This is a genomic window from Mesobacillus maritimus (assembly GCF_023715205.1).
GTDB lineage: Bacteria > Bacillota > Bacilli > Bacillales > Cytobacillaceae > Mesobacillus_B > Mesobacillus_B maritimus_C.
In genome coordinates, this window is sequence record NZ_JAMBNR010000006.1 from 1 (window position 1) to 57,671 (window position 57,671).

The 57,671-nt window shown below is 37.8% G+C and carries 57 protein-coding genes and 1 riboswitch (1 of these 58 running past the window's edge); of the genes, 25 read left to right on the forward strand and 32 right to left on the reverse strand.

What is annotated here, in order from left to right:
* Positions 1-358: 358 nt before the first annotated feature.
* Together M3182_RS09750 and M3182_RS09755 are read right to left on the reverse strand one after the other, a co-directional pair.
* Complete coding sequence (locus tag M3182_RS09750) at positions 359-817, reverse strand: DinB family protein (RefSeq protein ID WP_251557908.1); 459 nt, start codon at positions 815-817, stop codon at positions 359-361.
* Positions 818-896: 79 nt separating this feature from the next.
* Complete coding sequence (locus M3182_RS09755; RefSeq protein WP_251436589.1) at positions 897-1,751, reverse strand: MurR/RpiR family transcriptional regulator; 855 nt, start codon at positions 1,749-1,751, stop codon at positions 897-899.
* A gap of 139 nt (positions 1,752-1,890) precedes the next feature.
* Here M3182_RS09755 and gnd point away from each other — a divergent pair, with 139 nt between their 5' ends.
* Positions 1,891-2,787, forward strand: coding sequence for a phosphogluconate dehydrogenase (NAD(+)-dependent, decarboxylating) (gene gnd / locus M3182_RS09760; protein ID WP_251557910.1), 897 nt, complete (start codon positions 1,891-1,893; stop codon positions 2,785-2,787).
* 188 nt (positions 2,788-2,975) lie between these two features.
* Here the strand turns inward: gnd and M3182_RS09765 are convergent, their stop codons facing one another.
* The gene (locus tag M3182_RS09765) at positions 2,976-3,854 is read right to left on the reverse strand and encodes a selenium metabolism-associated LysR family transcriptional regulator (RefSeq protein ID WP_251557912.1); all 879 of its coding nucleotides are present in this window, start codon (positions 3,852-3,854) and stop codon (positions 2,976-2,978) included.
* 165 nt (positions 3,855-4,019) lie between these two features.
* On the opposite strand from M3182_RS09765, the gene M3182_RS09770 reads away from it, so the two are divergent.
* Positions 4,020-4,808: an NRDE family protein gene (locus M3182_RS09770; protein WP_251436582.1), complete on the forward strand. Its 789-nt coding sequence runs from the start codon at positions 4,020-4,022 to the stop codon at positions 4,806-4,808.
* Positions 4,809-4,991: 183 nt separating this feature from the next.
* Here the strand turns inward: M3182_RS09770 and M3182_RS09775 are convergent, their stop codons facing one another.
* Positions 4,992-5,822, reverse strand: a complete 831-nt coding sequence (locus tag M3182_RS09775; RefSeq protein WP_251557914.1) for an aldo/keto reductase — start codon at positions 5,820-5,822, stop codon at positions 4,992-4,994.
* A 227-nt stretch (positions 5,823-6,049) separates the two neighbouring features.
* Here M3182_RS09775 and M3182_RS09780 point away from each other — a divergent pair, with 227 nt between their 5' ends.
* Positions 6,050-6,895: a DegV family protein gene (locus M3182_RS09780; protein WP_251436578.1), complete on the forward strand. Its 846-nt coding sequence runs from the start codon at positions 6,050-6,052 to the stop codon at positions 6,893-6,895.
* 208 nt (positions 6,896-7,103) lie between these two features.
* On the opposite strand, the gene M3182_RS09785 is transcribed toward M3182_RS09780, so the two are convergent.
* The 5 genes from M3182_RS09785 to M3182_RS09805 form a co-directional block, all read right to left on the reverse strand.
* Positions 7,104-8,396: an NCS2 family permease gene (locus M3182_RS09785; RefSeq protein ID WP_251436575.1), complete on the reverse strand. Its 1,293-nt coding sequence runs from the start codon at positions 8,394-8,396 to the stop codon at positions 7,104-7,106.
* A gap of 82 nt (positions 8,397-8,478) precedes the next feature.
* A riboswitch (purine riboswitch) is annotated at positions 8,479-8,580 on the reverse strand.
* 106 nt (positions 8,581-8,686) lie between these two features.
* Positions 8,687-9,220, reverse strand: a complete 534-nt coding sequence (locus tag M3182_RS09790; protein WP_251557916.1) for a D-glycero-alpha-D-manno-heptose-1,7-bisphosphate 7-phosphatase — start codon at positions 9,218-9,220, stop codon at positions 8,687-8,689.
* A gap of 24 nt (positions 9,221-9,244) precedes the next feature.
* On the reverse strand, positions 9,245-9,883 hold the full coding sequence (locus tag M3182_RS09795; RefSeq protein WP_251436571.1) for a DNA-3-methyladenine glycosylase: 639 nt from the start codon (positions 9,881-9,883) through the stop codon (positions 9,245-9,247).
* Positions 9,884-10,115: 232 nt separating this feature from the next.
* Positions 10,116-11,390, reverse strand: coding sequence for an ATP-binding protein (locus tag M3182_RS09800; protein ID WP_251557918.1), 1,275 nt, complete (start codon positions 11,388-11,390; stop codon positions 10,116-10,118).
* A 381-nt stretch (positions 11,391-11,771) separates the two neighbouring features.
* Positions 11,772-13,070, reverse strand: coding sequence for an NCS2 family permease (locus M3182_RS09805; protein ID WP_251436566.1), 1,299 nt, complete (start codon positions 13,068-13,070; stop codon positions 11,772-11,774).
* A 405-nt stretch (positions 13,071-13,475) separates the two neighbouring features.
* On the opposite strand from M3182_RS09805, the gene M3182_RS09810 reads away from it, so the two are divergent.
* Positions 13,476-13,736, forward strand: coding sequence for a GlsB/YeaQ/YmgE family stress response membrane protein (locus M3182_RS09810; protein WP_251557920.1), 261 nt, complete (start codon positions 13,476-13,478; stop codon positions 13,734-13,736).
* A 280-nt stretch (positions 13,737-14,016) separates the two neighbouring features.
* On the opposite strand, the gene M3182_RS09815 is transcribed toward M3182_RS09810, so the two are convergent.
* Positions 14,017-14,934 carry an RluA family pseudouridine synthase gene (locus tag M3182_RS09815; RefSeq protein ID WP_251557922.1) on the reverse strand — a complete coding sequence of 306 codons (918 nt, stop codon included), beginning with the start codon at positions 14,932-14,934 and terminating at the stop codon, positions 14,017-14,019.
* Positions 14,935-15,108: 174 nt separating this feature from the next.
* Here M3182_RS09815 and M3182_RS09820 point away from each other — a divergent pair, with 174 nt between their 5' ends.
* Together M3182_RS09820 and M3182_RS09825 are read left to right on the forward strand one after the other, a co-directional pair.
* Positions 15,109-15,507, forward strand: a complete 399-nt coding sequence (locus M3182_RS09820; RefSeq protein WP_251436555.1) for a DUF5365 family protein — start codon at positions 15,109-15,111, stop codon at positions 15,505-15,507.
* 149 nt (positions 15,508-15,656) lie between these two features.
* Positions 15,657-17,393: a phospho-sugar mutase gene (locus tag M3182_RS09825; protein WP_251436552.1), complete on the forward strand. Its 1,737-nt coding sequence runs from the start codon at positions 15,657-15,659 to the stop codon at positions 17,391-17,393.
* A gap of 299 nt (positions 17,394-17,692) precedes the next feature.
* On the opposite strand, the gene M3182_RS09830 is transcribed toward M3182_RS09825, so the two are convergent.
* Positions 17,693-17,956, reverse strand: coding sequence for a YhdB family protein (locus tag M3182_RS09830; RefSeq protein WP_251436549.1), 264 nt, complete (start codon positions 17,954-17,956; stop codon positions 17,693-17,695).
* Positions 17,957-18,194: 238 nt separating this feature from the next.
* On the opposite strand from M3182_RS09830, the gene M3182_RS09835 reads away from it, so the two are divergent.
* Positions 18,195-19,604 carry a SpoVR family protein gene (locus M3182_RS09835; protein WP_251557924.1) on the forward strand — a complete coding sequence of 470 codons (1,410 nt, stop codon included), beginning with the start codon at positions 18,195-18,197 and terminating at the stop codon, positions 19,602-19,604.
* A gap of 786 nt (positions 19,605-20,390) precedes the next feature.
* On the opposite strand, the gene M3182_RS09840 is transcribed toward M3182_RS09835, so the two are convergent.
* Both M3182_RS09840 and M3182_RS09845 read right to left on the reverse strand, forming a co-directional pair.
* Entirely contained in the window at positions 20,391-20,966 is a 576-nt protein-coding gene (locus tag M3182_RS09840) for a YhcN/YlaJ family sporulation lipoprotein (RefSeq protein ID WP_251557926.1), read from the reverse strand.
* Positions 20,967-21,062: 96 nt separating this feature from the next.
* Positions 21,063-21,641, reverse strand: a complete 579-nt coding sequence (locus tag M3182_RS09845) for a DUF3939 domain-containing protein (protein WP_251436538.1) — start codon at positions 21,639-21,641, stop codon at positions 21,063-21,065.
* 431 nt (positions 21,642-22,072) lie between these two features.
* On the opposite strand from M3182_RS09845, the gene M3182_RS09850 reads away from it, so the two are divergent.
* On the forward strand, positions 22,073-22,435 hold the full coding sequence (locus M3182_RS09850; RefSeq protein ID WP_251436535.1) for a hypothetical protein: 363 nt from the start codon (positions 22,073-22,075) through the stop codon (positions 22,433-22,435).
* A 797-nt stretch (positions 22,436-23,232) separates the two neighbouring features.
* Here M3182_RS09850 and M3182_RS09855 read toward each other — a convergent pair.
* The 5 genes from M3182_RS09855 to M3182_RS09875 all read right to left on the reverse strand — a co-directional run bounded on the left by M3182_RS09855 (position 23,233) and on the right by M3182_RS09875 (position 29,224).
* Entirely contained in the window at positions 23,233-24,618 is a 1,386-nt protein-coding gene (locus M3182_RS09855) for a hemolysin family protein (protein ID WP_251436532.1), read from the reverse strand.
* Positions 24,619-24,987: 369 nt separating this feature from the next.
* Positions 24,988-25,545, reverse strand: coding sequence for a GNAT family N-acetyltransferase (locus M3182_RS09860; RefSeq protein WP_251557928.1), 558 nt, complete (start codon positions 25,543-25,545; stop codon positions 24,988-24,990).
* Between the two features lie 138 nt (positions 25,546-25,683).
* Positions 25,684-26,838 carry a histidine kinase N-terminal domain-containing protein gene (locus M3182_RS09865; RefSeq protein WP_251436526.1) on the reverse strand — a complete coding sequence of 385 codons (1,155 nt, stop codon included), beginning with the start codon at positions 26,836-26,838 and terminating at the stop codon, positions 25,684-25,686.
* 142 nt (positions 26,839-26,980) lie between these two features.
* Positions 26,981-27,853 (reverse strand): cation diffusion facilitator family transporter, encoded by an 873-nt coding sequence (locus M3182_RS09870; RefSeq protein ID WP_251436523.1) that lies wholly within the window; start codon positions 27,851-27,853, stop codon positions 26,981-26,983.
* A 1,059-nt stretch (positions 27,854-28,912) separates the two neighbouring features.
* Positions 28,913-29,224, reverse strand: coding sequence for an HPr family phosphocarrier protein (locus M3182_RS09875; protein WP_251436520.1), 312 nt, complete (start codon positions 29,222-29,224; stop codon positions 28,913-28,915).
* A gap of 148 nt (positions 29,225-29,372) precedes the next feature.
* Here M3182_RS09875 and iadA point away from each other — a divergent pair, with 148 nt between their 5' ends.
* Both iadA and fumC read left to right on the forward strand, forming a co-directional pair.
* On the forward strand, positions 29,373-30,548 hold the full coding sequence (gene iadA, locus M3182_RS09880) for a beta-aspartyl-peptidase (protein WP_251436517.1): 1,176 nt from the start codon (positions 29,373-29,375) through the stop codon (positions 30,546-30,548).
* Positions 30,549-30,859: 311 nt separating this feature from the next.
* Positions 30,860-32,275: a class II fumarate hydratase gene (gene fumC / locus M3182_RS09885; RefSeq protein WP_251558111.1), complete on the forward strand. Its 1,416-nt coding sequence runs from the start codon at positions 30,860-30,862 to the stop codon at positions 32,273-32,275.
* A gap of 81 nt (positions 32,276-32,356) precedes the next feature.
* Here fumC and M3182_RS09890 read toward each other — a convergent pair whose 3' ends face one another.
* Complete coding sequence (locus M3182_RS09890; protein WP_251436509.1) at positions 32,357-32,557, reverse strand: alpha/beta-type small acid-soluble spore protein; 201 nt, start codon at positions 32,555-32,557, stop codon at positions 32,357-32,359.
* Between the two features lie 311 nt (positions 32,558-32,868).
* Here M3182_RS09890 and M3182_RS09895 point away from each other — a divergent pair, with 311 nt between their 5' ends.
* Positions 32,869-33,111: a hypothetical protein gene (locus tag M3182_RS09895; protein ID WP_251436506.1), complete on the forward strand. Its 243-nt coding sequence runs from the start codon at positions 32,869-32,871 to the stop codon at positions 33,109-33,111.
* 215 nt (positions 33,112-33,326) lie between these two features.
* On the opposite strand, the gene M3182_RS09900 is transcribed toward M3182_RS09895, so the two are convergent.
* The 7 genes from M3182_RS09900 to M3182_RS09930 form a co-directional block, all read right to left on the reverse strand.
* Positions 33,327-34,424, reverse strand: a complete 1,098-nt coding sequence (locus tag M3182_RS09900) for an ABC transporter ATP-binding protein (RefSeq protein WP_251436503.1) — start codon at positions 34,422-34,424, stop codon at positions 33,327-33,329.
* 118 nt (positions 34,425-34,542) lie between these two features.
* Entirely contained in the window at positions 34,543-35,445 is a 903-nt protein-coding gene (locus tag M3182_RS09905; RefSeq protein ID WP_251557930.1) for a PucR family transcriptional regulator, read from the reverse strand.
* A gap of 188 nt (positions 35,446-35,633) precedes the next feature.
* Positions 35,634-35,846 (reverse strand): YheE family protein, encoded by a 213-nt coding sequence (locus tag M3182_RS09910; RefSeq protein WP_251436497.1) that lies wholly within the window; start codon positions 35,844-35,846, stop codon positions 35,634-35,636.
* A 65-nt stretch (positions 35,847-35,911) separates the two neighbouring features.
* Entirely contained in the window at positions 35,912-37,084 is a 1,173-nt protein-coding gene (locus M3182_RS09915; protein ID WP_251436494.1) for a YheC/YheD family endospore coat-associated protein, read from the reverse strand.
* Complete coding sequence (locus M3182_RS09920) at positions 37,081-38,445, reverse strand: YheC/YheD family endospore coat-associated protein (RefSeq protein WP_251557932.1); 1,365 nt, start codon at positions 38,443-38,445, stop codon at positions 37,081-37,083. Before M3182_RS09920 ends, M3182_RS09915 begins: the two co-directional genes overlap by 4 nt.
* Positions 38,423-39,526 carry a YheC/YheD family endospore coat-associated protein gene (locus tag M3182_RS09925; protein WP_251436489.1) on the reverse strand — a complete coding sequence of 368 codons (1,104 nt, stop codon included), beginning with the start codon at positions 39,524-39,526 and terminating at the stop codon, positions 38,423-38,425. Before M3182_RS09925 ends, M3182_RS09920 begins: the two co-directional genes overlap by 23 nt.
* On the reverse strand, positions 39,526-40,620 hold the full coding sequence (locus tag M3182_RS09930; RefSeq protein WP_251436488.1) for a YheC/YheD family endospore coat-associated protein: 1,095 nt from the start codon (positions 40,618-40,620) through the stop codon (positions 39,526-39,528). Before M3182_RS09930 ends, M3182_RS09925 begins: the two co-directional genes overlap by 1 nt.
* A 161-nt stretch (positions 40,621-40,781) precedes the next feature.
* On the opposite strand from M3182_RS09930, the gene M3182_RS09935 reads away from it, so the two are divergent.
* From M3182_RS09935 to M3182_RS09950, 4 genes are all read left to right on the forward strand, one after another.
* Positions 40,782-41,138: a YlbF/YmcA family competence regulator gene (locus M3182_RS09935; protein WP_251436486.1), complete on the forward strand. Its 357-nt coding sequence runs from the start codon at positions 40,782-40,784 to the stop codon at positions 41,136-41,138.
* A 143-nt stretch (positions 41,139-41,281) separates the two neighbouring features.
* Positions 41,282-42,151, forward strand: coding sequence for a Cof-type HAD-IIB family hydrolase (locus tag M3182_RS09940; protein WP_251436484.1), 870 nt, complete (start codon positions 41,282-41,284; stop codon positions 42,149-42,151).
* 560 nt (positions 42,152-42,711) lie between these two features.
* Positions 42,712-44,232 carry a coproporphyrinogen III oxidase gene (locus M3182_RS09945; protein ID WP_251436482.1) on the forward strand — a complete coding sequence of 507 codons (1,521 nt, stop codon included), beginning with the start codon at positions 42,712-42,714 and terminating at the stop codon, positions 44,230-44,232.
* 104 nt (positions 44,233-44,336) lie between these two features.
* Positions 44,337-45,140 carry an enoyl-CoA hydratase gene (locus tag M3182_RS09950; RefSeq protein ID WP_251436480.1) on the forward strand — a complete coding sequence of 268 codons (804 nt, stop codon included), beginning with the start codon at positions 44,337-44,339 and terminating at the stop codon, positions 45,138-45,140.
* A 127-nt stretch (positions 45,141-45,267) separates the two neighbouring features.
* On the opposite strand, the gene M3182_RS09955 is transcribed toward M3182_RS09950, so the two are convergent.
* Complete coding sequence (locus tag M3182_RS09955) at positions 45,268-45,453, reverse strand: YhzD family protein (RefSeq protein WP_251436478.1); 186 nt, start codon at positions 45,451-45,453, stop codon at positions 45,268-45,270.
* Between the two features lie 144 nt (positions 45,454-45,597).
* Here M3182_RS09955 and M3182_RS09960 point away from each other — a divergent pair, with 144 nt between their 5' ends.
* The 6 genes from M3182_RS09960 to M3182_RS09985 all read left to right on the forward strand — a co-directional run bounded on the left by M3182_RS09960 (position 45,598) and on the right by M3182_RS09985 (position 53,807).
* Positions 45,598-46,497: an ABC transporter ATP-binding protein gene (locus tag M3182_RS09960; protein ID WP_251436476.1), complete on the forward strand. Its 900-nt coding sequence runs from the start codon at positions 45,598-45,600 to the stop codon at positions 46,495-46,497.
* Positions 46,490-47,743: an ABC transporter permease gene (locus tag M3182_RS09965; RefSeq protein ID WP_251436473.1), complete on the forward strand. Its 1,254-nt coding sequence runs from the start codon at positions 46,490-46,492 to the stop codon at positions 47,741-47,743. Before M3182_RS09960 ends, M3182_RS09965 begins: the two co-directional genes overlap by 8 nt.
* A 390-nt stretch (positions 47,744-48,133) precedes the next feature.
* Entirely contained in the window at positions 48,134-49,354 is a 1,221-nt protein-coding gene (locus M3182_RS09970; RefSeq protein WP_251557936.1) for a metallophosphoesterase family protein, read from the forward strand.
* Between the two features lie 19 nt (positions 49,355-49,373).
* Complete coding sequence (locus tag M3182_RS09975; protein ID WP_251557939.1) at positions 49,374-52,373, forward strand: AAA family ATPase; 3,000 nt, start codon at positions 49,374-49,376, stop codon at positions 52,371-52,373.
* A gap of 79 nt (positions 52,374-52,452) precedes the next feature.
* Positions 52,453-53,397 (forward strand): 3'-5' exoribonuclease YhaM, encoded by a 945-nt coding sequence (gene yhaM, locus M3182_RS09980; RefSeq protein WP_251424982.1) that lies wholly within the window; start codon positions 52,453-52,455, stop codon positions 53,395-53,397.
* A 227-nt stretch (positions 53,398-53,624) separates the two neighbouring features.
* Entirely contained in the window at positions 53,625-53,807 is a 183-nt protein-coding gene (locus M3182_RS09985; protein WP_251424986.1) for a sporulation YhaL family protein, read from the forward strand.
* Between the two features lie 35 nt (positions 53,808-53,842).
* Here the strand turns inward: M3182_RS09985 and M3182_RS09990 are convergent, their stop codons facing one another.
* On the reverse strand, positions 53,843-54,712 hold the full coding sequence (locus tag M3182_RS09990; RefSeq protein ID WP_251557941.1) for a peptidylprolyl isomerase: 870 nt from the start codon (positions 54,710-54,712) through the stop codon (positions 53,843-53,845).
* A gap of 179 nt (positions 54,713-54,891) precedes the next feature.
* Between M3182_RS09990 and M3182_RS09995 the strand changes: the two genes are divergently transcribed.
* Together M3182_RS09995 and M3182_RS10000 are read left to right on the forward strand one after the other, a co-directional pair.
* Entirely contained in the window at positions 54,892-54,972 is an 81-nt protein-coding gene (locus M3182_RS09995) for a YjcZ family sporulation protein (RefSeq protein WP_432806566.1), read from the forward strand.
* A gap of 102 nt (positions 54,973-55,074) precedes the next feature.
* Positions 55,075-55,158, forward strand: a complete 84-nt coding sequence (locus M3182_RS10000) for a YjcZ family sporulation protein (RefSeq protein ID WP_090746485.1) — start codon at positions 55,075-55,077, stop codon at positions 55,156-55,158.
* Between the two features lie 56 nt (positions 55,159-55,214).
* Here the strand turns inward: M3182_RS10000 and M3182_RS10005 are convergent, their stop codons facing one another.
* Entirely contained in the window at positions 55,215-55,406 is a 192-nt protein-coding gene (locus tag M3182_RS10005; RefSeq protein WP_251424992.1) for a hypothetical protein, read from the reverse strand.
* Between the two features lie 116 nt (positions 55,407-55,522).
* Here M3182_RS10005 and M3182_RS10010 point away from each other — a divergent pair, with 116 nt between their 5' ends.
* Positions 55,523-55,927, forward strand: coding sequence for a DUF1878 family protein (locus M3182_RS10010; protein ID WP_251557943.1), 405 nt, complete (start codon positions 55,523-55,525; stop codon positions 55,925-55,927).
* Here M3182_RS10010 and M3182_RS10015 read toward each other — a convergent pair.
* Positions 55,924-56,499, reverse strand: a complete 576-nt coding sequence (locus M3182_RS10015; protein ID WP_251557945.1) for an HTH-type transcriptional regulator Hpr — start codon at positions 56,497-56,499, stop codon at positions 55,924-55,926. The two genes, M3182_RS10010 and M3182_RS10015, sit on opposite strands and share 4 nt — an antisense overlap.
* 210 nt (positions 56,500-56,709) lie before the next feature.
* Positions 56,710-57,072, reverse strand: a complete 363-nt coding sequence (locus M3182_RS10020; protein ID WP_251425001.1) for a YtxH domain-containing protein — start codon at positions 57,070-57,072, stop codon at positions 56,710-56,712.
* Positions 57,073-57,232: 160 nt separating this feature from the next.
* On the opposite strand from M3182_RS10020, the gene yhzF reads away from it, so the two are divergent.
* Positions 57,233-57,391, forward strand: coding sequence for a membrane protein YhzF (gene yhzF / locus M3182_RS26585; RefSeq protein WP_490715549.1), 159 nt, complete (start codon positions 57,233-57,235; stop codon positions 57,389-57,391).
* A 217-nt stretch (positions 57,392-57,608) separates the two neighbouring features.
* Here yhzF and M3182_RS10025 read toward each other — a convergent pair whose 3' ends face one another.
* Positions 57,609-57,671, reverse strand: the 3' portion of a protein-coding gene (locus tag M3182_RS10025) for a tryptophan transporter (RefSeq protein ID WP_251425005.1). 462 nt of this gene lie beyond the right edge of the window; the window shows 63 of its 525 coding nt (coding positions 463-525); its start codon lies beyond the right edge, outside the window; it ends in the stop codon at positions 57,609-57,611.

The following is a 57,671-nucleotide window of genomic DNA, read 5'->3' on the forward strand; positions in this document are numbered from 1 at the left end:
TATGGATTCAGAAGTTTTGAACGCTTTCGAGCAAAAATACTATTGTCACATCAGTATAAAGGAATTGGACTTCATATTGGTTAGGGTGACGACAATTAGTCATCACCCCAACATTTGACGGAGAACCAAAATGTAAGGACGGAAACCTAGGAATTATTTCATTGCAAAAAGCCGACACAGCATATTTATGCAGATCGGCTTTTTGTTAGTTTTAAAATTACAGATGACGAACGGTGTAAATCTAAGTACAACATAAGCTCCTATGCCAATGGATTCGGGCACAATCTTGTCCTGTTAAGAAGGTAATAGAGCATTGGATACTTCTACCCCTTAAGGGAAGGTGTTTAAGCTCTAGCTCTCATCCTCGGATGACGAAAAATGGGAGCTCTTCAACTCCGATTAAACGAGCATACGTGAATAACTGTCCTTTATGATGGATTTCATGATCCTTCGCTGTCTCAAGCATAGCAAGACCAGTCATTTTCATACCGCTAAATTGTACAAGCTGGTTTAATTGCTCTTCCGTTATCGATTCAAGATATGTCAGTGTTTTGTCAGTATCAGACTGAACCATTTGTTTCAGTTCTTCGACTGTCTCAGGTGTTTTCCCCTCATTAGGTGGTGTAAATATGCCTTCATTAACCGTACGGACAAACATGCTTGTTGAAGAGGAAATATGTAAAACAAGCTCAGATAGGGACATTGCGTTATCCCAAGGTTTGAATGATAAATTTTTATTTTCCAATGTTTCAATAAGGGCTTGCAGTGCTTTGCGGTGGCTAAGCCAACCATCTTTATAAGAATCTACTCTACTCAAAATTTTTTCACTCCATTTCAATATAGTTGCAACACAATCATTATATCGGTAGGTTCAATGGATTTCCAAATTTCTTGATTTACATCCTTTTTATCGAGATTGCATTTCTCATTTTGTGCAAGCTTGTGTGTCCTTCCTCTTCCCTAGCAATCATCACATTAATAAATAAAGAATCGAGAATGCTTAATTGTGCAATCCTAGAAGAAAGGGCTTCGGAGCGATAGTCTGTTTCTTCTGCGACCGTATAAAGAGGAATATCAACTTCTTCACTTAAAGGAGACTTTGCAAAGTTGGTTATTCCTATGGTCTTGACATTATTTTCTTTTAAGACGCCAAGTACTTGAATTGTATCCTTTGTTGTTCCTGTGTGAGAGATTAATACAGCAACATCCTGCTCACCGAGTTGAGAAGCGGACATTAATTGCATATGAGAGTCACTGTTAGCAAAGACAGGAATGCCCGTACGAATAAATTTATGGTAGGCATCCATTGCGATTATACTTGACCCACCGCTCCCAAAAAACTCAACCCGCTTTGCGTTCACAATAGTCTTTACGGCAAGTTCGAAACTGCCGCCAACTAAAAGTTGTAGTGTATCTTCTAGTGCTTTCATATTGGACTGGAAAACTTTTTCGGAAACAGTACGGACATCGTCGCCTTCATTAATTGTTTCATGGATATCCTTTATAGGTGTTACGATTTCGGAAGCTAAGGCTATTTTCATCGCCTGGTAGCCTTTAAAGCCAATCCGCTTACAAAAACGAAAAACAGTTGAGTCTGCCATTCCTAAGTCCTCAGCTAGTTGATTAATGGAAGTATGAATGATTTCCTCAGGATGTTTCAATATGTAATCAGCGATGGTTTTTTCTTTATCACTTAGTTTCACATAATGAGTTTTAATACGAGCCAAGCAATATTGGTTTTCGTTTATCATGTTTGCGCTCCTTATAAAAATAAATTTCATTTTCACTATTATATACGAAAAAAATTTTCATTCAAACATTGCAAACGAAATTTTTTTTCGTATAATTAAGATTGACGAGAAAATTTTTTTCTTCAACAAGGAGGACATTATGAATATTGGTGTTATCGGTTTAGGGAAAATGGGCTATAACCTAGCTCTTAATCTTTTTGATCATAATCATGAAGTAATTGCTTTTGATAAAGATGATTCGCAAGTAGAAAAAGTAAATCGTGAAGGTATTAAGGGAGTTCATTCAATTGAGGAATTGGTCAACAATCTTCCGAAACCTCGTATTATTTGGTTAATGGTTCCTTCTGGAAACATTACAGAGATGGTCATTGATGAAACTGCTCCACTCTTAGAAGAAGGGGATATCATCATTGATGGAGGAAATTCAAATTATAAGGATTCCGTTAAGCGTGCTAAAAGCCTTGCTGAAAAAGGTATCTATTTCTTTGACTGTGGGACAAGTGGTGGAATGGAAGGAGCCCGCAACGGAGTTTGTACGATGATTGGTGGAGATGAAGAAGCATTCAAAATCATTGAGCCTCTATTCAAGGATATTTCAGTTGAAAATGGCTATCTTTATGCTGGTGAATCTGGGAGTGGGCATTTTCTAAAGATGGTTCATAATGGGGTTGAATATGGGATGATGCAAGCGATTGCTGAGGGTTTTGAAATCCTAGATAAAAGCCAGTTTGATTTTGACTACGAAAAAGTGGCAAGAGTATGGAATAATGGGTCTGTTATTCGTTCATGGTTAATGGAACTAACTGAAGGTGCTTTCTCAAAAGATGCAAAACTTGATGGATTAAAAGGAATTATGCACTCATCTGGTGAAGGAAAATGGACTGTGGAGACTGCTTTGGATTTACAAACTGCTGCTCCTGTCATTACGATGTCATTATTAATGCGATATCGTTCACTTGAACAAGACACTTTCTCAGGAAAAGTGGTTGCGGCATTACGCAATGAATTTGGCGGCCACGCAGTCGAAAAGAAATAATTAAGTTAACTGAAATTTATTATACATGTAGAGAGGAAGGGGTTTCGAAGTGCCTCTTCTTTCGTTTGAAACAAAATTAAAAGCAGGGCGTAAAACAACCGTTTTATGTCCTGCTTTTTTAGTTGTTGAAAACCAGAGGGACTCTATTCAATTAGTAGTTTTGCCGGATAATTGGACAGTCTCTAGTCTTAAATAAATTTATCAGCATTGTTGATAAACAGTTTTGAAACAAGCGGGATCGTTTTCTGTTTATTATAGATTAGGTAAAAATACCGTTCGTCTTCAAAGTCAGCAATTTGATATTTCTCAAGCTCTCCTTCTTGCTCATTTGCGGCAATTTCGGAGACAATCGCAATCCCAATTCCCTCTTTGACAAATTGAGTCAGGCTTTGTCCTGAATCGGTATAGGCGATGATATTTAGGTGGTTCTTGGAAATGTTATTCTTTTTTAACAGTTTTTCTAAAAGAGCATTCGTTCCTGAGTCTGTATTTCGCATCACAAACGGATAGTCCAGAAGTTCTTGAATATGAACAGGATTTGATAGGTTGATGTTTCTGGACGTTATTAAAACTAAATGTTCTTTTAATAGGGGGATGTAGTGCAACCGGTCATTTTCATATTTATCGCCAATAATACCAAAATCTACAGTCCCGTTTACCACTTTTTCCGCGGTAACTTTTGAAGAGGCCTCATAGATTTGAAAGGTAACAGCAGGATAATCCATACGAAATTTCTTAATCATTTGTGGAAGAAGGAATTGTCCGGGAACGGAGCTGGCTGCTATTCTAATCATACCTTGGAGCTCTGTCATTCCTTCGTTTAAATCTAATAAAGCTTGATCTTTTATAAAAAGTAATTTCTGGGCCCAATGATATAGACGCTCCCCATGGGGAGTTAGCACACTTTCTCTTCCAACACGGTCAAAGAGCTTTATATTTAACGCTTTCTCCAAGGCTTGAATATGGGAACTGACCGTTGATTGACTAAGGAAGACGACTTCCGCGGCTTTAGAAAAGCTTTTATGTTCGACAACTTTGGTAAATATGTATAGTTGGTGTAAATCCACAATAAACCTCCATAAACAAATGATGCTTTAAGATTATTGAATGATTATCTTATAATACTTAGAATATCACTTTTGATCCTAAACAAAAATAAATGAAGCCTAGGATGCAGGAACCTTCTAAGTTACAATAAAAGGAACAGTATTAGTAAGAAGGGGGGACTTGGATTGTGTCTAATTCTATTTGGTTATAAAGTACATCCAACCTACAGTTTAATTGTTGCAGCTAATCGTGATGAGGCATATCACCGCCCTACCGCATCAGCTGATTTTTGGAATGATGCTCAACATGTTTACGCAGGACGTGATTTAGAAAAGCTAGGTACCTGGATGGGGGTTACGACTTCTGGAAAATTCGCTGCACTCACAAATTACCGTAATCCATTGGAAGAAACGGTTGGGAAACGTTCCCGTGGTGAAGTAGTTGCTGATTTTCTAATTGGACACGAGTCTTCTGAGCCTTATTTACAAAAAGTAAATGAAAATTTTAACGCATATCCTGGATTTAATCTATTAACTGGAGATACGAAGGAATTATATTATTACTCAAATATTGAAAAAAGGATCCGAAAGTTAGAACCAGGAATCTATGGACTAAGCAACCATTTGTTAAATACAAATTGGCCCAAAGTAGAAATCGGAAAGAAATACCTAGGTGAGCTTGTAGCAGCGTACTTGGATCCGAAGGAGAAAGAGGCTTTTGTTCAAGGTTTGTTCCAGATGCTACAGCATTCCGATCCCGCCCCAGATGAGTTACTTCCAAACACTGGAGTAAGTCTAGAATTAGAACGAATTTTGTCTCCATTGTTTATTAAAAGTGAAGGATATGGGACAAGAAGTTCGTCCGTTGTGTTAATGACAGATACTGAAATCCACTATGTAGAGCAAACACATGTAGGTGAAAGAGAACAACAGAAAGAAGTAACTGTAAGGATTCAAAAACAGGCAACCTCTTAATGATTGCCTGTTTTGTTGTTAAAATCTGTAAGACGATTTTAACGCGAAATAAGCTTTTCTCTGCGTTGCTACTTAGTTTGTAAGCTCGTTTCTCATCTTATAGACGATCTTTGGAATGGAAGCATAGCTGAATTATTCTATATTTCCTTTAAAAAGCAACTATCTTTGAGAAAACAACTATTGTTAAAAATCAAAGTTATCTGGATCTGCTCCAGTTCGTTCATTTTTATTGAGTCCATCAATTTGTTTCATCTCTTCGTCGGTAAGCGTGAAATCAAAAATATCAGCATTTTCAATGATTCGGTGTTCTTTTACAGATTTTGGTATAGTTACAACCTTATTCTGAAGATCCCACCGCAGGATCACTTGAGCAGGTGTTTTTTGATGTTTATTTGCAATCGAAGTAATCACAGAATCCTCCTGTAGACGTCCTTTTTTTAGCGGGGACCAAGCCTCTATTTGGATGTTTTCCTTTTGGCAGAAAGCAAGCAATTCTTTTTGTGTAAGACTTGGGTGCAATTCGACTTGGTTCACCATTGGTTTGATTTTCGCATCAGCCATTAGATCTTTAAGGTGATGAATTTGGAAATTACTTACCCCGATTGCACGTACTTTCCCTTGTTCGTATAAATCTTCAAGAGCCTTCCAAGTATCTTTATATTTACCTACAACAGGCCAGTGAATAAGGTAGAGATCCACATAATCAAGTCCAAGCTTTGTCAAGCTAGTATGGAACGCTTGGATAGTAGAATCATATCCTTGGTCGGAATTCCATACTTTTGTTGTGACGAATAGTTCTTCTCGAGGAACGTTAGCCTCTATAATTGCTTTCCCAACGCCTCCCTCATTTTGATAAAGTGCTGCTGTATCAATACTTCTATAGCCGTGTTTAATAGCTACTTTAACGGCTTGAATAACTTCTTCTCCTTCTTGTGCTTTATAAACACCTAGCCCAAACCAAGGCATTTTAACGCCGTTATGTAAAGTTGTTGTGTCAGACAAACTATGAACCATAAATATCTCCTCCTTATTACTTAATCCTACTCTTTTATTTTCTCATATTATAGAAAAAGCCCCAAGTGGGAAAAATAGTGCTAATGAGTACGGGACCAACTAGGTAATTGAACGATAACGCCAAGATATTCATAGATTTAAGTAACCATATCCTTTATGATGGTGGTAACTGAGTAAAAAGTAACAACCTTGTTTAAGGAGGACTGCTCAGGAAAAGAGGAGGCATTATGACACAAAAACATGAAATTGCATGGGTAACAGATAGTACAGCGACTCTACCAGAAGATTTTACAAAGATCAACCATATATATGTCGTTCCATTGAGCATTCTCTTTGGGGAAGAAGCTTTTCTTGAAGGGGTCGACATTACAGCCGAAGAGTTTTATGAAAAGCTTGCAGCATCCAAAGTATTGCCGAAAACATCACAGCCTGCAATTGGTGAGTTTGTGGAGTTATATAAGAAGTTAAAAGAAAACTATCAGCATGCCATTGCCATCCATGCTTCTAGTGCATTGACAGGCACGTATCAGGCCTCAGTTCTAGCATCTAGCATGGTCGATTATGAGGTAGAAGTGATTGATAGCAAAATTGGTTCTTACCCACTTGGAAAAATGATTTATGAAGGTGTAGAGATGCAAAAGCAAGGAAAGTCATATGCTGAAATTGTGTCCTACCTTCGTACTCTTCCTGATAAAGCAAGACTAATTATGGCACCCGGAAGTTTAGAACAGCTTCATAAAGGTGGCCGTCTTTCAACCGCTCAGGCTATTATTGGTGGGTTGATTAAGATGAAGTTGATTGTCAAATTTGATGAAGGTAAGGTTATTTTATTTGATAAAATTAGAACAGAACGAAAGGTAAAGGAAAGGCTCTTTCAAATTTTTGATGAAGCATCGCATTTAATTGAAGAAGCAAGTATTATTCATGCAAATATTAAGGAAACTGCTGAGGAGTGGCGGGAAGAGTTAGAACAAAAATATCCACAAATCCGTTTTACAACAACTATGTTTAGTCCAGTTGCAGGAACTCACACTGGACAGGGAACGATCGGTTTTGCTTGGATTGATAAATAACGAATATTGTTGGACTACATGAGTTGAAATGGCTATAGTTGCAAAACAATCTCTTAATAGTAAAAAGCCACCATTGAGGTGGCTTTTTACATGAACTTTTCTTTTAGCAAATATAAACATAAGAAACGGCTATTATTGCTTAAATCAGCCTTAGGATTTTAACAATAATCTTTACGAAAACAGGCTTTATAAAAGAGAATCGCAAAGCCTAGAGGAAAGTGAAATAACCGATAAATAGGAGGCCAAGACCATAAAGGATTGGATGGACTTCTTTCGCCTTTTTAGATGCCAACATTCCAAGTGGATATAAAATAAACGCAAGTGCAATCCCTGTTGCTATGCTGTATGTTAATGGCATCATAATAATCGTCATAAAGGATGAAATCATGATCGTCGTGTTTTTCCAATTTATTTTACTGATTTCTGAAGCCATCAACGCCCCAACAATAATCAGTGCTGGTGCTGTTACTTCTGGTGTAACAATCGATAGTACAGGAGCAAAGAACAAAGCGATGGCAAAGCATCCAGCAATAATAACAGAGGTAAAGCCCGTTCGGCCACCAACTGAAATTCCTGCCGATGATTCGACGGCACAAGCGGTCGTTGACGTACCCATTATACTTCCTGCAACAGCTGCGGTTGCATCAGCAAGTAGTGCACGTCCTGCTTGTGGGATTTCGTTGTTCTTCATTAAACCAGCCTGACTCGCAATGGCAATCAATGCACCAGCTGTATCGAAAAAAGCAACAAAAAGGAAAGTGAAAATGACAGCAAGAATCTCAAATGTAAATATCTGATCCAATTGTGTGAAAACAACTCCAAAAGTAGGAGCTAAACTAGGAATTTCCCCTATGATTGAATCAGGGCGATCAATTTGACCTATGAAAATACCTGCAATAGTTGTAATCACCATTGAGTAAAAAATCGCTCCTGAAACTCCACGTACTAACAGTATAATTGCTAGGCCTAAACCAAATAGAGCAAGAAGTGTTGTTGGAGATGTTAACTCACCAACCGTAACGAAAGTTGCGTCGCTTTGAATGACAATTCCAGCATTTTTCAACCCAATAAAAGCAACAAAAAAACCAATTCCAGCTGCAATTGCGTGCTTCAAATCCTGTGGTATGACATTAATGATTTTTTCGCGTATTTTTAAAAGACTCAAAATCATAAATAAAATCCCTGAAATAAACACTCCTGTTAGAGCGGTCTCCCATTCTATTCCCATCCCAATGCAAACAGAAAAGGTAAAGAAAGAATTTAAGCCCATGCTAGGAGAAATTCCAACTGGAAAATTAGCTAAAAGCCCGATTAGTAGTGAGCCGATAATGGCAGATAATGCGGTAGCTGTAAAAACCGCGCCTTTATCCATTCCTGCTTGACTAAGAATCATCGGATTTACAACTAAGATATAAGCAATCGACAAAAACGTGGTAATTCCGGCCATCGTTTCTGTTTTATAATTGGTTTGGCGCTGTTCAAACTGAAAAAAGCTTCTCATATAATCCTCCTTGGAAAACAAAAAACTCTGGAGCGTTGCTTCCAGAGTGACCAAGGGGGGAATAGAGCTCAACCTTAATAAGGTAGACGTATTCCTCCCTTGTAGTCACACTTTTTACGGAAGCATGGTAGAAACGTTCAAGCCATATTCTTGAACATATACAAGGGTTTATTGTTATTTTGAAATAATAATAGGATATTATCAATATTTCGAGACACCGTCAATGGTTTTTTAAAACTGTTTTTATTTGGTAATGAAAATGCAGTTCACAGGAACAGCGCTTGCAAAAATTAGCCATTTTCATTAAGTAATTCTAAAATGGCTGGAACAGCAGCTTGAAGCGAAGGTGCTTTACGATCAGCGGCGGTTTCGCCTTCGCCAATAAATACTGTTTTGCATCCGGCTTTTTCTCCTGCCTCAATATCGCGTTCATGGTCTCCAACCATTACGCTTCTCGTCAGAATAATTTCATGGCGCTGAGCCAAGTCAATCAACATCCCTGGATTCGGTTTGCGGCACTCACATCCTGCCTTAGGTTTATGGGGACAGTAACACACTTCTTTAATTTCTCCACCATGTTCTTTTATAAGCTTCATGAGATGGTCATGAATTTTAATTAAATCCTTTTCCTTAAGGAATCCGAGTCCAACTCCGCCCTGATTCGTCACGACATAAATTTCATAACCTGCCTTGCTTAACTCTGCAACAGCGTCTGCTGCTCCTTCCAATAAATATAAATCCTTTGGATGATTAACAAATTTCACTTTGCTCGTAAGGACTTCATTTAAAACTCCATCCCGGTCCAAAAAAATCGCTTGCTTCATCCATCTCTCTCCTTTGTTCAATCTTCAAGGCCGCTCTTGTTCCTCAATGCTTTCTGTCTTTTGGTGTCTTGAAACATACGGGTTGTCTGTAATCCAAAAACGCCACGGATAATCTACAGCTTCTCCCGAGTTTTCGATCCCAATTCGCTTTCCAATTGAAACCCTGGTAGGGTGATAACCAGTTGCAATAAAAAGAGGAGACTTAGTAAGGAGATGACCGTAATCAGCCATTGTAATATTTAACGCTTTAGTTAGTTTACCTGGACCATTTGTTAGATCCACTCCTTTTTGAGATCCCCGTCTAGTTTGCATAATAGCCAATCCTTCAAAAGGTTCAAGTGCTCTTACTAAAACAGCTTCGGGGGAATCCTCTCCACCACTGACAACATTAAACAAACAGTGAGTATGCATCCGGTAGATATATGCAAATCCATATTGATGGTACATGATTTCTGTACGTTTGGTGCGACGATTTTGATAGCTGTGGGCGGCTTGATCATCAGGGCCCATATATGCCTCGGTTTCAACTATGTAACCTGCTGTAATGCCTTCAGGGTCTACTTTTACTAATACAGTGCCTAATAATGCTTTGGCTAATGATAGCGTTGGTTGTGAGAAAAATTGTCGGTGTACAGGTTGGAAGTCCGTTTGATGATCTTTCATTTTGCCTCCTTTTATATTAAGAAACGCCTGAATATAGAATGTTTTAATAAAGATATTCAAAACCTAAAATTTTTCTAGGCAGAACAAGCCATTGGGTGCAGTTATTCAAATTGCAAGCCAAGGAGGACTTAGCCTTTTAGGATGAAACGCCATCAGAAAAAGCACCTTCTTTTTCAAGGTGCTTCAATTGTTGTGTGCATGCCTAGTGTTATTCCTAGTATTTGATGAATGGTTAGTTCTTATGAGGAAGTTCTAAAGTTGGAAATGTTAAAGAAAATTGAGTCCCTTTATTGAGATGGCTTGTTGCCTTCAGATTTCCACCCATTTCCCTCAGGATTTTATAGGCAACCATCATTCCTAGCCCAGTTCCTTTCTCCGCCTTCGTAGAAAAATAAGGCTCACCAAGCTTAGCCAGCTGAGTATGGGACATCCCTACACCAGAATCAATAATATGAATGATGACCGTTTGTTTTGAAGATGAGCTCTTTGCTTCGATCCGCAATACACCGCCGTTTGCCATTGCTTCAATCCCGTTTTTCATAATGTTCAATAAACATTGTTGAAACTTTGTTGCATCTCCAAGAATATAAAGATTGTCCTGAAGTTGTTGATTAACCTTTACACTATTATGATTTGCATAGGGAAGGAGCAATTCAATGGATTTCTCCATTTCTGTTTTGACGTTTAACTGTGATACATGGTTATTATGGGGTTTTGAGAAAGAGAGATAATCACTTAAAATGATTTCAGCGCGGTCTAATTCATCAATAGCCGTATTTAAGTAAAATTGCCGCTTATGCTCAGGAATAGAAGAATCCTTTAACAATTGTAAAAAACCTCTTGTGACAGTTAAAGGGTTACGGACTTCATGGCTCACACTTGCTGCGAGATGGGAAATGGCTTCATTTTTATCTGATTTAATAATCGCTTCACTGAGAATGGTATTTTGAAGAATCAGTTCAATTAAGAATAGAACAATAACCATTCCAGCTATGAGTGTTAGTAAAAATGTTCCGGAAAGAGAGGAATCAAACGGTTTGTCTTCGATGAAAGATTTTAATGTTACAAAAGTTCCTCCATAAGAAGCCGTAATTCCGGTAACCAGTACAAGCTTTTTGATCAAACTAAAAGTATGGAAATTCTTTGATAAGTAAGAAACTGTAAAGGTAATAAATAACATCATTGCAACATGAAGCCAAATTCCGATTCCACCAAGTGGAACACGGACTAATAAGGATAAGAAAAACAAATAAATACTGGCTGACACGCCACCAAAAAGTCCCCCAAGGACAACAGGAATGACTCTTAAGTCATAGAAAAATTGTTGGTCTTCTGTATAAGAAAAGTTGATGCAAAAAATAATTTGAATTACGGCCGCAATCGCGATGACCCACTTCTTATGTTCGCTCTGAAGGGTATTTTGTCGTTTTGTGAAAAAATATTGTACGGTGAATGATGTTATCAGGATAAATAGAAGGTTAAAAAGAAGGTATTTAAATAAGATCATCATCATTCTCCATTCCGTTCCTTTTATTTATTAGGCTCTTTCGTACTTTATTGCTTTTGAATAAAAAAGGGTGAATGAGCTAGGTTATACAAAATAATAATCTTGCTTATGAGAAAAGAGCTTGTAAACTTTAATGAAAATTGGCTACAATTTCGTTTTTAGGATTTTCAACAACAATCTTTACGAAACCAGCCATTTATTAAAACTATTGTATAATAGAAAAATTCCCCTATACAACCACTATTATCTAAAAAGTTACATAATTCCTAAACATTTTACAAAATTCGCAACAAAACGAGACAACAATCGACAATTTCTTTTCAATAATAAAGTGCGCCTTTGAGGAAAAGGGCGCACTTTATTATTGAATATTTTCGATTGTTAATGTGGCAAAAAGGCTAACTGGTAAAAGAACAGAACCGCAAAAATATACATTAGCGGATGAACTTGGCGCCCTTTTCCTTTAACAAGTTTAAGCAAAGGGTAAGAAATAAAGCCAAGTGCAATGCCTGTTGCGATACTAGAAGTTAATGGCATGCTGAGGAGAATAAGAAAAGCGGGAAAAGCTTCCTCAAGTTCTCCCCATTTAATCTCAGCGATACTACCCATCATTAGGAAACCAACTACAATCAATGCTGGTGCTGTAATAGCTGATAGTCCCGAAACCGCACCAACTAACGGTCCAAAAAATGCTGAAATTAGAAACAAGACTGCTACTGTAAGAGAAGTTAACCCTGTACGGCCACCAGCTGCAACCCCAGAAGAAGATTCGATATAAGCAGTCGTAGGGCTTGTACCAAAGATTGCGCCAGTAGCTGTTGCAACAGAATCAGAAAGCAACGCTTGTTTAGCGCGAGGAAGGGAATTTCCCTTCATCAAGCCAGCCTGTTGTGCTACACCAACCATTGTTCCGGTTGTATCAAAGATGGTTACTAGAATAAATGAAAAGACAACAGCATAAAGGCCATGTGAAACAACCTCTCCAAATGCTGTAATTGGATTTACAACAATTAAACCTTCTGGAAGAGATGGCAGCGAAACAAAGCCTTGGTCAAAAGATAGGTGGCCTGTAAAGTAAGCAATCAATCCGGTTAAAACCATCCCGACAAAAAGGGCTCCCTTTATATTCAGCACCATCAAAATAATGGTAATTGCCAACCCGACTAACGCGAGCAATGCGGAAGCTGAATGCAAATCACCAAGGGCGACTAAATTAGAAGGGTGAGATGTAATGATGCCTGTCAATCTTAGCCCGTTAAAAGCAATAAATAAACCAATACCTGCCGTAATTCCATATTTTAAAGATGTTGGAATTGCCTCAATCAATTTTTCTCTAAATGCTGTAAGACTTAGAAGAACAAAGATAATCCCTGCAATAAATACTGCTGCAAATGCTGTTTCATAAGTGATGTCATTTGTTCCTACAACAGAGTATGCAAAATAAGCATTTAATCCCATACCTGGAGCAATCGCAATCGGATAATTGGCAAATAGAGCCATCCAAAGCGTTCCAATAACAGCAGAAATGATGGTAGCTGTAAAGACTTGATCAAATGGAACACCTGCATCAGCAAGGATAACAGGGTTCACAACAACAATATAAACCATTGTAAAAAAGGTGGTTAAACCAGCTAATAATTCAGTTTTTACATTCGTGTTGTTTTCGCGTAGTTTAAACATTAGTTCCTCCAAAATACGAACAATTTTTACTTGCGTTAATAATAATATTCGTTTAGTTGATGTTTTTCAAGAGGGAATTTATTTTTTATTGAATATGCTGGGAAAACATTTGTAAGATGAGCCCAAATCATAATTGAAACGTTTAGGACAAAATCGAACCGTGAACTTAACTACTACAAGCAAAAATTCCGGTTTAACTACCGTTAATATAGATTGTGCGATTGCCGGAGACGGCAATCGTATTTTGACTTAGAATAATTTTCCTGTTATGAAACAGAGTAAATTAGGACTTAAAAACACATACTCTTTTTAAGGGATGAATTCATCCTTTAGATGGTAACAGAGTCTTTAACAAGAAAAAACTTATTAACTTGACTTCACTTCAATAAAAAGGAGGATCATTGGATGTTTAGCTTTCTTTGGTCATTAATCATTGGAGGAATAATTGGATGGTTAGCGGGACTTATCATGGGAAAAGATATCCCAGGAGGAGTATTCGGAAATATTATTGCTGGTTTTATCGGTGCGTGGCTCGGACAAGCGATTTTAGGTTCTTGGGGTCCAATTGTTGGAGGATTTGCGATACTTCCAGCGTTAATTGGGGCTATCGCATTAGTCTTTATAGCAAGCCTTATTTTAAGAGGAATGAGAAAATCGACGGACTAAAATTTATATAGCATAGCATAAATAAACCCCTTCCGTGTCTGGAAGGGGTTGTTTATTTTATTAAGGAAAAGTTATACCATTGAAAATTGCATGTGGAATGGGTTAGACAATTGAATTTAGGATGTCTTGCCACAAGTCATCGCAAAAAAAAAAAACAACTGTACCTGTCAGGCAACAAATACTTGACGGGACTAATCGGTCGCTCCACTTTTCGTTTAAGTCGTTAATAAGGTAAAGTGCAGTTGGATAGACCCTGAAGAAGTAGCTTCCACATACCTAATTAAATTGAATAGGGGTCAATGTTCTTGAAAATCATAGGTTGATCGATAAAAGGAGCATGACAGACAATCTTTTCATTCGTAAAAGGGTGGACAAGCTCCATTTTGACTGCATGGAGGGCTTGTCGAGGAAAAGAGTGACTTCCATTGTATAGAACATCTCCTGCAAGCGGGTGTCCAATTGAACTTAAGTGGACACGAATTTGGTGTGTTCGACCTGTATCTAGTTGACATCGGACCAATGTTTGTTGTTCTTTTTGTTGTCGGCGTAATACTTCATAATGAGTGATTGCTGTTTGACCTGTGGGCGAGATTCGTCTTCTTACAGCATGGTGTCTGTCGCGGCCGATTGGTTGGTTAATTGTTCCTTTATTTTTTGAAAAAATACCATCGGTAATGGCAAGGTAAGTTCTTTTGATTTTTCGTTCTTCAAGCAATCTGTCTAATAAAGAACCTGCAAAGGCTGTTTTAGCAAACAATACAGCCCCTGTTGTATCACGGTCAAGGCGATGGATATGCCTTGGTTGTAACAATTCTCCATTTGCTTGTAAATGGAAAGCGGCAGCATTTAACAGTGTATTGCTCTGGTGAGGCTCATTTGGGTGCGTATCCATACCAGCAGGCTTATTAAAAATCATTAAATGATCATCTTCGTACAAAACTGGAATATCATAAAAGGCAGGAACCACTTCATTATCTTGAGAACTAAATAGCTCTAGCTGAAGCGTTTGACCTGGTATCAACAATTGATTCCAGTTAACAGAAAGTCCATTGATTTTCACTTTGTTTTCCATTCTAAATTGGTGAATCATCTTCTTGGGGGCTTTCCACACATTCCGTAATAAATCGTCTATGGTATAAGTTGACCACTCTTTTGGAATTGTTATTTCATACCAAGATCCAACTTTTCGCGTTTTCATTATAGGCTTTCTCCTTCACTTTACATGCTTTTCTTTACCATTGACAGAAAGGGGCTTTATTGTCAACTTTTCCCCACTACTATGGTCATAATTACCACCCTTTAATAACTTGGATGTATGTTATTCTAGTCATATCGAATCGGAGAATAGAAGGGATTAAAAGGTGGGTTATCATTGAAAATTGTATTTGCATCAACGCCAGGACAGGTAGAAAAAGTAGAAGAATTAGCTCAATACTTCTACACCAACATACTACCGATGTATTTTTCTGATGAGGACATTAGGGAATTTGAAAAGCATGAAGTGCTCAATACGACAAAGGAACTAAATGATAATTTTAGCACATTAGGGGAAGCTTTTCGTGTTATTACAAGTTTACAAACCATTATATCTATTTTAGAATCTGGGGACTTTGAAGACAAGTACTTGGATGTGTTTGAGAAGAATGCTAAAACGTTAAGAACGTATGGGATTTATTTTCCATTTCATTATCATCAGTTTATCGACGCATTAGACAAAGAATCAGACTATATTAGTATTTACTCAAAAGCAGCCAATGAATACTTGGTTTAAGATTTTATCGGGCGCCTGCCAAAGTTGCAGGTGTCTTTTTTTTTGGACATGCCACACTTCCATTGTTTTTCCAGTTATTCTGTTACCGTTATGAATGAAAATATATTATAATGAAATGGTTATGTTTGTAATTAATGGGAGGGCGACTGATGAATTGGAAATTAAAGGCTGAAAAATGGCACCAATTTAATGGTTTAGATGCTGAACTTAAACAAGAGTTAGACCGACTAGATGACAAGGGTCTTGAAGAGGCCTTTTATAAAGAATTGGAATTCGGAACTGGTGGTATGCGAGGGGAAATCGGAGTGGGTACAAACCGAATGAATTTATATACCATCCGTAAGGCTTCTGCAGGATTAGGAGAATTTATTTTGGATAGTGGGAAAGAAGCTGTAGAACGAGGTGTTGTCATTGCTTACGATTCTAGGCATAAATCTCCTGAGTTCGCAATGGAAGCCGCTAAAACCCTCGCAACTAAAGGAATTCGTACATATGTTTTTGAGGAGCTAAGACCTACGCCAGTTTTGAGCTTTGCTGTTCGTCATCTCCGAGCCTTTGCGGGTATTGTTATTACTGCTAGTCATAATCCACCTGAATACAACGGTTTTAAGGTTTATGGCAATGATGGGGCACAGTTAATACCCCAATTCGCAGACAAAGTCATTGAAAAAGTAAAAAATATCGAGAATGAACTTTTAATTAATGTGCTCGATGAAAACGAATTAATAGGGAAGAACTTAATTCAAATGATTGGGAAAGAAGTTGATAAGGCTTATCTTGAAAAGCTATTGACGATTTCCGAGAACCCGAACCTGTCAAATGAGACAAATGTTAAAGTGGTCTTTACCCCACTCCACGGAACGGCAAACCTACCTGTACGGCAGGGTTTAGAGGCAATGAATTATAAAAATGTAACCGTTGTAAAAGAACAAGAACAACCAGATCCTGAATTTTCTACGGTAAAAAGCCCTAACCCTGAAGAACATGCTGCTTTTGAGTTAGCCATAAAAGAAGGGGTTAAAGTGGATGCCGATCTGTTAATTGCGACAGACCCTGATGCTGACCGACTAGGAATTGCTGTCAAAGATGATAAAGGAGAGTACACGGTCTTAACAGGGAATCAGACAGGTGCTTTATTGCTTCATTATATCTTAACTCAGAAGCAAGGAAAGAGAACTCTTCCTACTAATGGTTTAGTGTTAAAAACGATTGTTACATCTGATTTAGGAAAAGCGATTGCCTCATCATTTGGGTTAGAAACAATGGATGTGTTAACTGGTTTTAAATTTATTGCAGAAAAAATTAACCAGTACGAACAAACCAAGGAATATAAATTTCTATTCGGTTATGAGGAAAGCTATGGCTACTTAATTGGGGACTTTGCTCGAGATAAGGATGCCGTCCAAGCAGCAGTGCTAGCTGTTGAGCTGTGTGCTTATTATAAGAAAAAAGGTATCTCATTATATGAAGCGTTGCTTAACCTCTATGCTGATTATGGTTATTATCAAGAAGGATTACGATCCCTCACTCTAAAAGGAAAAGAAGGGGCAGAACTTATCCAAAAAACGCTTGCTGCTTTCCGTGAAGATGGACTGGATAGCGTTGATCAAAAGAGAGTCTCTATCGTTGAAGATTATTTAACGGGTGTGCGACAGCACGCGGATGGGACAGAGGAAAATATAGACTTGCCAAAATCGAATGTCTTAAAATACCATCTTGAGGATGGATCTTGGGTATGTTTACGACCATCTGGAACAGAACCTAAAATCAAATTTTACTTTGGTGTAAAAGATGCAAGTCTTTCAGCTAGTAAGAAAATGCTTCAAGAGCTTGAACAAGGGTTTATGAAGTTAGTTGAAAGCAAAATGGAGTCAGTGAAAAATTAGAATGTCTAAAGAGGGTGTCCAAGGTATAAACTTTTGGGCAGCCTCTTTCTTTTTTACGGAGATGTGATAATTTTTTCACTTCAAGTGCTTTCTTTCCGTGGTCCGAAACAGGTGACCCCAGGAACAGGAGCCAAGCGCTTTCTATTCCAATCACCTTATGCACAACAAACAGAATTCAGCAAATTAAACCCAAGAATTTGGATAAAATAACAAAAGAGGCGACTCTCTGACCGAATATATTCGTTCTTTTGAGTAGGCCTCTTTTGCTATGGTGGAATTAACTAAATCCAATTGTTGTGTTAATAATGTAGATTGTAATCAAATTCAAGAGGTTGAACGAGATCTGGTTCTGTCACTTGGTTTGCATGGTCAATGTATCGCAACAATGCATACAAATGTTTCTGGATAACAGTGTAGTCTTTTTCAAAGTTATAGGCATGAAGAAAATGTTCAATTTTCTTCGATAAAAACTGATCCTCGGTGCGAACCATTAGGATTAATAAATTGTCCCATTGTGAACGATGTGTATAGTAAAGGGCACGATCGTAATCCACTTTATTCATTGTCATTCCTCCTTATTGAGGAGTTGAAATTATTATATGTGAAAGACGGAAAAAACAACTGAGAAAAACTTGGAGTTATTGACTTGATAGGGTTTTCAATATCTGGCTGTATAAACCTTTAAAAAGTGTTTAAATAATAAGGTGAAATTGAACTTTATTTGCAGAGTTTTAAAAGCTCGCTCATCTTTCTTTCTTTTTTTTCATACATTGGAATAAGGAAGGAAAGGGGGAGAGTCGGGTGTTAGAGGATAACAAGTCATTAGAATATGCAATATCAGAAATTACGGAAATCGCCCGCGGCTTCGGTTTAGACTTTTATCCGATGAGATACGAAGTATGCCCTGCTGACATCATCTATACATTTGGGGCTTATGGGATGCCGACACGTTTTTCGCATTGGAGTTTTGGAAAGCAATATCACAAAATGAAGTTGCATTATGATTTAGGGTTATCCAAAATATATGAATTGGTCATTAATTCAAATCCTTGCTATGCATTTTTACTCGATTCCAATTCATTAATCCAAAACAAATTGATTGTTGCTCACGTCCTTGCACATTGCGATTTCTTTAAAAACAATGTCCGTTTTCAGAATACAAAACGGGACATGGTGGAAAGTATGGCAGCAACAGCTGAACGAATTCGCCAGTATGAAATTGAACATGGGAAACAAGAGGTTGAAAACTTTCTTGACGCTGTTTTAGCAATCGAAGAGCATATTGACCCGTCGTTAATGAGACCAAAATTAAACTGGTCAATGGACGATTTGGACTTTGAAGAAGACACAGTGGCGGAAACACCATATGACGATCTGTGGAAACTTGATGAGGATAGTCAACCAGTTGAAAAGAAGATGAAAAAGCGAAAGAAGTTTCCTCCTCAACCAGAGAAAGATTTGTTGTTATTTATTGAAAGTTATAGTCGTGAATTGTCTGACTGGCAACGCGATATTCTTACGATGATGCGAGAGGAAATGCTTTATTTTTGGCCGCAATTAGAAACAAAAATAATGAATGAAGGTTGGGCGTCTTATTGGCATCAAAGAATTATTAGAGAGATGGACTTGACTCCTGATGAAGCAATCGAATTTGCGAAGTTAAATGCAGGAGTAGTACAGCCGTCTAAAACCGGGATCAATCCATATTATCTTGGTTTAAAAATTCTAGAAGACATTGAGGAACGTTATGATAATCCGACGAAGGAAATGATAGAGCGAGGAGTCAAACCAGGCTCCGGGAGAGAAAAACTTTTTGAAGTACGTGAAATTGAATCGGACATCTCCTTTTTACGAAATTACCTGACAAAAGACATTGTTATGCGCGAAGATATGTATTTATTCCAAAAGCAAGGGAAGGAATACAAAATTGTGGATAAAGAGTGGGAACAAGTTCGAGATCAACTTGTTAGTATGAGAGTAAATGGTGGATTTCCGTACTTAGCCGTTGTCGATGGAGATTTTCAAAAAAATGGCGAACTGTATATTGAGCACAGTTATGAAGGCATTGAACTAGATATTAAGTATCTTGAAAAAGTAATGCCCTATATTCATCAACTTTGGGGACGAAAAGTGCATATCGAGACAATTGTTGAGGAACGCAAAATGCTCTTTTCTTATGATGGCAAAGGAATTCAGCGGAAATATTTATAGGTAAACACAAAAGGCAGCAAACCAAGGTAATTGGTTTGCTGCCTTTTGTGTTTACTAGATCCTGTCAGCTTGAGTTATCTTTAAACGTTTGGGAAAACTAAAAAAACTTCACCAAAAAAGGTTGGAAGAGGAACTAGAGAAAAAGAGAAAGCAGATTACTGTAAAGGGAATAACAAATGGTGATATAATCAGACAACAGTTAAATTATTTAGCCTCTTATCTTAAACTTTGTTGATTTAGATATAATGAGGAAAAAATTAGCTGTGTTTTTTACTGGACAGCAACTTTAAATCAGGAGAATGAGCCAGTAAACTTAATATGAACGCGTTAAAATCAGCTTTAGAATTTTAACAACAAACTTTACGAAATTAGCCATTATTTATTAGCAAAATGAGAGGAAGGACATTCATGCAAATTACGGATAACGCAAAAGAAGTACTAAAAGAAGTTTTGCAGGAAAAAGATGCAGTTGGAATCCGCGTATTTTTCGCAGGCTATGGCTGAGGGGGTCCACAGATTGGACTGGCTCTGGATGAGCCGGAAGCAGACGATATTAAAAAAACCATTAATCAAATTAGTGTGGCAATCGATCCGGAGATTGAGGATCACATTGAGGGGTTAGTGTTGGATTTTGATAAGCAACAAAATGGACTTGTTTTACTAGGCAATGAAAGTGATTGCTGTTAGGCAAGGGATAGAAATCAAAAAAGCAGCCTTCGATCTAAGTCGAAGGCTGCTTTTTTAGACAACTAAAATTTTAAAGTTTTGAGGACCGCCTCCGGTTTTCTATCTTGCATCAGGGAAAATTCTGCGAATGGTGCTTGAGAATTCACGAATATATTCACCCGTCGGTCGATTGGATTTTACCGAAAGAGCAAAACTTTGCATTTGTTGATAAAAATCAGGGTTGTTTGCAATATGGACATTGTCAGCATGATCAACATTTGCAATGACAATTTGGGTAATTTTAGTACGAAGCTCATCTGTTATGGTGTCCATACCAGGTCGAAGCTTGACGGCAACAAATGCATTATTATCCGTTTCGAGAATAATCGCTTTATTCACATCATCTAGCAATGCCACTTGATCTGCGGTGACCTCGTCTATAGCTACGATTGTCTGACTGGTAAGCGGAGATTGAGTAGTTTCGGTTGAAGCAATTTCCATTCGTTGATCATCCCGATGATCGCCAGTATGATCACTATTAATTTCAACTCCATTCGTAATATCGAATGATGTATCCTCACCAATTTGCCCTTGGCCGGTAAAATCTAATGTTTTCGGGTTTACCTCCTGATCGGTGCTAATTGAACAAGCTGTCAAAACAGTGAATAGTAACAAGCTAAAGATTACTATCTTCATCAATTGCATCATCCTTTTCACACTTTTCATGGTTAGGATGCCAATTTCAGGGAGTGACTATACTAAAAAACAGAGAGACAAAAATGACTCTCTGTGCTAATCACTAGTTTGTTTGCTCTTTGGTTTATGGTGACTAATCAATCCATCATAATCAGTAATATATAAGTCAATACTAGGCATTTCATTTAGGTAGTGATCCTGCATTAACAAGTAATAATTCACTCTTCTCATTGGATCAAATGGGAGCATAGGGTATTTTTTATGGTCTTTAACATACTGATCGACTGCTTTCTGCACTTTATCTATGATAGGCGGAAGCTCTTTTTCATGTTCTTCAAAGATATCATACGTTTCCTTTGACATGTAAAAATGCTGAGATGGAATTCCTTTTAGGATTGGAGCGAGCGGTTCAAAATCAATGCTAAAATCGTCTTTTACTAAAATAGTGCGGTACACTCCTTTAGGTAATTTTTCTGAGTAAGTTCGTACAGCCTTTATTACGTCCTCTAGATTCGCCTCGATTTCGGGATAATAGGTGGTCTCCTTAGTTTTTTTCTCTACAGGTCTTTTTAAATATTTATAGAACATTGAATAACAAATAAGTCCCCCTAATAATACTCCGGTTAAAATCCCTACTAATGTAAATACAGGAGAAGCTTCTAGTAATTGATCCAACTTATTCCCTCCCTTTAATCCCCAAAAATCATAAGGTCAAGTGTGGCCCCTGCTAATAAAATCAAAAATCACTCTGAATATTGTTAATAAGTATTTTACGTTATAGTTGGGAGTTTCATTGGAAATGTTTATCTTCATTATTAAGAAACAGATAAAGTAGTGGTGAGGAGTGAAGGGGCGTCTGTGGCTTCTTTAATCATCTTTATTATATAAGACTGTTTGCAATGTTTCACCCCTTTAATTCAATTATATGAATTTTCATTTAAATTTTTATATCTTGAGCATTAGTATGTTTGATAACGTTTGATTTTGAATTGTTCATGACAAATAGTGAAAAATACAAAAGTCTGGACTTAAGTTCCTTGTTTTGTAACATATTGATCCATTCATGGTGATAAAATAGGGCTAAGTCAACAAATGGGGAGACGATTATGGAAACTACATTAAATCAATTAATGGATACACTTTTAACCGTAAAACAGAATTTGGATATTTTCTCAGAAAAAGTCGATAAAATCGAAAAACGACTTGATCGACTGGGGAAAGTCGATAGTATAGAGCATCGCGTGACCTCAAACCAAATTGATATTACCGATATTAAAGAAGCCCTTGAACGTATGGAAGAATTACAAAACGAAAAAATCGAAAATATTCTTAAAAATGTTGTTGAAAAATTAGAGCAAAAATACGGCAAAGATATCAATACTCTTCATAAACGTTTAGATTCACATTTATTGATGTTAGGGAGAGTTGAGGAAGATGTATTAATGATTAAAGAAGAGAAATTGAAATAAAACGGAAGATCTTTATTAGGCAAGTAAGGTTTCACTCAACCTTTCCTCTAAAAACTCGTCATTCGACGAGTTTTTTTATGGATTTAGTTGACTGAAAACTTATCAAACTCACGAAATGGGTTAATCGTTAATAGCATCTTTATTTAAATAAACTGAGCCTCTCACAAAATCTTCGAAATTTCTCCAGCCCGCTTGTTTCGAGTGTTTAACAGCTTTTTCCACCCATGTCTTGTTAAGTAGTTCACAAAATCGTTGTGATTATCATGATTACTCATTGGAAAAAACGTTATATTTAGAATGAAATAGCTTCCCATACTTAGGAAAATTAGTCGAGGACATTCCAAAAGCATTTAGAATTGATTTACATTCGGGAGTTAATTGAATACCCCGAAATTGATTTTGTCTATATTGAGAGAATTGATAAAATAATGCCACTGCCCGAAAGTGTAAAGGCCATTAATCTGGAAAAGTTAAAACGAGAGACGGAAAATGTAAATGAATACAGCATTTGTGGGAAACATGAGCTAAAGTGGGAGGTCAAAAAAATTACGCAAATATTTTCTCGCTAGCTTTTATTGGGTTAGAGCTTCTTATTGCTGATAAAATTGTCAGTGTGAAGAATAAATATAAAGAATCCTTGCAATGGATTGCCAATATAAAAGAGAAAACTTCGAGAACATAAAAAAAAAATCGCCTGAGGGGCGATTTTTTTAGTTGGTGATTTAGAAATAATTTTAACCTCAAATCAGCCCAGCCGAAAATTTGCTAAGCCATTTTGAGGTTGGTTGCTTTCTAATTTAAGAAAGTACTTCTGAGTTAGAAATTGGAAAAGACTCTCGATTCTCTAGTTTCAATGAGTTTCTAGTTGGCTCAGATGGTACCAGTTGTTCTTCTAGTTTTGTGACTTCAATATATTTAATATGATGGTCTTCCATCTCAAGGATATTAAATGAAAATTGATCAAAGGTTAAACTGTCTCCTTGTTTTACATTGAAGTTTTCCGTCAACATCCAACCACCAACCGTATCGAACTCGCCTTCTTCAACCTCAATTCCTAGAAGTTCATTTAATTCTGAGACTAGCAGTTTGGCGTCGATAATAAACTGCCCTTCCTCCACTTTTTGAACCATTGGAACTTCATCCATATCAAACTCATCGCGAATCTCGCCGACGATTTCTTCAAGAATATCTTCGACTGTAACCAGCCCTGAAGTACCCCCATATTCATCCATTAGAATGGCCATGTGAATGCGGTCTTTCTGCATTTTGACCAATAAATCATGGATGGGAATGGTATCAATCACTCGAATAATGGGACGACTATAATCAGCCAGGGTTTTTTGTTTCGTTTGAGGATTGGTGATTAAGTCAGTCATTATTTCTTTTATATTAACTAGACCATTTATATGGTCTTTATCACCGTCAATGACAGGGTAGCGAGTGAATTTTTCCTCTTTGATTACATTAAGGAAATTCTCGAGTGTTTCTTCTTGTGACATTGAAACAATCTCTGTACGTGGTACCATAATTTCTTTTGCAATTCGATTGTCAAATTCAAAAATTTTATTTACATACTTAAACTCTGATTGGTTTATCTCGCCACTTTTAAAGCTTTCAGACAGAATGACGCGAAGTTCTTCCTCAGAGTGAGCAAGTTCGTGTTCTGATACAGTTTTCAGCCCTACAGAATGAGTTAAAATTCGAGCGGAACGTTTCAAAGCCCAAATAAATGGGTACATAATTCTATAGAACCATGTAAGCGGACGTGCAGCAAAAAGAGTAACCTTTTCTGCCTTTTGGACAGCAAGAGTCTTTGGGGCAAGTTCACCCGCAACGACGTGCACGAATGTAATCAAAACAAAGGCAATTCCAATCGATAGGATATGGCTTGCACCAGCTAAGAGTGGAGCATTAGCTAATACTGGTTCTAACATTTTGGCAACAGTTTTTTCTCCGAGCCATCCGATCGCCAGTGTAGCAACCGTTATCCCCAGTTGGCAAGCCAGCAAATATTCATCTAGGTTGGAAGTTACTTTCTTAGCTATACGTGCACTTCTTTTTCCTTCTTCAATTAACTGATCAATTCTGGAACTTCTCACTTTCACAATCGCAAATTCTGAAACTACAAAAAATGCTGTAAAAGCAATTAAAATGGCTATCCAAACCAAGTTAAATATGTCCAAATAGATCCCTTATCCTGCAAAATCTTACAGGTAAGGAGTCACCTCCCGATAAACTAAAATTAAATCTTAACTTTCAAGTACAAAGTATTTAATTTTCATAAAAAATGAGCTTATTAGAATCCCCTTTACCGCCAGCTTAATATTACTATTTCGGCAGTGAAAAGGGGAGTTAATCCCGTTTCAATACCGAAGTTGTAGCGGTTAGGACATTCATTTGGAATACCCCATCCTATCACCTCAGCTTTTTATTTTAACTATTATTATACCATATATCGAGATTACTCGCTTAACTTATAATAGTGTATGAGTGTGGGGGATAGTATATGTGGTATCAACATGAATCTGCCTGGAAAATATTTCATTAGAGTATTATCTTTTGTGAATGAGGTTCGACCATTCCCTTTCCAACATGCTATAAAGAATTAGGTCATGGTAAGAACCATATAAATTCTCTCCATCCCGAATGACTCCTTCACGAACGAAACCAAGGCGTTCTGGAATAGCCCGGCTTTTATGGTTCCCTACCCCGCAACGAATTTCAACTCGATTTAACCCTAAGACAAAAAAGGAATGATTCAGTAATGCTTTGACAGTTCGTGTCATGATTCCTTTTCCTTGGGCGTTCTGTGCTAGGTAATAACCAATACTGGTTTGAGCGTTATTCCAGTCGATTTGATGGAGACCGATACTCCCAACTAAATGTCCTTTATAGCGTATACCGAGATTGAAGCCATTATTGTCAGCAAATTGTTTTAACCACATCGGAATAATGCCATGATATGCCGCTGGTGAGGTCATATGGTCGACCCAGGGAAGCCATTCGCGTAAATAAAGTCGGTTCGAGTCAACAAGCCAATAAAGCTCTGTTGCGTGGCGAAGTTCAAATAATTGTAATTCGATGTCTTCATCAACTGTCAAGGTAAACATGATCTCATCCCCCACACTTAGTTGTCTGAATTTTTAATTATTATAAGATTAGTATAACCGAAATTTGGAGAACTGTATATTGCTATCCTATGCAGGTAAGGACAAAACCCGTGAATCAACTGGATCACGGGTGAATTCTCAATATTCATTTACTTGTTTTTCGTTTTTTGGCTGTGTGGCAAGGGGGAGGAGAATAATGAACTCAGTACGATCCTGTACCGAAGAACACGCTAAAAAACCTTTATGTTTTTCAATGATTTCACGAGAGACAAATAATCCAAGTCCTGTACCGAGCTTTTTAGTAGTCACGAAAGGTTCAAAAATGGATTTAACCATATTTTCGGGGATTGCAGGACCATTGTTAGCAATTTCTAATTTGATTTTAGAATCATTGACAGTATAGGCACGGATTTCAATTTTGGGATCATCCCGATACTGGCTTAGGACATCTATTGCATTAAAAATGATGTTTATTAAAACTTGTCTAATTTCATCTGCATAGCCAATCAATTCCATTTCCTCTGGAGCCTCTTTTACTATTTTCACCTTAGCATCTAAAATGCTTGGATAGAGAAATGACAATACTTCCTCAATCATTTGATTGAGGGAGAAGCGGGTCTTCTCTTTACCGATTAGCTCTTTTTTGGATAACAGTAAGAATTGAGAAATCCGAAAATTCAACTGATCTAATTCATTTTTGATAATATCTAAATACTTCATATCTGGGTTATCTGCTTGTAACAGTTGGATAAAACCTTGAATCGATGTAAGTGGATTACGGAATTCATGAATAAAACTTGAAGTCATTTGCCCCAAAAGAGTGAGCCTATCTTTATGAGTTGAGTTGATGAATTCTGTTTTCTCCTCGATAATTCGGTTTTTATGTTCAGAGTAGTAAGAAACAGATTTATAAAGGAAATGGTCGAAATAATCGTTTACCCGATAGATGATATCTTGAAGTTGCATTCCCTCCAAGTTCAATTTGGGTAGCCGCGAAAATAGGATTGAGCGACCTAAATTGACATTATAGACAAAGTTTCCAATATTATTGCTCGATTTAGCACGTTCATTTCCGACCTTAATTGCCAACTCTTCAATCGTAGACTTTTGTTCGTCTTCTGTCTTTGAAAACATCTCTAGGATGATGGTAAACATATGAACTGCATTTTCATAAAATTTATCTTTATATGGGTCTTCATCATCGACAATAATTTTATGTTTCCATTCAGTTAATAAAGAATCTTTTTCCTCTTCCAAAAAATCCATTAGCCTTTTTTGGGTGATAGCTTGCATGGCGTCCTCCCTCACTTCACCTATTCGGTAATAAATACATTCTTTGTTTAAGGTAGAAAATCCTTTGAAAAGAGAGAAAAAGTCGCTAATAAAAAAACTGCCAGTTGATCGCTGGCAGTTATCAATAGAGGGAAAAATGAAATTAATCAATAGTAACAGGTTCAATATGGATCGTTGCACTTTGAACATTGCATTCTTTTTCAAGTCTATACTCAACTTTTTCCGATATTTCATGTCCCTCAATGACATTTAAATTCGGGTTGACTCTAATTGTTGCTTCTACCAATACTTGATTGCCATGCATCCTTGCTTTAATATCCGTAACCTCTTTTACTCCATTTATATTTTGGACTGTATGTTTAATGTGCTCTAAAGAATGAACATCAAATCCATCCGTTAATGTATGGGTGGCTTCATAGAAAATCGACCACGCAGTTTTACAAATAATCACACCAACAATAATTCCAGCAATCGTATCAATGGAAGGTACTCCTAATTGTGCACCCATGATTCCAATAAAAGCCCCAACGCTAACAAGCGCATCCGAACGGTTATCATAGGCTATCGCACGAATGCTAGAGCTGTTAATTTTCTGACTCAAACTTAAATTATAACGAGAAATACCATACATTGCAGCGGCACATATAAGTGCTACCCAGGCCGCCACCATATCAGGTGTCGCCGTTTGTTGTCTGAAGATGGACTGAATACCGTCGAGAATAACCTGAAGACCGACTGTCACCATGATAAATGAGGCAATTAATGAAGCAATCGATTCTGCACGATAATGTCCATATAAATGATTTTGGTCGGCGGGTTTCCGTGAAATCCGAAGACCAATTAAAACTGCAACGGAGGCAATAATGTCCGTACTATTATTTAAACCGTCTGCCCAAAGAGCGTCTGATTGCCAAATGGCTCCGGCTGTGAGTTTGACTGCAGCGAGGACGAGATAAGCGATGATGCTTATCCAAGCTCCTTTTTCACCAGATTTTATTTGTTCATCTCTTTCCATGTCTTTTCCTCCAACTATCTTATGTACATTCAAATCTATCAAAACAAACCTTAGTGGGACTATAGAAACAATTTGTGATGAGGGCAGAAGTATTGACTCACTGAAACACTTTTTTAAAAGGACATTCGTGTTGTTTGAATCTTATGATTGTGAAGTTTAATGAGTAAAATGATCAGTTCTGTTTCAGAAACAAGAATAAACGAATAGGCATTAGTTTTAACTAAGATTGCTTTAAGCATACCAAGCGATTACCGCTGTTTAAGTTTCCCTATTTTCACCTTCTTAAACCAATTTTAGGAGTATAAGCCTGGTTTTCTTTATCGAGTATAAGGATTCTCGCTGGAATGTACCTAGCAATAATTAACGAGTGAGCTTTGTTAAAGCTAATCTTTGGTTAAATAAAGCTGAGAATAAATCAAACTGAGATGGCTTTGCTTAGCTCGCAAAGAAATATGAAAGGTGGATTACCATACTAAAACATTGAAATTAGGAGAAAAAGCACGAATTAAAAATAAAACCGGTACAAATAAATTTATACGGAAAAGGTACTAGCTAGGAATATGTGAAGTTTCTGAAGTATGTATAAAATGTTATATGCCTTTCGGAGGGCAATAATGGTAGGGTCCCATGCGGGCAATGTGTAGCCATCCGGAAAAATGGAACAAACATATCGAATAAAAAAACTCAATAAAAAAAGCGACCGGCTTACTCAATTGGGATGTTTTGGCCATTGCTTACGCTTTGCTGTTCTTGATTTATCAAGGAGAAATAATACTCGGTTCATCATAGAAAGGAGTTGTGACGGATGCTTACAAATATAGTGATTGGCGGGATGATGATTTTTGGATACTTTGAATAGGTTTTATATCGGTTTATTAGCAATCAAGAAAAGGGGAATATGCAACATATTCAATAAAAAATTCATGTAGTACTAGTAGCTGTTGTCCTCAGCAAACTAAGGGAGAATAGGTGTAAATGGGAAGGGAAATCCATCCTTCCCATATTATATTGGGGAAGTACAGGGAGAGGACGAATAATTGAAGTAGTAAGGTGAATCATTTAAATAGTATCTGATGATTCAATGAGCTGTCCTTTCCCGCAATAGTTCTGTTCATTTGTGAGTATTTTGTAAACGTTTTCAAGTTCGGTTTTTGGATTTGTTCCTTCAATGATAATTTTGAGTGCAGTATGAGGTTCGACGGTTAATAAAAAGGAAACAAGTTTAGTAAGTGATGAAGCGTCAACCACTTTCTGCTTACTAGCTAAAAAGATAGTTCCATTCATTTGTTTAAAAACTTGGTGGATTTCAAGCATTTGTCTAAAGGAATAACGTCTTTGGACAATTAGATGGGATGAAACAACCTCATTCATTTTTTATTTGGCTCCTTTTTCTAGTCTAGTTATTTTCATTTACCCTTTTGAAAAGATGCATAAACTAGGCAAAAGGTCGGATTAATGGTATTTAATTGTAAAGAATAGGATATGTTTAGGTCGTAGAAGTGAAGAGGGAGGAAGTCCAGTGTTAACAATTATTAAAAATGGTGAAGTGTACGCCCCAAACTTCTTAGGGCAAAAAGATATTCTACTAATTGGAGATAAAATTGGGGCAATAGCTGACAAGATTGAGAAGCCCACAGACTTTGTAGAGGTTCAAGTGGTCGATGCTACGAACAAACTAGTGGTACCGGGATTTATTGATGGACATGTCCATATTATTGGCGGTGGAGGAGAAGGAGGTTACAAAACAAGAACACCAGAAATTCAATTGAACGAAATTCTTCTTGCTGGGGTAACCACCATTGTTGGTGTTATTGGAACGGATGGGACTACACGTACGATGACTTCTTTGATTGCAAAAGCCCGAGCGCTAGAGGAAGAGGGGATATCATGTTATGTCCTTACGGGATCCTATCAGGTACCTGTTAAGACATTAATGGGCAAAATTGAGGATGATTTAATCCTAATCGATAAGATTATTGGGGCTGGTGAGATTGCAATTGCTGATCATCGTTCATCACAGCCGACGGTCGAGGAGTTAGCTAAGATTGGTTCAGCGGCAAGAATCGGTGGAATGTTATCTGGAAAATCTGGAATCGTTAATATCCATGTTGGTGATAGTCCTAGTCATCTAGATTTGATTGAAAAAGTGGTCGCAAAAACGGACATCCCTATTCAGCAGTTTTATCCTACCCATATAAATCGAAATGCTCCTCTTTTTGAGGCTGGGATTGCTTATGCTAAGAAAGGGGGAAATGTTGATTTTACGACCAGTTCCATTCCAAAATTTATTGAAGAAGGAGAAGTAAAATGTAGCACAGCCTTGCGGAAAATGCTTGAGGCAGGTGTCGACTTATCAAGAATAACTTTTACCTCAGACGCTCAAGGTAGTTTACCTGATTTTGATCCATCAGGTGAACTCATCGGATTAAAAATTGGCCAAATCTCTTCCTTGTTTGATGAAGTGCGAGACAGTGTTATTAAAGAGGAAATTCCACTTATGCAAGCTTTACAAGTTATTACTAAAAACCCTGCTGAGCGATTGAAATTAACCCAAAAAGGAATAATTATGGAAGGAAAAGATGCGGATATCGTTCTGCTACAAAAAGAAGACTTAATCATTGACACTGTTATCTCCAAAGGGAAGGTTATGGTTGAAAACCAAGTGGTAAAGATAAAAGGAACTTTTGATTCGTAATTTCGATACTCCGTTCAGAAAAGATTCACAAAAATGTTTTAAACGGTTTTAATTCCCTATGATAAATTATGTTAGTTTAAAGAAAAGAGAAGTCGTAGGGAGGTAGAAGGGGTGGAGCTGTTCTCAATTACTCTCAGTATCGCTAGCATAATGGTTTTAATTTATTTTATTGGACATTCGATTGCTGATAAATCGAACTAACAAAAAGGCTGAAGCTTAAATTTAAGCTTCAGCCTTTTTGCTGACTTTAACCAGAGTCAGATATTTAGCTTTCCTCCTTTATTTTTAAGATACGCATATAACTGGTTATGATGGGTAATAAGGATACAGAAGAAGGAGGAATTCACTTGGAGAATTATCGGATTGAAAGAGATACTATCGGTGAAATTAAAGTACCTGTAGGAAAGTACTGGGGAGCACAGACCCAAAGAAGTAAACAAAACTTTAAAATCGGATCCGAAATCATGCCGATTGAAGTTATTTATGCCTTTGCACACATAAAAAAAGCAGCAGCGAAGGTTAATGCTTCGTTAGGAAACCTTAATAAAAATAAAAGCACTGCCATTATGTCTGCCTGTGATGAAATCATTAATGGGAACTGGGATGAGCATTTTCCCCTTGTTGTATGGCAAACGGGAAGCGGTACGCAAACCAATATGAATGTAAATGAGGTTATCGCTCGAAGAGGAATGGAAATAATGGAGAAGCAAGGAGTTAGTGAAAATATCCATCCAAATGATGATGTTAACATGGCTCAAAGTTCAAATGATACTTTTCCTACGGCAATGCATATTGCAGCTTTACAGTCAGTTACCCAACAATTACTACCAGTACTTAACGAATTAATTGCTACTCTGCAAACGAAAGAAGATGAATTCTCTGGAATCATTAAAATAGGCAGAACACATCTCCAAGACGCGACCCCGTTAACATTAAGTCAGGAGGTTAGTGGATGGCGCGCAATGGTAGAAAAGGACAAAAAAATGATTGAAAGCACGCTAGTATACCTTCAGGATCTTGCCATTGGAGGGACAGCAGTTGGTACAGGAATTAATGCAGATAAAAAGTTTGGGGAGTTAATGGCACAGGAAATTTCAAAGCAAACTTATTTGAGCTTTCAATCAGCACCAAATAAATTTCAAGCGCTAACCTCGCATGATGAATTGGTTCATCTTCACGGAGCGTTAAAAGCTTTAGCCGCTGATTTGATGAAAATTGCCAATGATGTGCGCTGGCTTGCGAGTGGACCAAGAAGTGGCATTGGGGAGCTTACCATTCCTGCAAATGAACCGGGAAGTTCGATTATGCCTGGTAAGGTGAACCCAACTCAAAGCGAAGCCTTGACTATGATAGCCACGCAAGTATTCGGAAATGATGCGACCATTGGATTTGCTGCTAGCCAAGGAAATTTTGAGTTGAACGTATTTAAACCAGTTATTATTTATAACTTTCTTCAAAGTGTGAAACTGTTAGCGGATGGGATGAAGAGTTTCCATGATAAATGTGTCGTGGGAATTGTTGCAAACACAGAAACCATTAAAGCCAACTTAGAAAATTCATTAATGCTAGTAACTGCGCTCAATCCATATATTGGCTATGAAAAGGCTGCTAAAATAGCCAAATTAGCTTATAACGAAAATCTTACCTTAAGAGAAGCTGCTATTAAAACAGGATTTTTAACTGAAGAGGAATATGACAAGTGGGTCAGACCGGATAACATGATTTAACAAAATGTAAGCCCCCTTCTTAAAGAAGGGGGCTTAGCCATTCTATAATTTAATTTTACTTACCTTACTGATCTTACTTAATTAGCGCTGTGTACCGCTCATTTGTTGCTGCGCCATGCTTACAAGACGCTTAGTGATTTCTCCACCAACAGAACCGTTAGCACGAGAAGTAGTTTCTGCTCCAAGATTTACACCAAATTCTGAAGCAATTTCATACTTCATTTGCTCAAGAGCTTGCTCAACACCAGGAACCAATAATTGATTAGAATTGTTACTTGCCATTAATGTTTCCTCCTTTGTGTTTTCACTAGTTGTTTTTGGGTTAGTATGGACTTGAACCAAGATGACTTTACTAGTCATTGCACCTGCCTAACCCTCGATGTGAATGAAGCTTGCTTTTTGAAAAACTGTTGTGCTGTTTGTGTTGTTATTTTGTTTTGTTGATGTGTTGTTAAGAGTATTATGACTCGAATATCCGGTTCCTATTCAAAAAAAATAAATGGAAATTAATTCCTCATTCTAAACTATTGTACATAAGTAATCTGAGCAAGTTGCAAAATAACTATATGTACAAATAGTAGGAGGAAATGAATATGGGGATGTGTCCAATTTGTAACGGCTTTAGGCAGTTGGAAACCAATTGTCAACAGTGCGGGACCAACATGGTAAACGAAGGACGGGAAGCCGAGTATTATGATGATTATAGTCCATACATGCCGATTGATGAGATGAAGCTAGAAGATGGTTACCCGCAAAATTTTATAAATGAGGAATGCCCACATCTATATGTTTGTCCTAATTGTGGGGCTGACCAAATTATTTTGATAAAAGAATAACCCCCAAGGTTTGGGGGTTATTTCTCTCTAGAAGCAAGGTTGTCCAGCTAAAGTCTATATGCCCCTGAACGAGCGGCTTCCGCTTTTCTATTGTCTAGCTCCAGCGGCTAGGTGCTCGGGTCATAAGTCAATCCGTCTAGAAGGTTAAAGAACAACCTTCTGGCCGGCTCGCCTTATGCCTGTCGCCCCTGAACGAGCCGCTTTCGCTTTTCTTATTATCGGATTCTTAATTCTGTTTCTTTATCGAAGAAGTGAACTTTGTTCATATCTAACGCGAGTTCAAGAGTTTCTCCTGCTGTGATATCTGTACGAGAATCAACACGAGCGATGAAATCTTGTCCTTCAAGAGAAGAATAAACCATAGTTTCTGCACCGTGAAGTTCAGATACATCTACTTTTGCTTTAAATGTAGCACCTTGAGCTGCATCAATGAATACTTGCTCATCATGAAGATCTTCTGGACGTATACCTAGGACAACTTCCTTGCCTACATATCCTTGTTCACGCAATACTTTCATTTTTCCAGCTGGAATCGCAATGGATGTTTTGCCAACTACAAATTTTCCATCTTCCAGTTTTCCGTTGATGAAGTTCATTGCTGGTGAACCAATAAATCCTGCGACAAAGATGTTTTCTGGTTTTTCATAAACATCCTTAGGAGCTCCAACTTGTTGAATGAGTCCATCTTTCATAACAACAAGGCGTGTTGCCATTGTCATCGCTTCTGTTTGGTCATGCGTTACATAGATGGTTGTCGTTTCAAGACGACGGTGTAGTTTCGCGATTTCAGAACGCATTTGAACACGTAATTTTGCATCAAGGTTAGATAATGGCTCGTCCATTAAGAAAACTTTTGCATCACGTACAATTGCACGTCCTAATGCAACACGCTGGCGCTGACCACCAGAAAGTGCTTTCGGCTTACGCTTTAAATATTCTTCAAGTCCAAGAATTTTGGCTGCTTCTTGTACACGACGGTCGATTTCATCTTTAGGAAACTTACGAAGTTTTAATCCAAAAGCCATATTATCATAAACTGTCATATGTGGATAAAGGGCATAGTTTTGGAAAACCATCGCGATGTCACGGTCTTTAGGAGCAACGTCGTTAACACGCTTTCCATCAATATAGAAATCTCCTTTAGAAATTTCCTCGAGACCTGCAATCATACGCAAAGTTGTCGACTTACCACATCCAGAAGGACCAACAAACACAATGAATTCTTTATCTTGAATATGAAGATTAAAGTCTGTAACAGCGGTTACATTATTATCGTAAATTTTATAAATATGATCTAATTTTAACTCGGCCATGATAAAAGCCTCCTCATTAGTGTTTTGTTTCTAAGGTAAGTCTATCAATTGAAAGCGTTTTAATCATCGGCAAAGTGCACAAAAATCGGTTGCCCATTTTTTGTGCACTTTGTGATAGTCAATTTGATTGTTCGGCCAAGAGGCAGGCTAGATAAACCGTTAATGCCTGGTGAAAACCTTTGACATTGACCCCGGTGGACTCTGCGAATTTATCTAATCGGTATTGTAGGGTATTTCGGTGGATATATAGCTTTTTAGCTGCAAGCGAAACATTTGAATTGTTTTCGAGAAAAACTTTCATGGTTTCTAATAGTTCCGGGTCTTCTTTTAAAACCGGAATAATGTCCAAATCCAATAATTTTCTCGGAACAGGGGCGAGATTTACCGCAGAGATAATTGGAAAGACTTTTTCAAAGGTGAATATGCTCTCTTTGGAAAGAAGTGAAATCGACTGCGAAAAGAGATCTCTTTCTAAATAAAAAGAGTCTCGAATTTCCTCTGGGCTTTGTCGCTCTTTTCCTAGAAAGAAAACAATTTTAATAAAAAAATCATTTTCTAGGGTTGTGCTAATGGATTGAAAGTCCTGTTCTTCGTAGTCTAATTCAGTTTGCTCTTGGATGATAATCCCGTTGTTTGAATCGAGCCAAATAAAGGGTGAATCCAAAAAGAACTCTTTAATGGCCTTGTCCCATTCAGCTGAGTCCGTATCTGCATTTTTTATTTGGAATTGAATAAGCCGGGATTTCCCTGCTACAACAGGCGTTGTGTTTCCCTCTTTAAACAAGAAATCCTGCCACTGTCTTTCTTTTCCGGAAAGAGGAGAAGTTTTGAGGGGGTCAATTAATTCATATAAGTAACTAAGTAGTTCTAGTTGCTCTTTGCTAATATCCCCCTTTGGAATCCCAAGCCAAATTGGTTCCTGACGGTTCTCTTTTAACCAATAGTATTGGTCAAACGAGGTTTGTGGAGGTACATGTAGTAGTACTGAATTTTCGAAGTATGTTTGTACTTTATTTAGCATGCTATAAGTCCTTACCATCCTTTTTTACTAATATTCGCATATCGCCGATTAAATAGCCTGTAATCTTTATAGTTGAGCATAAGGGTTTAAGCTAATGATTTTATGTAAAACGCCTTTATTATAGATACTATACCGTTTTTAAGCAAAAGTGAAAACAGACACCTTTTGTGGAGGTGTCTGATGTTTGATTATTTATCATATACATGAAACAACATGAGCTCATGTATTTGACTCTCGAGCTTTTGTTGCTGTTCATCAGTAGGTTGGATGTCTTTCCATTCTATCTGACCATTCTGATGATAAATGCCACTATACTTTTGTTTAAGATAATAAAATGAAAAGCGCCACCCAGGAATATCGGTATTCTCGTAGAGTGGTTTAATTTGAAAATGAGTGAACATTGCTGACTCCCCCCTTGCTTTTATTGTACTGGTTGTCGAAGGGGACAGCAATGATAATAACAAAGCTAGAAATTCGCTTTGTAGAATAATAGTTCAACAATTCTTTGTATGCGTTCCTTTTCAATTTTCTGTTCGTCAAAGGCCATTGGTTTTGAATTCACTTCAAAAAGAACATACTCGCCAGATTGAGTTAAACCTGCATCAATTGAGAATTCCCCAAAATAACCTAATTTCTTAGTGAGTAACGCTCCAATCCTTTTAACAAGCTTAGAGAAAAAAAGGTCATGTTGTTCTGTTCGTACTCGTTCGTAAGGTACCAAAACTCCGCCATTTGGTACATGTGTTGTTAAACTTTGTCTATGAGATTGACGCACACCAACGCCAGTAACTTTGTAGCCTTCCGGACTATCATGGGCGTGTATCCTGAAGTCAAAGCGTTTACCATCAAGTTGTGCAGGTGAAATTTCTACCTGGGCAATATACCGTTTCTTTCGTAAAAGGGCATGTGTTTCTTTCCAAAATGCATTGAATGAAGGGTAGAAGTTTTTTTGTTTATGGTCCATTAAAGCGATTGAACCATCCTTCTGGGTATGAAGTAAGAAAATGCCCTTTCCTCGCGAGGAAAGAGATGGCTTCAAGTATACACCTTGATGCTTTCGTAAAAACTCAGCTAAAACTGTCTCCTCGCTGATCAAAATACTTTTAGGCATTAGAGGCTCTAAGATAGAGTCTTCCTTTACCAATTCATATAGCTTAGCTTTATCAATAAAGAAGGGATTAAAAAAGGGGATGTTCCATTCTTCGAAAAGACGCCTTGCCTGATCGAACGAAGGGGATTCCTCCGTCTTTCTTAGCGGTACTCGGTTGTAAACAACATGTGGAAGTGGAGAAACCACTTGATACCAAGCATCCTGCTCAGGGAGATAGAGGAATCCAGAGATTTGGTTGTTTTTTATTTCTTCAGGAGCAAATACAATGCAAATGCCCCCTTTGGAAATGGCTTCACGCTGTACAGATTTAAAAAGCGGGATATTGCCTAAAATGGCCCCATTTTTTGATAACGAGGCCATAATTCCAATTAGTGGTCCAAGGTTCCCATTTACATTTTTCAAATCGATTGAAAATAAGGTCTTGCCTGTAAAGGAAGGTAGTGGTATTTGATTCGCTCCAAAAGAAAGTCTCTCAGTTGTATCTGTTGGATACCACAATTGATGCCAATGATCATAGCTGATCTTCATTGGAAAAGTTCCTCAGGTTTTGTAATTGCTTTTTCGGCAAGGTAAATTCCAAATTCAATCGATAATTTACGGCTTAGAAGTTCAAATTCTTTTAATTGCGGGTGCTTGAAGATCGAACGACCAGGTTTCGAATTCGCTTCAAAAAGCCAGACTTTTCCATTCTTATCAATGCCTAAGTCGAAACCGATTTCCCCGATAATTCCTTCTACTTGTGTTTCAAGAATTTCACTTAGATAAAGTGCTGCCTCCGATAACTTTTCTCTATAGAGTTCATGTTCTTCGTTCGAAGAGAAAATTTCCTCGAGTGTCTTCACTTCACCACCATAGCTGATATGCGTTGTCGCGCAACCGGCTCCACCAATTTTTCCGGCGATCGCAGCTATTTGCCAATTTCCTGTCTCATCTTTATTGGTATGGACCCTAAAGTCAACGATTCGACCCTCAACTCGCATCAAGTGAATACCCTGCTGCACAATCATATTGGAGAGTTTTCGTTTATAAAATACTTTTTTGAATAAAGTTTCGAGGCTCGGAAATTTGGTGAGTTTTTTATTTCCTTCATGATCTCGGTACCGGCAATAATAATATCCCTCATTGCGGTCATACAAAATTTGGTGGACACCTAAACCTAAACTACCGTTTTCAGGTTTCATGTAAATATGTCCATAGTCAGACAGCATTCTTTCAATGATGGAATACGATGTAAAAGGATATGTTTCTGGTAGAAATTGACTAGCCCCATCGACTTGCTGGAGTCGTTCAAAGATATCCATCTTGCTAAAAAAGCCAGGGTTATACCAAGGAATGAGATAGTCAGTTTGGAGTCTTGTTTTCAGCTCTTGAGTACTTTGTCGTTTTTCAGTTCGGCGATTGGGCAAACGATCGTAGACCACATTCGGAAACGGGACCTCAAGTTTCTTCCAGCCGGTTTCTTCATCATAGAAGTAGCCGTTAATTAGCCCGCGTTTCCAGTCAATATGCTCTTCTCCAAATAGGAATGGAAGAGCGCCAACAACTTTTTTGACGGATAATAATTTAGCAAAAAAAGATGTTCTCTTTCCTAGTGGGCGAAATGGATAAGAAGTAAATCCTGATGTTGAAATCCCAATTAGAGGACCGATAAACAGGGTGTCTTGGTCAATAAAAACATGCAGATAATTTTCTAGGCTTGGAAGGAATAAATCCTTTTGCAGTTTTTCAGTTATCACAATTTTATTTTTATTGTGCGGAAGGCACTCGGCTTCAATTACTTTGTTTCCGAAAGCAATCTTTTCAATCGGGTAGAGAGCCAAGTCACTTGGCAATAGGATTTTATAATCATGATGATTTTTGATTACTTCAATCCGATAACGTTTTTTCACGATGATTCTCCCTCACTTTCCTTCGGTTGTTGGCCAGTTGTTTTCCATATTTTAAGGGTGCTGTATAAAGTGACTCCTCGATTAAAGGAGTAGTTTCAACAATGACCTTTCTTCCCGGTTTTGAATTGATATCTAATATCCAAAGTGAAAGGTCACAAGCTATGCCAATATCAACTCCTAATTCAAATAGGGGCGGATAGTGTTTTTCTAATACATTAGGAAGTTGTAAAACAATCTCGTTTAATTCGGCATTTAGAAATCGGGCTTTTTCATTGGATAATGTATCAATCCAGTTTTGATAGTTTAAAGGTTTGGCACCGACAGTTAAATTAGAAAGGATTCCGTTTTGTTGACCTACTCGAATTCCTCTACCTCTTTCGACCCAACTTCCATCTATGTTTTTTTGTAAAAAAATTCGAACGTCAAACGGTCTATTTTCATGATCAGTAAGTGGAAGGAAGCGCTGTGCTAGATATGATTTTTTATTCAATAGGGTATGAAGCCAATTTATAAAAGGCTGAATAGTAGGATAGGTGGAGTTAACAAGTTCATGTTGTTTTTCGATCACAACTTTAATGGTTTCTTCATTCTTTTCAAGGCAAACAATTCCCATTCCACCTGAACCGATTTCAGGTTTGAGGATCACTTTCTTATAGCGATCTAGGAAGGATAGAACCTGTTGGGCGGTGGAGACTTTTATCGTTTCTGCTACATAAGGGCGTAGTTTCGATGCGAATAGGGTTTGATGTAAATTCCATTTGTTAGGCAACCCGTGGCCAATAAAATCAATATCTTTTCTCGTTTTTAGCCACTTTACAATCGCCATAGATGTCTTCGCAGTCAGCGTATCCGTGTAGAAACACCTATCATATAATATCTCTGGGAGGGGAAACTCCGCTTGTTTCCAAATCGCTTCCTCAGGAGAAAATACCTCTCCGGAAATTAGCTCTGTTATTGGGTGGATATTGGTTGGTTTAAAGCGATAGCAGGTCATCTCCAAGGGTTTAGCCCTTTTCGCAACCTCTGTAAAGTATTGATCTTCTAATTCTGGGTTTAAAGATATAAAACCAAAGGAATACATTATACTTCTCCTTCCGAATCTATTGATATGAGATTGTAACAAGAGTCAACGATTGCTCTTGCAGATGGACGGATTTTTGTTTGTTGTTCTCCTAGGTTTTTTGAAGGCTTTGAATTAATCTCGATAATCCAGAGGTTCCCCTCAACATCGATACCGAGGTCAATTCCTACTTCAATCATCAAACCCGGTACAAACTCGCTTATCGTCTGAGCGCTTTCTAGGGCAAGTTCCTTTAGTAGAGTGATTTTTAGATTAGTATTTTCTTTGCCGAATAAGGAAGTCAAAACCCTTTGCGGACGTAAGAGTTCACCACCAAGAGCAAGGTTAGCGGCAAAATGATTTTCAGCGGAGAGTCTTGCCACGACGGATGAGACACTCCACTCGGGAATTCTTGCTTGATGACAAAGAATTCGAAAATCAACTCTTTTACCTTGATCATGAAGGAGGGGTAGTCCTTGCTGGATGAGATAGGGGATGTTGCGAATTTTCCTATCAAGAGCCTTTTTTAGCTCGTAAAAATCACCAAAACGCTCATAGGTTAATTGGTCTTTTTCTGAGTATGTGAGCTGATATTGATTGTTTTGATTTTTGATCCAAAAAATCCCTCTCCCCTGGCTACCATTAATGGGCTTAATATAAAGTTCCGAATAGTGCTGAATCATCCTAAGAAGTTCAGACTCTCGATATAACTTCGTCTCTGGTAAAAATGGTTGAAGGTTCTTCTTTGTTTCTAACCAACAATGAACCTCCCACTTTGATAGAAAGCGTTGATTGAATACTTTTATATTTAAATCATTACACAATTCTATGAAACTCCGAAATACTTGACTAGCTTCGCTCTTACGCGAGTGAATCCGGTTGTATACCACATCTGGGAAAGGAAGATTTTCCTTTCGCCAAAGACCATCATCATAGTAAAATCCTTTAACACCTTGTTTTGAAATACCTTTCAAGGAAAATACATAGAAAAAACCGTCCTTCTTTGCAACAAGTTCATTTAGCTCCTCGCAAAATGAGTGAACATTTTTAAAGGAAGGTTCTTTCTCATCCTTTTCGGTAATCTCCGTAAGAACAGCAATAATTGGCTTCTTCATTAATTCACCTCATATGTTCTAATTGAGAACAGAAGATAGGCGAAAGCTGATATCGTATCGTATGAAAAAAACGATAGGAGTGTGTCTATAGGTGAACTTCTCGCATTTGAAAGCATAGTCTGTTATAGTGGAGGGGATTCCGAAAAGAGGAGTGGTAAAAAGTGGCAGTGAATATCTATGATTCTGCGTACGAAATGGAAAAGGCAATTCGTTCAAGCCAGGAGTACACCAACTTAAAGAAGCTTTATGATGAGGTAAATAACGATCCGTCTGCCAAGACGATGTTTGATAACTTCCGTAATATTCAAATGCAGCTTCAGCAAAAACAAATGATGGGTGAAGATATCACTCAAGAAGAAGTTGAACAAGCTCAAAAAACGGTTGCTCTTGTTCAGCAACATGACAAAATTTCTCAACTAATGCAAGCAGAACAACAAATGAGTGTTGTTATTACTGAAATCAATAAGATTATCATGAAACCTTTAGAAGCTCTTTACGGTGCACCAGAGAACCAATAAGAACTAAGGGGAAACTCCCGAACTTATGAGTTCGGGAGTTTTTTATTGTGTTTCATAAAGATATTGGAGAAGGTTCTAATTTGTCCTTTTTGTTCATAAAAATCAGGTGAAGACATGAACATCACAGAAATGGGGGCAAAAACATGATCTACCGTCTTTTAGCCTTAAATGTGGATGGAACAATTCTCCAGTCAAATGGAAGAATTCATAAATCGACGAAAGAGGCCATTGCCTATGTCCAGCAAAAGGGGATCTACGTTACTCTTGTCACATCAAGGAGTTTTCCAGCTGCAAAAAAAATCGCAAAAGCGCTAAAAATAAATTCACTTCTCGTAACCCATCAAGGTGCTTACATTGCTGCAGAACAAGGGAAACCAATTATTCAAAAAAGCATTTCGGAAGAAGTAACCTATGAAATTATTCGGTTTTTAGAAGGGTTTCCTTGCCAAATTCGAATCGTTCACGACCAATTTTCGCTTGCCAACAAATATAAGTTAAACCACAATCTCTTAGCTAAAACCGTCTTTACTACAGGCGATCCAATGTTTTACTCACAACAATTCGTAGATTCAATTAGTGAAACTTTACGGGATGAACCAATCACAGCACCAAAGATTGAGGTTTATTTTGAGTATGAAGAAGACTTAGAGGATGCGAAGGAAGCACTTTCCGCCATTTATAATGAAACCAATATGACAAAACTGAATGATTTCCGCTTGGATATCTTGCCACAAGATGTTTCAAAGTTGAATGGGCTGCGTGCTTTAGGTGACCATTTAGGTATTAAGCTAAAAGAAATGGTGGTTATCGGGGACGGCATGGATGACCTCGAAATGATTGAATCCAGTGGTTTAGGCGTAGCCATGGGGAACGCTTCTCCAGAAGTTAAGAAAGCATCGGATTGGGTCACTCGCTCTAATAACCAAAATGGTGTCTCCTACATGGTCAAAGAACATTTCCGTAAACAGCAACCAATTGAGTTCCTCCGGAAAATGAATATACTTAAAAGGTAAATTGATTATAGAAAGGGCCTAATTCGTTAGGCCTTTTTTGTGTTTTGCGGAGGGTATTTTGAAAGCAAATAGCAACAGGTTGAGCAGAAATAGAGTTTTAACCCCGATATGACCTTGATTTCAGTAAAATATTCGCCGTCGAGACGTGTTTATTCTCCGTAGGGAGAATAAATACAGGGTGGGGTATGAAATGAAGTGTAAACCTGTCCAGCAAGCGGCTTAGGCTGAATCAAACTAAAGAAAAAACCAACAATATTATAATAAACAAATGACTTTTACTAGAAAAGGACAGTCTGCGGAGGGTATTTTTATAGCAAATAGCAACAGGTTGAGCAGAAATAGAGTTTTAACCCCGATATGACCTTGATTTCAGTAAAATATTCGCCGTTACAGGCAATATATTCGCCGTCGAGACGTATTTATTCTCCGTAGGAAGAATAAATACAGGGTGGGGTAAAATGGATTGACTTTAAACCCTAAACTTTACCTGCTACCACTATATTGACCTTGCTTCAGTGAACCAGTAAACTAAAGAAAGCAAAATTGGAAAGGTGATACGATTGTATATTTATATAAAGGGGATAACGGATGAACGGTTTCATCGTCCGTTACAATTGATTGCAAACTTATTCTTTGAAGATCCTACGGTCTCATTTTTACCATCAGATACAGACGAAGCAGATGCAACGGTCACACTTGAGGTGGAAGCGGGGGCTATAGTTAATGCGAGTGTTCAGTTAACAACCTCTGATGGAGAGGGTTTTCAAGCTTCCTATGAAAAACAGTTACCAGAGGGCTTAACAGAAAAAGAGCGGTTCCGTTTGATTAAAAATGCAGTGTCTCATGCCTATCTAACGGTTCTCCAAGATTGGACAGGGATGATTCAAAAGTGGGGGATTTTAACAGGGGTTCGTCCGACGAAACTTCTCCATAAAAAGCTGTATGAAGGAACAAATCGTGAAACCGCTCATCGTGAGTTGGCGGAGGAGTACTTGATCACGCCTGAAAAAATTCAGTTGATGCAAGCGATTGTGGATCGTCAAAAAGCGGTTTTACCAGATTTATATGACCTTAAAAAAGAAGTGAGTATTTATATTGGTATTCCGTTCTGCCCAACAAAGTGTGCGTATTGCACCTTCCCAGCTTACGCCATCAATGGTCGACAAGGTTCTGTGGACAGTTTCCTTGGTGGACTTCACTACGAAATGCGCGAAATTGGGAACTGGTTAAAGGAAAATGACGTAAAAATTACTACCGTTTACTATGGGGGTGGAACGCCAACCTCGATTACAGCAGAGGAAATGGATATGCTGTATGAAGAAATGCATACAGCCTTTCCAGATGTGAAAAGTATCCGTGAAATTACCGTTGAAGCGGGGAGACCAGATACCATCACGCCAGAAAAATTAGATGTCTTGAATAAGTGGAATATCGACCGGATTTCCATCAATCCTCAATCTTATATTCAAGAAACGTTGAAGGCGATTGGCCGTCATCATACGGTTGAAGAAACGGTTGAGAAATACAAACTTGCTAGGGAAATGGGTATGAACAACATCAATATGGATTTAATTATTGGCCTACCAGGTGAGGGAACGGAAGAGTTTACTCACACCCTCAATGAAACCGAAAAATTGATGCCAGAATCCTTAACGGTTCATACATTGTCGTTCAAGCGTGCTTCGGAAATGACCAAGAATAAACGAAAGTACAAGGTGGCTCCTCGTGAGGAAGTTGAAAAAATGATGGAGCTTGCGGAGAACTGGACGAAAGAAAATGGCTATGCTCCATATTATCTATACAGACAGAAAAACATTCTAGGGAATTTGGAAAACGTGGGTTATTCTATTCCTGAACAGGAAAGTCTCTATAACATCATTATTATGGAAGAACTGCAAACGATTATTGGGATTGGATGCGGAGCTTCAAGTAAATTTATCCATCCTGTTACAGGGAAGATTACTCATTTTGCAAATCCAAAAGACCCGAAGTCTTATAACGATAGTTTTGCTGAATATGCAAAGAAAAAAATTGATATTTTGGATGAGATATTTCTCCAAAAAGGCTCCTTATCCTCTTAAGGGGCTTTTTTCTTCGTTAAAAATGAATCAAAATTCAGATAAATGATTTTAAAAAGATAGCGCACACATTATAATAAAACTGATGACAAAGGAGGGGATTACGTTTGGCAACCGATTTTAATCTTGATTTTAAAACAGACACGGTTAAAGTCAACGTAGAGGGAAGAGTAGCTACGGTCGTATTAAACAGACCAAAGTCGATGAATGCACTAGATGTAGAAATGATGAGAGGATTAACGACCACTTTGAAGGATCTCTGTAATTCAGATGAAGTGGAGATTGTCGTGTTGAAAGGGGCTGGACGAGCCTTTTCAGCTGGGGGAGACATTAAGACAATGCTTTCGGATAGTGATGAAAGCGATTTCCTTGATATTATGGATACTATTAGTGAACTAGCTGTTACACTGTACAGCATGCCGAAGGTTACAATCAGTGCGATTACAGGTGCTGCTGCCGGACTTGGGTTTAGTTTAGCATTGGCAACTGATTACATTATTGCGGATAAAGATAGTAAACTCGCCATGAATTTTATTGGAATTGGGTTGATTCCAGATGGTGGCGGTCACTTCTTCATGAAATCTCGAGTTGGTGAAACAAAAGCCAAGCATTTGATTTGGGAAGGGAAGCCAATGCTAGCCCCTGAAGCCTTAGAGCTTGGGTTAATCGATGAAGTGGCAGATGGAGACCTTCAGGATGCTATTCAAGCGAAAGTTGCGGATTGGGAGCAGAAGCCACTGCAAGCAATGATTAAAACAAAGAAAATTTATGCAGAAGAGAATCGATTGTCTTTATTGAAGTTCCTTGAGCTTGAAAAAATCGCTCAAACCAAAATGAGACAAACCGAGGATCACAAAGAGGGAATTCAAGCCTTTATTGAGAAACGGAAACCTAACTTTATTGGAAAATAATAATCCAACTAGAACAAAAGCAAAGAGCTATAACTCTTTGCTTTTGTTAACTTTAATAATGAACGATCAAGTTGCCAAGCCCTTCATAAAAAAGGGTATAAATTTCCGCTGTATAACGCTTTCAAATTTAAGGGTGAAAGAGAACTAGTTTTCCTCGTGGAGATGTGCAGCGATGTGTATGATCAATCAGGTTTTTCTCAGCAAGCATTTTTGTACCGATGTTTTTCGCTTCGTCATCATTTGTAGCTTGAAATGATTCATCTAATAATTTTTCCCCATCTGGTTTAAACGCTGTCAATTTATACGTGTCCATACCGATGTCCCCTTTAATTTAATATTGTAATGTTGTTAGTGATATTTTTACATAATTTTCGAAAAAGTGCAAAGACAAAAAAGATGTTTTTGGAACCTTATTTAAGGACATTCGTACTACTTAAAGAAGGAAGGGGAGATAGAGATGTCACTTGTACTAGAGAATGTAACAAAACAATTTGGTCAGTTTACAGCCGTAGACCATCTGTCATTATCGATTCCAGAGCGAGAAATCTTTGGATTTTTAGGGGCGAATGGGGCTGGAAAAACAACGACATTCCGTATGATTCTCGGTTTGCTAGATCCAACAGAGGGTACCATTACACTTGATGGGAAACGTGTAGACTATTCAACAAGCCCAATTATCGGTTATCTGCCGGAAGAACGGGGATTATACCCCAAATTGAAGGTGAAAGACCAAATTGTCTATTTGGCAAGATTGAGAGGTATGCAAAAGCAAGATGCCTTAAGGGAGCTTACCTATTGGCTGGATCGTTTCAAAGTACCAGATTATCTTGATAAAAAGGTAGAGGAACTGTCAAAAGGAAATCAACAAAAAATTCAATTTTTAGCGGCGGTTATCCATAAGCCAAAGTTGTTGATACTGGATGAACCTTTTAGCGGGTTAGACCCGGTTAATGTGGAACTTCTAAAGCAAGCTGTAATGGACTTGAAAGATGCGGGAACCACGATTGTATTTTCGAGCCACCGAATGGAACATGTTGAGGAAATGTGTGAGCATTTGTGTATCATGCAAAAAGGGAGACCAATTGTTCATGGGTCTCTTAAGGAAATTAAGCGGTCATTTGGTAAAAAGAATCTGGTGATTCATGCTGACTTTGATATGAGTTTTCTTGGAAGCTTCCGCGGTGTAACCAAGGCGAGACAAACCCCAGAGGGAATTCAGCTTCAAATTACTGGAGAAGAAATAGCGGAAGCCATATTAAAAGATATTGTTGGAAGAGGTTTTATCCGTAAATTTGTCCTCGAAGAGCCTTCATTAAATGATATTTTTATTGAAAAGGCTGGTGCTTCTTATGAATAATTTCTTTATTATCTTATTTCATACATATTTAACGAAACTGAAAACGAAGTCCTTTATAATTACAACGATTATTACCGGATTAATTATTGTGGGAGTAACGAACATCCCGAGGATCATTGAATTCTTCGATAAAGAGGGAGAAGTTGAGAAAATTGCTGTTATTGACAATTCAGCTCAGCTCTTAGACCCCTTACAAGCGCAATTGAAAGGGATTAACCAGGAAATTGAATTAACCGCTTTTACAGATAGCTTTGAAGAGGCTGAAAAGCAGGTAGAGGCAGGCGATTATACAGGTGTCCTTGAATTATCGATGACGAAAGAACAATTACCTTCTGCTTCTTATAAATCAATGAGCATGGCTGATTCTGTTGTTGTGACAGATTTGCAAGCGGCTTTACAGCAAGTGAAAACGGTGATGGCATCCGCTCAGTTGAATTTAACACAAGACCAGCTAAATCAATTGTATGAGCCAGTTCCGTTTGAACGTTCAGCGCTTGAAGAGAATGCAAAAACAGAAGAAGAGCTTAACCAAGCAAGAGGTCTTGTCTACGTGATGTTATTTATTATTTATTTTGCTGTTATCATGTACGCTAGTATGATTGCTACTGAAGTAGCGACAGAAAAATCATCTCGTGTAATGGAAATTTTAATTTCAAGCGTTTCACCAATCAAGCAAATGTTTGCTAAAATTCTAGGAGTTGGATTATTATCGCTTACGCAATTAGCAGTATTTTTAATCGCGGGATATTTTTCAATTCAACAGAACCTAGAGAGTATGCAAGGTGGCTTCTTTGATTTCTTTGGATTTACAAATATTCCGGCTTCAACAATAATTTATGGAGTTATCTTCTTTATCTTAGGATATTTCTTGTATGCGACATTAGCAGCTTTTCTCGGGTCGCTTGTTAGTCGAATTGAGGATGTCCAACAAATGATTACGCCAATGACTTTGCTTGTTGTTGCGGGCTTTATGATTGCGATGTTTGGTCTCGGGCAGCCTGAAGTTGGTTTTATCACTGCAACATCGTTTATTCCGTTTTTTACCCCAATGATTATGTTCTTACGAGTCGGAATGTTAAATATCCCATTTTGGGAGGTTGGGTTATCGATTGGGCTATTAGTCGCGACGATCATTTTATTAGCAGTATTCGGTGCCAGAGTATACAAAGGAGGAGTCTTGATGTATGGAAAATCAAACTCTTTCAAGGATATCAAAACTGCATTGCAATTAACAAAAAAGAAATAAACAACTTTAAAGCCAGGCGGCTATGCCTGGTTTTTTTGTATTCTGGATGTGATGGAACTTCTAGGGCAGAAGGAATGGGAGAGGTTAAACAATATTGTGGAAGCGGAGAAACGTAATACAAGAAGGTCTATCGTGCCCAAAGAGATAGAGGAAACGAACAAAAGGTAACGATAAAAAATCAAATCTATCGTGCCCAAAAAAAGCATTGGTCACTGAACAAGAGAACGATAGAAGCCGCCAACATAATCCTAACTCACTATCCAATCAGACATCCTAATTGTGCCACTAGTATGCCATGCCATGAATCGCTCACAGGTCAATAAAATAGAGAACGTGCATTCGTATTTATAGAATGGTAGAATAGAAAAAAAGAATGTGAAAGGATTTACGATGAAGACAGTAAAATTCATACATTGTGCAGATTTGCATTTGGATAGTCCGATGACTGGATTAAAGTATTTGCCGGAAAAAGTCTTTGAGCGACTGCAGCAAAGTACCTTTAAAGCATTAGCTACGATAACAGAAATTGCCATTCGGGAAGAGGTGGATTTTGTTGTCATTTCAGGTGACATTTTTGATGGAGAAGACCGCAGTCTACGTGCCCAAGCGCGGTTGCGAAATGAAATGAGTAGACTTCAGGAAAAACAGATTCCAGTCTATTTGATACATGGGAACCATGACCATCTAGGTGGTACGTGGCCTAAAATGGACATGCCAGAAAATGTTCATGTATTTGGGACAGACGTAGAAGTGAAAAGGTTTAGTAAACAGGATGGAACGTCTGTCCATTTATACGGATTTAGTTATCCGAGGCGGCATGTGACCGAGCGATGGGTTGAGAAGTATGAGAAACAAACAGGAGCTGATTTTCACATTGGCTTATTGCACGGACACTTTGAGGGCGTTAGCCAACATGGGATGTATGCACCTTTTCATATAGCAGATTTAATTGCAAAGCAATTTGATTATTGGGCACTGGGGCACATACATAAAAGGGAGATTCTCGCATCAGAACCGCCAGTCGTTTACCCTGGGAACCCCCAAGGAAGGAGCCGGAAAGAAACTGGAGTGAAAGGATGCTATTTAGTAACACTGAACGAAAGTGGGGCTGAGCTAGCGTTTCAAGAAACAAACGATGTCCTTTGGGTTGAAAAAGAAATCGATGGGATGGTTGTATCAAACCCAGGTAGCTTATATGACTTATGTAAGCGAACTATAGCGGAAACTAGAATTGAAGGAAAAGGTGTTGTACTCACTTTAGAGATAACGAACTTAGACTCTTCAAAACTCTCACTAGATTCAGGGATTGTAGATGAAATAATGGAGGCTTTACAAGAACAGGAGAGTGAGGAACAAGATTTTGTTTGGGTTCGTAAAATTACCCTTTCAAAAGCCCTTCAACTTACTCGCTCAAATCCAATGATACAAGGTGATTTTTTCAATGAATTATTTGTAACTATTGATCAATTCGACCATTATCACGAAGCGTTATCCTCTCTGTACGAACATAGATTGGCTAGAAAGCATTTAACCGAACTTGCCGAAGAAGAGCGAGTCTTACTTTTAAAAGAAGCAGAGGAAGAGTTAATCAAACTACTAAATCAAGAATGAAGAAAGGAGGGAAATGATTTTGAAAATAACGGAAATACATATTTACGGCTATGGAAAGCTTGAAAATGTAAGGATTACAGACATGTCGAACTTCCAAGTGTTTTTCGGGGAAAACGAAGCAGGGAAATCAACGATCATGTCGTTTATTCATAGTACTTTATTTGGATTTCCAACCAAACAGCAAAATGAACTTCGCTATGAGCCAAAAAGAAACAGTAAGTATGGCGGGAACATAAAGGCTGAATTCAAAGATAAAGGCGTAGCTGTTATTGAAAGGGTAAAAGGAAAAGCTACTGGTGACGTAACGGTTACGTTGGCAAATGGATTGGTTGGTGGGGAGGAACTGTTAACAGAATTACTTAACGGTTTGGATAAAGGAACCTTCCAATCAATCTTTTCTTTTAGTCTACATGGCTTGCAAAATATCCATCAGTTAAAAGGAGACGACCTTGGTCGTTACCTACTTTCAGCAGGAGCACTTGGAACGGATAAATTGGTTTCTGCAGAAAAAGCGCTACAAAAGGAAATGGAAGAAAGGTTTAAGCCTAGTGGAAAAAAACCACCATTAAATGAGAAATTAAAAGAGCTTCGTGATGTTTATGATGCTTTAAAGAAAGCAGAAAAGGAAAACAGTGAATATGAACGACTTCAAATTCTTAGAGACGGAACTGAGCAAAAATTAAGTCGGTTGTCCGAGGAACTATTTAATTTTGAACATAAGATTCACCAGTTAACCACCTTAGAGCGCGTATGGCCATTAATCATTGAAGAAAAACAGTTGGATAAGAAGATCGCTGTAAGTGGCGAAGTGGATTTTCCTCCCAATGGGCTTGAACGTTTAGAACGGTTACAAGAGCAATTGACGCCACTAATGGCCAGGATGTCGTGGCTAAAAGATAAAGAAAAGAGCCTAGAGGCACTAGCAGCAGAAGGTAAACCTGACGAGGATATGATAGCAAACGAATCAAGAATAAATGCTCAATTAGAGCAGCTATCCGAATTTAATCAAATTCTTCAGGAAAAAGGTAAGGCTCAACAAAAAATAGAGGAAGTTCAGGAAGAAATTGACCAAATCAATAGTCAGTTGAATACCTCGTTCGATGAGTCAAAAATTGCTACGGTAAATACCAGCGTGATGGTTAAGGAGACTGTAGCAGAAGTCCAGAAACACCAACAACAACTAACGGACAAAAAGAAAGCACTAGATGCAGCCTTTGTAGATGAAAAAAATACAATTGAGGAACTCGAGAATGCGGCAGCTCAAGTGAAAAAGGACCTTTTAGATAAACAGACAAAAGCGAAACTCCTTCAACAGCTGCAAACTGCTCAGGGACAGGAGAAATTGGAAGCAGAACTCCATGAGATTAATGACCAAGCAAAACAAATAAGAACAAAACAAACAACAGCCAGCAAGCAAAAAGTAGCTGAACAAAAACGACAAAACTTATTTACGCTCGTTCTCGGCATCTTGTTTTTGGCGCTTCTTGTTAGTGGCTTTGTCTCTACACAATGGGCATTAGTTGGTATTGGGGCAGTAGGGTTAATCTTAATTATCCTGATGTCTCTACGCTCTAAAGCACCACACTTGACCATGGATCATCACCTAGAGAAGCTGGAAGATTTGCAACAGAGAGAACAGGAAATTAAGGCTAAATTAGTGGATGTGCAAGGTGATTCCGTTGCTTCAATTCAACCAATGCTCGAACAAGATGAGGAAAACAGAAAAAAATATTATGAATTGGCAGCGAGAATTGACCAGCAAACCCTTCGGTATGAACGTGTTATTCAAGCGTTTGAAGAGTGGGAACAAGAGCAAAGACAATTATTAAGAAATCAAGAACAACTCGCATTAAGTTTGGCGCTACCAGAAGAGGTAGCGAAGGGGAAAATTTACGACGCATTTTTGTTACTTGAAAGACTTAAACAGTGCTTTAGAGAAAGAGCGCGATTAGCCAATCAGGTTTCTATGCTCCTTGAGCAGGAACGTGAAATGAAAGAGCAATTTGAAAGCTTATCAGAACGATTCCTAAAGACACCATTTAATCAAGTTCATGAAACAGCTATTCTCTTACGGACGAGGCTCCGTGAGGAAATCCATAAACAAGCTGAATATCGAGGGAGCATGGATAAGCTAGCTGAAATAAAGGAAGAAATTGCTCAGTTAAACAAAGAATTAGAGCAACTAAAAGAAGAGAGAGAATCATTATTTGCTCTTGCACAAGTAGAAGGAGAAGAGGCCTTCCGCGAAAAAGGGAATCAAGCTATGGAAGTAAATCAGTGGCAAAGCCGGTTGACAGAGATAATTTTACAGTTAGAATCAGCCGGAATTACGGGGCGAAGTGAACTAGACTATGAGAAACATCCAAGCGAAGTGCTTCAAAAAGTATCTAAGGAAAGAGAAGAAATAAAAACTCAACTGGACGACCTTCGAAGTCATTTGTCTGATCTCAAACACAAAATGAGTGTCTTAGAAGAAGGGGGACTATACGGTCATTTGCTCCATAAATATCGGCAAATGAAATTTGAGTTTGAGGAAGAGGCAAAAGAATGGGCAAAGTTCGCCATTGCAAAAGAGATCCTCATGAAAACGGTAGATAAATATAGAACAGAAAAACTACCTAAATTACTTGAGAAAGCAAGTGAGTATTTCCGCTTTCTAACAAATGATGAGTACATTCGTATGATGCCTCATGAAACGACGAGCGGATTCATTGTTGAACGGAAAGATCATACATTATTTTTAGCGAATGAGCTTAGTCAGGCAACCGCTGAACAAGTTTATGTCTCATTGCGGCTTGCACTAACGGTGACCTTACACTCGCGTTTTCCTTATCCAATCATCATAGACGATAGTTTTGTAAATTTTGATGAGAAACGGGCAAATCGAACGTTTGCATTACTACGGACGTTAACAGAAAATCAAATTTTATTTTTTACGTGTCATCACTACCTCCTCGATCAGTTTACGGAGGAAGAAGTCTTATATCTTACCCCAACCTCCAAACAGCAAGTAAATTAAGGTAAAAGTGGAGACAATCTATGAGCGGTTCAAGCTAGACTAGTATGATATAATTTTCAAAGGGAAAGGGGAGGTACCAATGGATAAAGGTATTCTTGATTACGGCGTTGGGGAACAGGTTGAAAAGTTCCTTCTTATAAAAAATGCAACCAAAGGGATTGCTAGCAATGGAAAGCCATTTTTAACACTAATTCTTCAAGATCAAAGTGGAGATATCGAGGCTAAACTCTGGGATGTTTCAGACCAAGATGAAACCATTTATAGTCCAGAAAGTATTGTAAAGATTATGGGGGATATCCAAAACTATCGTGGGCGAATGCAGCTAAAGCTTAGACAAATTCGACCAGCCAATGCGACAGACCCTGTGCATGTAAGTGATTTTTTGGAAACGGCTCCGATTGAAAAGGAAGTCATGGTTTCGAAAATTACTCAATACATTTTTGAGATGAGAAACCCAAACATTCAACGGATTACACGACATTTATTAAAAAAATATCAAGAACCTTTCTTTGATTACCCGGCGGCTACGAAAAATCATCATGAATTCGTATCGGGTCTAGCCTATCATGTTGTTTCCATGCTTGATTTGGCCAAGAACATCGCTGAGCTGTATCCAAGTTTAGATAAAGACTTGCTCTATGCAGGAGTGATCTTGCATGATCTTGGTAAAGTTCATGAACTTTCTGGGGCTGTGGCTGCTAGTTATACAATTGAGGGCAATCTTTTAGGTCATATTTCCATTATGGTAAATGAAATTGGTAAGGCAGCCGAGGAATTAGGGATAACCGGTGAAGAAGTAATGATTCTTCAACACATGGTGTTAAGTCACCATGGTAAGGCGGAGTGGGGAAGTCCCAAACCACCATTAATTAAGGAAGCTGAGATTTTACACTATATTGATAACCTAGATGCTAAAATGAATATGCTAGATCGCGCATTAAGCCGAGTTAAACCTGGCGAGTTTACCGAGAGAGTATTTGCCTTGGATAATCGCTCTTTCTATAAGCCTACTTTTCATAAATAAAATTTCTATTTGACGCAGAAGCATACCAAATCACGTAGTGAATGGTATGCTTTTTTTCGATATATTAACCGTATATTTGTTGTTTGACTTAGAAAGGGGATAGGTTCCATTTCTTCTTTCATAGAAGCAGCTATACATGCTTGAGGCTGTTTTAGGCATATTTTTTTAAAAGTTGCATAGATTTAATAAAAACTAGGACAACCATAATAGAAAGGGAGAATGTTTAGATGGGCGTTCCAATTTGGATTATTGCGGTGGCTTTTGGAATTTTAGTTAGTGCTTATATGGCGATTAAAAGTAGTCGCGAAGATCGGAAACAGGAAATGGAGATTATTGAAAGAGAAGGAAGTGTGTATATCGAAAGAATGGAAGATGAAAAAGCCCGTAGACAAGGCTCATTAGGAATATAAATAAAATAGGGTTCCCCGAGGGGGAACCCTATTGTTTATTTTGTTTCGGATTTAGCTTCCGTCTGCACGATTCCTTGTAAATCTTTATCTTTAATATCAACGTTGGCGTCTTTCAATTCTTTTTGAAGTGACTCTTGTAAGGTAGCCGCGTCAATTTTTGATACTTTTAATTCGTATTCAAGCTCGTCGCGCATTTCTTCAAAAGATTCTTTTTCTTTTTTCTCTGTTACTTTAATGATGTGCCATCCATGCTGAGATTGAACAGGTTCACTAACTTCATTCACATCCAGAGCATATGCCGCTTCTTCAAACTCAGGCACCATTTGACCTTGTCCAAAGAAATCAAGGTCTCCACCGTTTGCAGCAGAACCAGGGTCTGTTGAGTATTCTTCTGCTAATTTTGCAAAGTCCTCTCCTGCATCAACCTTTGCTTTTACTTCTTTAGCTGTATCTTCATCCTCTACAAGAATGTGGCTAGCACGGATTTCTGGTTTATATTCTTCATACTTCTTTTTAACTTCATCTTCCGTTACTTTAACATCTTTTAAAGCTGCTTTTTCAATCAAAAGCTGATCTTTTAGAAGTTCTTTTAAAGCCTCTTCATCTTTAAGTTGATTTTGTTGTAAAACAAGTTCGAAGTTATCTCCGTATTGTTCCTTCATTTTGTTTACTTCTTCATCAACTTCTTCGTCTGTTACTTCATATTTTTCGGCGAGAACTTGTCTGTAAAGCAATTGTTGAAGCGCCGATTCTCCTACTTGTGCCTTCATTTCTTCGTATAATTCATCTTTTGTAATTGTTCCAGCGTCAGACTCAACGATGACCTCTGAGTTGTCACTGCCGTTGCAAGCTGCTAAAGAGAAAACCCCAGCTGCAAGGGTTAAAGGTAATAACCACTTTTTCACGCTAAACACTCCTAAGAAATTTCTAGTGGGCATTTTCTAATCCACAAGAAATACTATAACACAAAGTGTAGAACGGGCAAAAAGATTCTTAATAAAATTTACCATTAGGCAAGCGTCCAACCAGATAGGGAACAGTCCACATAGGATAATCGTGTAAAGAGATAAAGGAGGTAATGTTTATGAGTAACTACCAATCAGGTTTTGCGTTGATCGTAGTTCTGTTTATTTTGTTAATTATTGTAGGAGCTGCATTCGTTTAGAGCTACAAGCTAGAAAAACGGTTTGAGGCATGATAGGTGCCCATGCGAACGACGGATGAGCTGAATAGGATATCTTATCTTAAATTGGAAGGAGGTGTCAGTATGGGTGCAGGTTACGGTGCAGGATTTGCGTTAATCGTAGTTCTTTTCATTCTGTTGATTATTGTAGGTGCAGCTTGGCTATAATTTATTAGCCAAACCTAAAACGGCAGGAAAAAGCGGTGAGGGGATCCTCACCGCTTTTAATGTGTAAATAGAATTTCTACATATGAAGAGATTAACAGAATGGTAACAAGAATATTGATGGTTTTAAACACTTTTGCCTGACGATCTTCCGGAATTTCTTTTTGAATACAGAGGGAGTCCGTTAACTTATTCATTATGAGAAGGATAATACCGGCGTATATCGGAAACACGATAAAAATGGAGATCATCTAAGAATCCCTCCTTTTTACAAACTTAGTATGTTATTTACAATATCAAATCTTTTAAAAAAAAGATAGTTTTTTATACTTGAAGATAATGGGATTTAAGGTGTTCCAACGAGATAATGCAAGGGAAAAATGGTAAGATAATGTACAATGGAGAAAATGGAGAAGAGGGATTAGAGAAAATGAACATGGATGACCTAATGGAAAAGATGAAAATGTTGGAGTTCCATCAAAAACTGTTGTTAAAGATGGTGAAAGAGACTAAATTTAAGTTTAATTATCTGGTTATTGAAAAATCATTAACCGAAAGTGAAATGGGTGAAATCTTATACTTTTGTGAAAGGATGAGCAAACGGTATAAAAAACAAAAAGCGGAAGGGTTTGTATATTTTCATCCGCTTTATGATGAGCTTTTTTCCTTCTTGCAACCTAAATTGGAAGCAGAAGAGGTCATCGATGCGTGTCTAGAACAAGAGCTCTTTGTTCCACTCATGACGGAATTGAAGAAGTACTCCAGACTTTAAGCAAACTCTTTTTCTTCTGTCTCCTTAATGCGCAATTTTCCATTTTCCTCCGAGAATTGTGAATCAATGTTTGAGAAAGACTTCTCAAAAATTTCCATGAAATCATCTCCGTAAATATTTCGGATAATCGCCATAATCTCAATGATCTCGGGGAACTTGCCATATAAGTCTTTTAAAGGGAGTGTACCTGAAAAGACCACATTTTTATCCGGGTCGAAACTCTCCATCAATCCAAGTAATAAATCTTCACCTTGTTGAGTGAGTTGAATATACGTATTTCGTTTGTCATTCTCTTTCTTTGAGAATTTTAGTAGGCCTCTTTCTTCTAACTTTTTAGAAAAATTAAACGCCGTCGAAACATGCATAACTCCGAATTTTGCAACATCAGATATGGAAGCTCCATTTAAGTGGTAGGCAATCCATAAAATATGATGTTCGTTAATGTTCAAATCCGCTGGTTTAATCCATTGTTGCCAGTCTTTCTCTATCGACTTCCAAAGAGCTTTACTAAGCTGCGCAATCCGTTGGCTAAAAATTAGTGCTTCTTTCATTGAATAAGTTTTCTCTGTCATCCCCATACTCACCTACTTTTAAATAAATTTCTCTATTAACATTATGCCAATAAAACAATAAATAATAAAGATAAATTTCTAAATTTTTGAAAAATTTTTCTTTTCCATGGGCAATCACTCAAAAAGAAACAGTGATAAACTTCACGTAAAATATATATTTCTGCTCAGATTTAGAAAAATCCTCCTTCTTGAAAAAAAAGGAGGAGGATTTTAGTTTGGTTGGGACGTAAGTGTTTTTTCTAATTCTTCAATAGTTTGTTCGATTTCTTGCAGTTCCTTGGAAAGGTTTTGTTTATTTTGGGTAGTTTCTATTTTCCAGTTTTGAAGTGCTAGTCGAACATCAGTAATAAACTCACGAATGCCTTCTTTGCCTTCTATAGACGCAGTTGAAATCGAGCTTTTTAATAATCCTAGATTTTGTTTAAGCTCTGAAAGCTCTTCAGCCAAAATGTTTTTTCTTTCGAGAAGCTTAAGACGGGTTTCTGGTCCGGAGTTTGGAGCAGAAAGTAATGTGGCAATTCCAGCGACTGCTCCTCCTGTGACTAGACCTAACATAAGTGATTTTATGTTCATAGTACCATCACCTCGATTTTTTTAGTTAATAAGAAGATACTCTATTTTTCTGCAAAATGAAAGAGAAAATTGTATACCCTTACATTTTGGAAATATAAATAAACTATTAATAGATTGTACATGTTCATCGAGGAGGTGCCATAACATTTTTGGTTTATTCATGTATTTTTGTAGTATCGTAAGCTTGCTCATGATGCTTCAAAACCTCATGGCTATAAAAAGGCCTAGTATTTATCCGCCCAAAAAAAGGGTTAAAAAACGAGCAGGAGTCTGGGCAATTATGGGTTTTATTTTTTTGATATTCGGGGTCATTTTTTAGAAGTCTCTTCTCAAAGATTGTTGCTTTTTAAAGGAAATATAGAATGATTTAGCTATGATACCATTCCAAAGTTCGTTTACGAGATGAGAAAAGAGCTTACAACTAATTAGTCACGCAGAGAAAGGCTTATTTCAGGTTAAAATCGGCTTTAGGATTTTAACTACTACCGCAAGCTCTAGAAAAAAAGAACCCGCAAAACTGCGGGTTCTAAAAGGCATTAACTTGCTTTTGCTTCCACAAGCTTTGTTCTCTTGAAGATGTTCAAAGCAATCGGGAAGAG

Excerpts from the sequence above, each read along its gene's own strand:
- M3182_RS09755 (WP_251436589.1), bottom strand. The coding sequence starts at position 1,751 with ATGATAAACGAAAACCAATATTGCTTGGCTCGTATTAAAACTCATTAT.
- gnd (WP_251557910.1), top strand. The coding sequence starts at position 1,891 with ATGAATATTGGTGTTATCGGTTTAGGGAAAATGGGCTATAACCTAGCT.
- M3182_RS09775 (WP_251557914.1), bottom strand. The coding sequence starts at position 5,822 with ATGGTTCATAGTTTGTCTGACACAACAACTTTACATAACGGCGTTAAA.
- M3182_RS09780 (WP_251436578.1), top strand. The coding sequence starts at position 6,050 with ATGACACAAAAACATGAAATTGCATGGGTAACAGATAGTACAGCGACT.
- M3182_RS09785 (WP_251436575.1), bottom strand. The coding sequence starts at position 8,396 with ATGAGAAGCTTTTTTCAGTTTGAACAGCGCCAAACCAATTATAAAACA.
- M3182_RS09790 (WP_251557916.1), bottom strand. The coding sequence starts at position 9,220 with ATGAAGCAAGCGATTTTTTTGGACCGGGATGGAGTTTTAAATGAAGTC.
- M3182_RS09795 (WP_251436571.1), bottom strand. The coding sequence starts at position 9,883 with ATGAAAGATCATCAAACGGACTTCCAACCTGTACACCGACAATTTTTC.
- M3182_RS09800 (WP_251557918.1), bottom strand. The coding sequence starts at position 11,390 with ATGATCTTATTTAAATACCTTCTTTTTAACCTTCTATTTATCCTGATA.
- M3182_RS09805 (WP_251436566.1), bottom strand. The coding sequence starts at position 13,070 with ATGTTTAAACTACGCGAAAACAACACGAATGTAAAAACTGAATTATTA.
- M3182_RS09810 (WP_251557920.1), top strand. The coding sequence starts at position 13,476 with ATGTTTAGCTTTCTTTGGTCATTAATCATTGGAGGAATAATTGGATGG.
- M3182_RS09815 (WP_251557922.1), bottom strand. The coding sequence starts at position 14,934 with ATGAAAACGCGAAAAGTTGGATCTTGGTATGAAATAACAATTCCAAAA.
- M3182_RS09825 (WP_251436552.1), top strand. The coding sequence starts at position 15,657 with ATGAATTGGAAATTAAAGGCTGAAAAATGGCACCAATTTAATGGTTTA.
- M3182_RS09830 (WP_251436549.1), bottom strand. The coding sequence starts at position 17,956 with ATGAATAAAGTGGATTACGATCGTGCCCTTTACTATACACATCGTTCA.
- M3182_RS09840 (WP_251557926.1), bottom strand. The coding sequence starts at position 20,966 with ATGAAGATAGTAATCTTTAGCTTGTTACTATTCACTGTTTTGACAGCT.
- M3182_RS09850 (WP_251436535.1), top strand. The coding sequence starts at position 22,073 with ATGGAAACTACATTAAATCAATTAATGGATACACTTTTAACCGTAAAA.
- M3182_RS09860 (WP_251557928.1), bottom strand. The coding sequence starts at position 25,545 with ATGTTTACCTTGACAGTTGATGAAGACATCGAATTACAATTATTTGAA.
- M3182_RS09865 (WP_251436526.1), bottom strand. The coding sequence starts at position 26,838 with ATGCAAGCTATCACCCAAAAAAGGCTAATGGATTTTTTGGAAGAGGAA.
- M3182_RS09870 (WP_251436523.1), bottom strand. The coding sequence starts at position 27,853 with ATGGAAAGAGATGAACAAATAAAATCTGGTGAAAAAGGAGCTTGGATA.
- M3182_RS09875 (WP_251436520.1), bottom strand. The coding sequence starts at position 29,224 with ATGAATGAGGTTGTTTCATCCCATCTAATTGTCCAAAGACGTTATTCC.
- fumC (WP_251558111.1), top strand. The coding sequence starts at position 30,860 with ATGGGTAATAAGGATACAGAAGAAGGAGGAATTCACTTGGAGAATTAT.
- M3182_RS09890 (WP_251436509.1), bottom strand. The coding sequence starts at position 32,557 with ATGGCAAGTAACAATTCTAATCAATTATTGGTTCCTGGTGTTGAGCAA.
- M3182_RS09895 (WP_251436506.1), top strand. The coding sequence starts at position 32,869 with ATGGGGATGTGTCCAATTTGTAACGGCTTTAGGCAGTTGGAAACCAAT.
- M3182_RS09900 (WP_251436503.1), bottom strand. The coding sequence starts at position 34,424 with ATGGCCGAGTTAAAATTAGATCATATTTATAAAATTTACGATAATAAT.
- M3182_RS09905 (WP_251557930.1), bottom strand. The coding sequence starts at position 35,445 with ATGCTAAATAAAGTACAAACATACTTCGAAAATTCAGTACTACTACAT.
- M3182_RS09910 (WP_251436497.1), bottom strand. The coding sequence starts at position 35,846 with ATGTTCACTCATTTTCAAATTAAACCACTCTACGAGAATACCGATATT.
- M3182_RS09915 (WP_251436494.1), bottom strand. The coding sequence starts at position 37,084 with ATGAAGATCAGCTATGATCATTGGCATCAATTGTGGTATCCAACAGAT.
- M3182_RS09925 (WP_251436489.1), bottom strand. The coding sequence starts at position 39,526 with ATGTATTCCTTTGGTTTTATATCTTTAAACCCAGAATTAGAAGATCAA.
- M3182_RS09930 (WP_251436488.1), bottom strand. The coding sequence starts at position 40,620 with ATGAAGAAGCCAATTATTGCTGTTCTTACGGAGATTACCGAAAAGGAT.
- M3182_RS09940 (WP_251436484.1), top strand. The coding sequence starts at position 41,282 with ATGATCTACCGTCTTTTAGCCTTAAATGTGGATGGAACAATTCTCCAG.
- M3182_RS09955 (WP_251436478.1), bottom strand. The coding sequence starts at position 45,453 with ATGGACACGTATAAATTGACAGCGTTTAAACCAGATGGGGAAAAATTA.
- M3182_RS09960 (WP_251436476.1), top strand. The coding sequence starts at position 45,598 with ATGTCACTTGTACTAGAGAATGTAACAAAACAATTTGGTCAGTTTACA.
- M3182_RS09965 (WP_251436473.1), top strand. The coding sequence starts at position 46,490 with ATGAATAATTTCTTTATTATCTTATTTCATACATATTTAACGAAACTG.
- M3182_RS09970 (WP_251557936.1), top strand. The coding sequence starts at position 48,134 with ATGAAGACAGTAAAATTCATACATTGTGCAGATTTGCATTTGGATAGT.
- yhaM (WP_251424982.1), top strand. The coding sequence starts at position 52,453 with ATGGATAAAGGTATTCTTGATTACGGCGTTGGGGAACAGGTTGAAAAG.
- M3182_RS09985 (WP_251424986.1), top strand. The coding sequence starts at position 53,625 with ATGGGCGTTCCAATTTGGATTATTGCGGTGGCTTTTGGAATTTTAGTT.
- M3182_RS09995 (WP_432806566.1), top strand. The coding sequence starts at position 54,892 with ATGAGTAACTACCAATCAGGTTTTGCGTTGATCGTAGTTCTGTTTATT.
- M3182_RS10000 (WP_090746485.1), top strand. The coding sequence starts at position 55,075 with ATGGGTGCAGGTTACGGTGCAGGATTTGCGTTAATCGTAGTTCTTTTC.
- M3182_RS10005 (WP_251424992.1), bottom strand. The coding sequence starts at position 55,406 with ATGATCTCCATTTTTATCGTGTTTCCGATATACGCCGGTATTATCCTT.
- M3182_RS10010 (WP_251557943.1), top strand. The coding sequence starts at position 55,523 with ATGCAAGGGAAAAATGGTAAGATAATGTACAATGGAGAAAATGGAGAA.
- M3182_RS10015 (WP_251557945.1), bottom strand. The coding sequence starts at position 56,499 with ATGACAGAGAAAACTTATTCAATGAAAGAAGCACTAATTTTTAGCCAA.
- M3182_RS10020 (WP_251425001.1), bottom strand. The coding sequence starts at position 57,072 with ATGAACATAAAATCACTTATGTTAGGTCTAGTCACAGGAGGAGCAGTC.
- yhzF (WP_490715549.1), top strand. The coding sequence starts at position 57,233 with ATGTATTTTTGTAGTATCGTAAGCTTGCTCATGATGCTTCAAAACCTC.